The organism is Rhodococcus oxybenzonivorans, assembly GCF_003130705.1.
GTDB lineage: Bacteria > Actinomycetota > Actinomycetes > Mycobacteriales > Mycobacteriaceae > Rhodococcus_F > Rhodococcus_F oxybenzonivorans.
In genome coordinates this window covers 1,712,583-1,770,253 of the sequence record NZ_CP021354.1, presented here as the reverse complement: position 1 = coordinate 1,770,253, position 57,671 = coordinate 1,712,583, and the positions used below count along the sequence as shown (strand labels likewise).

General features: G+C 65.7%; 49 protein-coding genes and 2 pseudogenes (2 of these 51 cut by a window edge). 15 read left to right on the top strand and 36 right to left on the bottom strand.

The window, feature by feature from the left end:
• The 3 genes in view from CBI38_RS08515 to CBI38_RS08505 are tightly spaced (at most 36 nt apart) and all read left to right on the top strand, a layout consistent with a single transcriptional unit that may run on beyond the window.
• Positions 1-685: the 3' portion of a DUF6286 domain-containing Asp23/Gls24 family envelope stress response protein gene (locus tag CBI38_RS08515; RefSeq protein ID WP_230990110.1), read on the top strand. 299 nt of this gene lie to the left of the window's left edge; 685 of the gene's 984 nt are visible here — the last part of the coding sequence; the start codon falls outside the window, past its left edge; it ends in the stop codon at positions 683-685.
• A complete protein-coding gene (locus CBI38_RS08510) occupies positions 682-1,260 on the top strand; it encodes a hypothetical protein (RefSeq protein WP_109328045.1) in 579 nt (192 codons plus the stop codon). The genes CBI38_RS08515 and CBI38_RS08510 overlap by 4 nt, the downstream gene beginning before the upstream one ends.
• A gap of 36 nt (positions 1,261-1,296) precedes the next feature.
• Complete coding sequence (locus CBI38_RS08505; protein WP_109328043.1) at positions 1,297-1,569, top strand: YciI family protein; 273 nt, start codon at positions 1,297-1,299, stop codon at positions 1,567-1,569.
• 106 nt (positions 1,570-1,675) lie between these two features.
• Here CBI38_RS08505 and tuf read toward each other — a convergent pair whose 3' ends face one another.
• The 14 genes from tuf to CBI38_RS08435 all read right to left on the bottom strand — a co-directional run bounded on the left by tuf (position 1,676) and on the right by CBI38_RS08435 (position 17,467).
• The gene (gene tuf, locus CBI38_RS08500) at positions 1,676-2,866 is read right to left on the bottom strand and encodes an elongation factor Tu (RefSeq protein ID WP_109328041.1); all 1,191 of its coding nucleotides are present in this window, start codon (positions 2,864-2,866) and stop codon (positions 1,676-1,678) included.
• A gap of 90 nt (positions 2,867-2,956) precedes the next feature.
• Positions 2,957-5,059, bottom strand: a complete 2,103-nt coding sequence (gene fusA / locus CBI38_RS08495) for an elongation factor G (protein ID WP_109328039.1) — start codon at positions 5,057-5,059, stop codon at positions 2,957-2,959.
• Between the two features lie 162 nt (positions 5,060-5,221).
• Positions 5,222-5,692, bottom strand: a complete 471-nt coding sequence (gene rpsG / locus CBI38_RS08490; RefSeq protein WP_072738343.1) for a 30S ribosomal protein S7 — start codon at positions 5,690-5,692, stop codon at positions 5,222-5,224.
• A complete protein-coding gene (gene rpsL, locus CBI38_RS08485) occupies positions 5,692-6,066 on the bottom strand; it encodes a 30S ribosomal protein S12 (protein ID WP_005252198.1) in 375 nt (124 codons plus the stop codon). Before rpsL ends, rpsG begins: the two co-directional genes overlap by 1 nt.
• Positions 6,067-6,431: 365 nt before the next feature.
• Positions 6,432-6,974, bottom strand: a complete 543-nt coding sequence (locus CBI38_RS08480) for a DUF3558 domain-containing protein (RefSeq protein WP_230990213.1) — start codon at positions 6,972-6,974, stop codon at positions 6,432-6,434.
• 26 nt (positions 6,975-7,000) lie between these two features.
• Entirely contained in the window at positions 7,001-7,525 is a 525-nt protein-coding gene (locus tag CBI38_RS08475) for a DUF3558 domain-containing protein (RefSeq protein WP_109328037.1), read from the bottom strand.
• Positions 7,526-7,564: 39 nt separating this feature from the next.
• The gene (locus CBI38_RS08470; protein ID WP_109328035.1) at positions 7,565-8,203 is read right to left on the bottom strand and encodes a TetR/AcrR family transcriptional regulator; all 639 of its coding nucleotides are present in this window, start codon (positions 8,201-8,203) and stop codon (positions 7,565-7,567) included.
• 60 nt (positions 8,204-8,263) lie between these two features.
• Positions 8,264-9,064: an enoyl-CoA hydratase family protein gene (locus tag CBI38_RS08465; protein ID WP_109328033.1), complete on the bottom strand. Its 801-nt coding sequence runs from the start codon at positions 9,062-9,064 to the stop codon at positions 8,264-8,266.
• Positions 9,064-10,224 carry an acyl-CoA dehydrogenase family protein gene (locus CBI38_RS08460; protein ID WP_109328031.1) on the bottom strand — a complete coding sequence of 387 codons (1,161 nt, stop codon included), beginning with the start codon at positions 10,222-10,224 and terminating at the stop codon, positions 9,064-9,066. Before CBI38_RS08460 ends, CBI38_RS08465 begins: the two co-directional genes overlap by 1 nt.
• Positions 10,221-12,224 (bottom strand): acetyl/propionyl/methylcrotonyl-CoA carboxylase subunit alpha, encoded by a 2,004-nt coding sequence (locus CBI38_RS08455; protein WP_230990109.1) that lies wholly within the window; start codon positions 12,222-12,224, stop codon positions 10,221-10,223. Before CBI38_RS08455 ends, CBI38_RS08460 begins: the two co-directional genes overlap by 4 nt.
• Before the next feature lie 8 nt (positions 12,225-12,232).
• Positions 12,233-13,831: an acyl-CoA carboxylase subunit beta gene (locus CBI38_RS08450; RefSeq protein WP_109328029.1), complete on the bottom strand. Its 1,599-nt coding sequence runs from the start codon at positions 13,829-13,831 to the stop codon at positions 12,233-12,235.
• Positions 13,828-14,976 carry an acyl-CoA dehydrogenase family protein gene (locus CBI38_RS08445; protein ID WP_109328027.1) on the bottom strand — a complete coding sequence of 383 codons (1,149 nt, stop codon included), beginning with the start codon at positions 14,974-14,976 and terminating at the stop codon, positions 13,828-13,830. The genes CBI38_RS08450 and CBI38_RS08445 overlap by 4 nt, the downstream gene beginning before the upstream one ends.
• Positions 14,973-16,679, bottom strand: a complete 1,707-nt coding sequence (locus tag CBI38_RS08440; protein WP_109328025.1) for an acyclic terpene utilization AtuA family protein — start codon at positions 16,677-16,679, stop codon at positions 14,973-14,975. The genes CBI38_RS08445 and CBI38_RS08440 overlap by 4 nt, the downstream gene beginning before the upstream one ends.
• On the bottom strand, positions 16,676-17,467 hold the full coding sequence (locus tag CBI38_RS08435; protein WP_109328023.1) for a TIGR03084 family metal-binding protein: 792 nt from the start codon (positions 17,465-17,467) through the stop codon (positions 16,676-16,678). The genes CBI38_RS08440 and CBI38_RS08435 overlap by 4 nt, the downstream gene beginning before the upstream one ends.
• A 119-nt stretch (positions 17,468-17,586) precedes the next feature.
• Here CBI38_RS08435 and CBI38_RS08430 point away from each other — a divergent pair, with 119 nt between their 5' ends.
• The 3 genes from CBI38_RS08430 to CBI38_RS08420 all read left to right on the top strand — a co-directional run bounded on the left by CBI38_RS08430 (position 17,587) and on the right by CBI38_RS08420 (position 20,201).
• Positions 17,587-18,429, top strand: a complete 843-nt coding sequence (locus CBI38_RS08430) for an SDR family oxidoreductase (RefSeq protein WP_109334941.1) — start codon at positions 17,587-17,589, stop codon at positions 18,427-18,429.
• Between the two features lie 58 nt (positions 18,430-18,487).
• Positions 18,488-19,288, top strand: a complete 801-nt coding sequence (locus tag CBI38_RS08425; RefSeq protein WP_109328021.1) for a crotonase/enoyl-CoA hydratase family protein — start codon at positions 18,488-18,490, stop codon at positions 19,286-19,288.
• 61 nt (positions 19,289-19,349) lie between these two features.
• Positions 19,350-20,201, top strand: a complete 852-nt coding sequence (locus CBI38_RS08420) for an EamA family transporter (protein WP_109328019.1) — start codon at positions 19,350-19,352, stop codon at positions 20,199-20,201.
• 18 nt (positions 20,202-20,219) lie between these two features.
• On the opposite strand, the pseudogene CBI38_RS38890 reads toward CBI38_RS08420, so the two are convergent.
• From CBI38_RS38890 to CBI38_RS08410, 3 genes and pseudogenes are all read right to left on the bottom strand, one after another.
• Positions 20,220-20,432 (bottom strand): annotated as a pseudogene (locus CBI38_RS38890) (GMC oxidoreductase); the annotation flags it as partial.
• Between the two features lie 110 nt (positions 20,433-20,542).
• Positions 20,543-20,782: a twin-arginine translocation signal domain-containing protein gene (locus CBI38_RS38885; protein WP_230990108.1), complete on the bottom strand. Its 240-nt coding sequence runs from the start codon at positions 20,780-20,782 to the stop codon at positions 20,543-20,545.
• Between the two features lie 216 nt (positions 20,783-20,998).
• Positions 20,999-21,550, bottom strand: a complete 552-nt coding sequence (locus CBI38_RS08410) for a TetR/AcrR family transcriptional regulator (protein WP_109328017.1) — start codon at positions 21,548-21,550, stop codon at positions 20,999-21,001.
• Between the two features lie 88 nt (positions 21,551-21,638).
• On the opposite strand from CBI38_RS08410, the gene pepN reads away from it, so the two are divergent.
• Together pepN and CBI38_RS08400 are read left to right on the top strand one after the other, a co-directional pair.
• Entirely contained in the window at positions 21,639-24,149 is a 2,511-nt protein-coding gene (gene pepN, locus CBI38_RS08405; protein ID WP_109328015.1) for an aminopeptidase N, read from the top strand.
• 73 nt (positions 24,150-24,222) lie between these two features.
• Complete coding sequence (locus tag CBI38_RS08400) at positions 24,223-24,420, top strand: hypothetical protein (RefSeq protein ID WP_109328013.1); 198 nt, start codon at positions 24,223-24,225, stop codon at positions 24,418-24,420.
• A gap of 12 nt (positions 24,421-24,432) precedes the next feature.
• On the opposite strand, the gene CBI38_RS08395 is transcribed toward CBI38_RS08400, so the two are convergent.
• A complete protein-coding gene (locus tag CBI38_RS08395) occupies positions 24,433-25,584 on the bottom strand; it encodes an adenylate/guanylate cyclase domain-containing protein (protein ID WP_109334940.1) in 1,152 nt (383 codons plus the stop codon).
• Between the two features lie 164 nt (positions 25,585-25,748).
• Between CBI38_RS08395 and CBI38_RS08390 the strand changes: the two genes are divergently transcribed.
• Genes CBI38_RS08390 through CBI38_RS08380 form a run of 3 tightly spaced genes read left to right on the top strand, consistent with a single transcriptional unit; the run spans position 25,749 to position 27,721 of the window.
• A complete protein-coding gene (locus CBI38_RS08390) occupies positions 25,749-26,312 on the top strand; it encodes a TetR/AcrR family transcriptional regulator (RefSeq protein ID WP_109328012.1) in 564 nt (187 codons plus the stop codon).
• 3 nt (positions 26,313-26,315) lie between these two features.
• Positions 26,316-26,744, top strand: coding sequence for a PaaI family thioesterase (locus tag CBI38_RS08385; RefSeq protein ID WP_109328011.1), 429 nt, complete (start codon positions 26,316-26,318; stop codon positions 26,742-26,744).
• 32 nt (positions 26,745-26,776) lie between these two features.
• Entirely contained in the window at positions 26,777-27,721 is a 945-nt protein-coding gene (locus CBI38_RS08380) for a serine/threonine dehydratase (RefSeq protein WP_109334939.1), read from the top strand.
• Positions 27,722-27,732: 11 nt separating this feature from the next.
• On the opposite strand, the gene CBI38_RS08375 is transcribed toward CBI38_RS08380, so the two are convergent.
• The 6 genes from CBI38_RS08375 to CBI38_RS08350 form a co-directional block, all read right to left on the bottom strand.
• Positions 27,733-28,710 carry a pirin family protein gene (locus CBI38_RS08375; RefSeq protein WP_109334938.1) on the bottom strand — a complete coding sequence of 326 codons (978 nt, stop codon included), beginning with the start codon at positions 28,708-28,710 and terminating at the stop codon, positions 27,733-27,735.
• An 82-nt stretch (positions 28,711-28,792) separates the two neighbouring features.
• Positions 28,793-29,890, bottom strand: a complete 1,098-nt coding sequence (locus tag CBI38_RS08370) for an LLM class flavin-dependent oxidoreductase (RefSeq protein WP_109328009.1) — start codon at positions 29,888-29,890, stop codon at positions 28,793-28,795.
• 157 nt (positions 29,891-30,047) lie between these two features.
• Entirely contained in the window at positions 30,048-31,577 is a 1,530-nt protein-coding gene (locus CBI38_RS08365; RefSeq protein ID WP_109328007.1) for a DHA2 family efflux MFS transporter permease subunit, read from the bottom strand.
• A complete protein-coding gene (locus tag CBI38_RS08360) occupies positions 31,574-32,044 on the bottom strand; it encodes a MarR family winged helix-turn-helix transcriptional regulator (RefSeq protein WP_109328005.1) in 471 nt (156 codons plus the stop codon). The genes CBI38_RS08365 and CBI38_RS08360 overlap by 4 nt, the downstream gene beginning before the upstream one ends.
• A gap of 81 nt (positions 32,045-32,125) precedes the next feature.
• Entirely contained in the window at positions 32,126-33,100 is a 975-nt protein-coding gene (locus CBI38_RS08355) for an NADPH:quinone oxidoreductase family protein (protein WP_109328003.1), read from the bottom strand.
• 36 nt (positions 33,101-33,136) lie between these two features.
• Positions 33,137-34,798: an FAD-dependent oxidoreductase gene (locus CBI38_RS08350; protein WP_109328001.1), complete on the bottom strand. Its 1,662-nt coding sequence runs from the start codon at positions 34,796-34,798 to the stop codon at positions 33,137-33,139.
• Between the two features lie 151 nt (positions 34,799-34,949).
• On the opposite strand from CBI38_RS08350, the gene CBI38_RS08345 reads away from it, so the two are divergent.
• Positions 34,950-35,729: an acyl-[acyl-carrier-protein] thioesterase gene (locus CBI38_RS08345; RefSeq protein WP_109327999.1), complete on the top strand. Its 780-nt coding sequence runs from the start codon at positions 34,950-34,952 to the stop codon at positions 35,727-35,729.
• Here the strand turns inward: CBI38_RS08345 and CBI38_RS08340 are convergent.
• Positions 35,730-36,544: pseudogene (locus tag CBI38_RS08340) on the bottom strand (helix-turn-helix transcriptional regulator).
• 134 nt (positions 36,545-36,678) lie between these two features.
• On the opposite strand from CBI38_RS08340, the gene CBI38_RS08335 reads away from it, so the two are divergent.
• A complete protein-coding gene (locus CBI38_RS08335; protein ID WP_109334937.1) occupies positions 36,679-37,695 on the top strand; it encodes an aldo/keto reductase in 1,017 nt (338 codons plus the stop codon).
• Here the strand turns inward: CBI38_RS08335 and CBI38_RS08330 are convergent.
• Positions 37,692-38,561, bottom strand: coding sequence for an alpha/beta fold hydrolase (locus CBI38_RS08330; RefSeq protein ID WP_109327997.1), 870 nt, complete (start codon positions 38,559-38,561; stop codon positions 37,692-37,694). The two genes, CBI38_RS08335 and CBI38_RS08330, sit on opposite strands and share 4 nt — an antisense overlap.
• A gap of 68 nt (positions 38,562-38,629) precedes the next feature.
• On the opposite strand from CBI38_RS08330, the gene CBI38_RS08325 reads away from it, so the two are divergent.
• The gene (locus CBI38_RS08325) at positions 38,630-39,142 is read left to right on the top strand and encodes a SixA phosphatase family protein (RefSeq protein WP_109327995.1); all 513 of its coding nucleotides are present in this window, start codon (positions 38,630-38,632) and stop codon (positions 39,140-39,142) included.
• Between the two features lie 112 nt (positions 39,143-39,254).
• Here the strand turns inward: CBI38_RS08325 and CBI38_RS08320 are convergent, their stop codons facing one another.
• A complete protein-coding gene (locus tag CBI38_RS08320; protein WP_109327993.1) occupies positions 39,255-43,211 on the bottom strand; it encodes a DNA-directed RNA polymerase subunit beta' in 3,957 nt (1,318 codons plus the stop codon).
• A gap of 119 nt (positions 43,212-43,330) precedes the next feature.
• Positions 43,331-46,837, bottom strand: a complete 3,507-nt coding sequence (gene rpoB / locus CBI38_RS08315) for a DNA-directed RNA polymerase subunit beta (protein ID WP_109327991.1) — start codon at positions 46,835-46,837, stop codon at positions 43,331-43,333.
• Between the two features lie 420 nt (positions 46,838-47,257).
• Between rpoB and CBI38_RS08310 the strand changes: the two genes are divergently transcribed.
• Positions 47,258-49,429 carry an MMPL family transporter gene (locus CBI38_RS08310; RefSeq protein ID WP_109327989.1) on the top strand — a complete coding sequence of 724 codons (2,172 nt, stop codon included), beginning with the start codon at positions 47,258-47,260 and terminating at the stop codon, positions 49,427-49,429.
• Between the two features lie 114 nt (positions 49,430-49,543).
• On the opposite strand, the gene CBI38_RS08305 is transcribed toward CBI38_RS08310, so the two are convergent.
• From CBI38_RS08305 to CBI38_RS08270, 8 genes are all read right to left on the bottom strand, one after another.
• The gene (locus tag CBI38_RS08305) at positions 49,544-50,515 is read right to left on the bottom strand and encodes a hypothetical protein (protein WP_109327987.1); all 972 of its coding nucleotides are present in this window, start codon (positions 50,513-50,515) and stop codon (positions 49,544-49,546) included.
• A gap of 80 nt (positions 50,516-50,595) precedes the next feature.
• Entirely contained in the window at positions 50,596-51,225 is a 630-nt protein-coding gene (locus CBI38_RS08300; RefSeq protein WP_109327985.1) for a hypothetical protein, read from the bottom strand.
• A 134-nt stretch (positions 51,226-51,359) separates the two neighbouring features.
• A complete protein-coding gene (locus CBI38_RS08295) occupies positions 51,360-52,607 on the bottom strand; it encodes an MCE family protein (protein ID WP_109327983.1) in 1,248 nt (415 codons plus the stop codon).
• Positions 52,604-53,887: an MCE family protein gene (locus CBI38_RS08290; RefSeq protein WP_109327981.1), complete on the bottom strand. Its 1,284-nt coding sequence runs from the start codon at positions 53,885-53,887 to the stop codon at positions 52,604-52,606. The genes CBI38_RS08295 and CBI38_RS08290 overlap by 4 nt, the downstream gene beginning before the upstream one ends.
• A complete protein-coding gene (locus CBI38_RS08285) occupies positions 53,884-55,143 on the bottom strand; it encodes an MCE family protein (protein ID WP_109327979.1) in 1,260 nt (419 codons plus the stop codon). The genes CBI38_RS08290 and CBI38_RS08285 overlap by 4 nt, the downstream gene beginning before the upstream one ends.
• Positions 55,143-56,138, bottom strand: coding sequence for an MCE family protein (locus CBI38_RS08280; protein WP_109327977.1), 996 nt, complete (start codon positions 56,136-56,138; stop codon positions 55,143-55,145). Before CBI38_RS08280 ends, CBI38_RS08285 begins: the two co-directional genes overlap by 1 nt.
• Positions 56,135-57,214, bottom strand: a complete 1,080-nt coding sequence (locus tag CBI38_RS08275) for an MCE family protein (RefSeq protein WP_109327975.1) — start codon at positions 57,212-57,214, stop codon at positions 56,135-56,137. Before CBI38_RS08275 ends, CBI38_RS08280 begins: the two co-directional genes overlap by 4 nt.
• Positions 57,211-57,671, bottom strand: partial view of an MCE family protein gene (locus tag CBI38_RS08270; RefSeq protein WP_109327973.1) — the 3' end only. It continues 898 nt past the right edge of the window; only the last 461 of its 1,359 coding nucleotides appear in the window; its start codon lies beyond the right edge, outside the window; it ends in the stop codon at positions 57,211-57,213. Before CBI38_RS08270 ends, CBI38_RS08275 begins: the two co-directional genes overlap by 4 nt.

The following is a 57,671-nucleotide window of genomic DNA, read 5'->3' as shown; positions in this document are numbered from 1 at the left end:
GGAAGTGAGCCGCCGCATCGAGGATCTGACCGGGATGCCGGTCTGCGAACTGAACATCGTGGTCGCCGGAACAGAGGCAGCCCCGGACGAGGGCAGTTCACCGGACACGCCCTACCAGGACGACGACTCCCGCGCTCCGGACGCGCCCATTGTCCCGCTCCGACCGCGCACACCGCGGGCCACACCGGCCGCGGTACCGGCCGCGATCATCATCGCGGTCGCAGCTCTGGGCCTGGCACTCGTCTCGGCGCGCGAACTGCTCATCATGCGAGGCACTTTCGCGAATGCACCCTGGATACGGAACACCGTCGAGTGGCTGGGACGGCTGCACTGGTCGGAGTGGATAGTCCCGGCCGCGGTGAGCGCGATAGTACTCGGCATCGTCTTCATCGTCGCGGCTGTCAAACCCCGACCACGCACACATCTGCCACTGCGAGTCGGCGACACACCGATCGTCTGGTTTCGACCCACCGACCTCGCTCGCCATTGCAGCAGCCACGCCCGCACCGCTCTCGGCGTGCAGTCCGCGCACACCACGGTCGACCGCAAACACGTCACCGTTCGAGTGGTGCGCAGCGAAGCATTCTCGGCCGGTGACGTCGCCATCTCGGTCCGCGAAGCCGTGGAACCGACCCTGTCACTACTGGGTACCGCCCCCGAACTCCGAGTGCAGGTGAAGCCATGACGCATCGCACCGCCGCCGTCAATCGTCTGATCGTCCTCGTCGTCGGCCTCCTCCTCTTCGGTGTGGGCGCCTACGCCGTCGCCTGGGACCTCGGTGTACCGATCGTCCGGGAATGGGTGTCGCATTACGACCGCACACGGGTCACCTCGTTGCCTGAGGAGAACTGGTGGGGGTGGGCGCTCGCCGCAACGGTCGTCGGGGGTGTGCTGTTCGGTACGGTGCTGCTGGCACTCGATCTCACCAGGCGACGCACCGCGCCCGTTGCGGTGCCGGACCGCGACTCCGGAACCTTCGTCACCGTGGACCTCGGGTCTCTCGCCAACGGGGTGTCGAGTGAGCTCGAGCGGTACCCGGGGGTGCGGCAGACCCGTGCACGTGCCGTCAACGAACGCGGACTGCCCACCCTGTCCGTCGTCGTGACCGCTGATCCGACGATCGACCTCGCCGACTTCACCCGTACATCGGAGCGCATCGCCGCCTGGGTTGCGGCGACGGTCGGTGACAACGAGGTGGCCACCCAGGTCCTGCTGCACCTCGATCGGGCCGATCAGCCGGCACAAAGTTCCGAGAGCTGACCCGCGCACCCGCACATACTCGGTACGTTCGGGCTCATGGAATATGTGGTGTTCTATGCGACCGATCCGGACAGTGCAGCGCGTATCCCCGAGGTGTACCCGCGGCATCTGGCGTACCTCGACGAGTTCTCCACTCGAGGGGGTCTGCTGAGTATCGGCCCGTTCGACGACCCCGTGGCCCACGGGTCGATGGCGATCTTCACGAGCCGGGAGCGAGCCGAGGAATTCGTCGCGAACGACCCCTTCGTCCTCGAGGGCATCGCGCTCCCGGGAGAAATCCGCGAGTGGGACGCCCTGGGCTTCCGCTGACACCCCACGAGGTCGGACGAGAAAACGCCAGTGGCGCCCATCCCGGAGGATGAGCGCCACTGGCGCGTAGTGCAGCGTGATCAGTCGATCACAGGCAGGCGGGTGCCTACTTGTTGATCTTCGTGACCTTGCCGGCGCCGACGGTGCGGCCGCCTTCGCGGATCGCGAAGCGCAGGCCCTCGTCCATGGCGACGGGCTGGATCAGCTTGACGGACATCTCGGTGTTGTCACCGGGCATGACCATCTCGGTGCCCTCGGGCAGCGTCACAACGCCCGTCACGTCCGTGGTACGGAAGTAGAACTGCGGACGGTAGTTGTTGAAGAACGGCGTGTGGCGGCCGCCCTCGTCCTTGGACAGGATGTACGCCTGGCCCTCGAACTCGGTGTGCGGGGTGGTGGTGCCGGGCTTGACGACAACCTGTCCACGCTCGACATCTTCGCGCTTGATACCACGCACGAGCAGACCGACGTTGTCACCGGCCTGGCCCGAGTCGAGGAGCTTGCGGAACATCTCGATACCCGTGACCGTGGTCTTGGTCTTGGTTTCCTTGATGCCGACGATCTCGACGTCCTCGTTGACGTTGATCACGCCACGCTCGATACGACCGGTGACGACGGTGCCACGACCGGTGATCGTGAAGACGTCCTCGACGGGCATGAGGAAGGGCTTCTCGGTCTCGCGAACCGGGTCCGGGATGGACTCGTCGACCGCAGCCATGAGCTCGAGGATGTTCTTGGTCCACTCCGGGTCGCCCTCGAGCGCCTTCAGTGCGGAAACCTTGACCACCGGAGCGTCCTCGTCGAACTCCTGCGCAGCGAGGAGCTCACGGACCTCCATCTCGACGAGCTCGATGATCTCTTCGTCGTCGACCATGTCGGCCTTGTTGAGAGCGACGAGGATGTAGGGCACGCCGACCTGGCGGGCGAGCAGCACGTGCTCACGCGTCTGGGGCATCGGGCCGTCGGTGGCGGCGACCACGAGGATGGCACCGTCCATCTGCGCCGCACCGGTGATCATGTTCTTGATGTAGTCGGCGTGACCGGGAGCGTCGACGTGCGCGTAGTGGCGCTTCTCGGTCTGGTACTCAACATGCGAGATGTTGATCGTGATACCGCGAGCCTTCTCCTCAGGAGCCTTGTCGATCTCGTCGAAGGCCGAGGCCTCGTTGAGATCCGGGTACGCGTCGTGCAGAACCTTGGTGATGGCCGCGGTCAGCGTGGTCTTGCCGTGGTCGACGTGACCGATGGTGCCGATGTTCACGTGCGGCTTCGTCCGCTCGAACTTCGCCTTCGCCACTGTGTGTCCTCCTGGACTGATTGATGCTTGCGGTATGCAGCAGTGCGGTTGTTATTACTGGGTCGTGCTTTCGGCCGGCTGGAACCGAGGTTACTCGCCGGTCGCCTTGGCGATGATTTCCTTCGAGACGTTCGCGGGAACTTCTGCGTAGGAATCGAACACCATGGAGAAGTTCGCCCGGCCCTGGGTCTTCGACCGCAGATCACCGATGTAACCGAACATCTCCGAGAGCGGAACCAGCGCCTTCACGACACGGGCACCACTGCGTTCCTCCATGGCCTGGATCTGGCCACGGCGGGAGTTCAGGTCGCCGATCACGTCACCCATGTATTCCTCGGGTGTGGTGACCTCGACAGCCATGAGCGGCTCGAGAATGACCGGGCCGGCCTTGCGGGCGGCTTCCTTCAGTGCCTGCGAACCGGCAACCTTGAAGGCCATTTCAGACGAGTCGACATCGTGGTATGCACCGTCGAGCAGCGACAGCTTGAGGTTGACCAGCGGGTAACCGGCCAGGACGCCGTACTGCATCGCGTCCTGTGCGCCTGCATCCACGGAGGGGATGTACTCGCGCGGGATGCGGCCACCGCTGACCTTGTTCTCGAACTCGTAGGTGGCGCCGTCTTCGCCGACGAACGGTTCCAGCGCGATGATCACCTTGGCGAACTGGCCCGATCCACCCGTCTGCTTCTTGTGGGTGTAGTCGTGCTTCTCGACCTTCTTGGTGATGGTCTCGCGGTAGGCGACCTGCGGCTTGCCGACGTTGGCCTCGACCTTGAACTCGCGACGCATACGGTCGACGAGGATGTCGAGGTGGAGCTCGCCCATACCGCCGATGACGGTCTGGCCGGTCTCCTCGTCGAGCTCGACGGAGAACGTGGGGTCCTCTTCGGCCAGCTTCTGGATCGCGGTGCCCAGCTTCTCCTGGTCGGACTTGGTCTTGGGCTCGATCGAGACCTGGATGACCGGGTCCGGGAAGCTCATGGACTCGAGCACGATGGGGCTGCTCTGATCGCAAAGGGTGTCACCGGTGGTGGTGTCCTTCAGACCGATCATCGCGTAGATGTGGCCGGCCACGGCCTCGTCGACCGGGTTCTCCTTGTTGGCGTGCATCTGGAAGAGCTTTCCGATGCGCTCCTTCTTGCCCTTGGTCGCGTTCATGACCTGGGCACCCGGATCGATCCGGCCGGAGTACACGCGAACGAACGTCAGCTTGCCGAAGAACGGGTGCGCTGCGATCTTGAAGGCAAGAGCCGAGAACGGCTCGTCCTTGCTCGGCTTACGAGTGAGAACTTCCTCCTCGTTGCCCAGCGCGTGGCCCTGAACCTCACCGATGTCCAGCGGGTTCGGCAGGTAGTCGATGACCGCGTCGAGCATGGGCTGCACGCCCTTGTTCTTGAACGCGGAACCGCACAGCACCGGGTACAGCTCGGACGCGACCGTCATCTTGCGGATGGCAGCCTTGATCTCCTCGACGGAGAGCTCCTCGCCGGCGAAGTACTTCTCCATGAGAGCTTCGTCGGACTCGGCAACGGTCTCGAGCAGCTTCTCGCGGTACTCGGCGGCCTTGTCGGCCAGATCCGCGGGGATCTCCTCGATGGTGGGCTCGGCACCGGTCGGCACGACACCGCGCCAGGTGATGGCACGCATCTCGACCAGGTCGACGACACCGTCGAAGTCGTCCTCGGCGCCGATCGGCAGCTGCAGGACGAGAGGCTTGGCACCGAGACGGTCGATGATGGTCTGGACCGTGAAGTAGAAGTCCGCGCCCATCTTGTCCATCTTGTTGACGAAACAGATGCGCGGAACGTCGTACTTGGCGGCCTGACGCCACACCTGCTCCGACTGGGGCTCGACGCCCTCCTTGCCGTCGAACACGGCCACAGCTCCGTCGAGCACGCGAAGCGAACGCTCCACCTCGACGGTGAAGTCGACGTGACCGGGGGTGTCGATGATGTTGATCTGGTTGTTGTTCCAGAAGCAGGTCACCGCGGCAGAGGTGATCGTGATGCCGCGTTCCTTCTCCTGCTCCATCCAGTCCGTCGTCGACGCGCCGTCGTGCGTCTCACCGATCTTGTAGTTGACACCGGTGTAGAACAGGATGCGCTCGGTGGTGGTGGTCTTGCCGGCATCGATGTGCGCCATGATGCCGATGTTGCGGACCTTGTTCAGGTCGGTCAGCACTTCCTGTGCCACAGGATTCTTCCCCGCTCGTAGCTCGTGTATCGGGTGTCGGCCTCCCCGGTGTTCCACCAGCGGGGCCATTGTCTCGAGTTGTAGATCAGCCGGGCCCGGGTAGGGCCCGACGTAGCAACGACGCCGGAGCAGTCACGGTGAGGTGACTGCTCCGACGTGACGTCACCAGCGGTAGTGGGCGAATGCCTTGTTGGCTTCAGCCATCTTGTGAGTGTCCTCACGGCGCTTCACAGCGGCACCGAGGCCGTTGCTGGCGTCGAGGAGCTCATTGGCGAGACGCTCGACCATCGTCTTCTCACGGCGCTGCCGCGAGAAGGTCACGAGCCAGCGGAGCGCGAGGGTGGTGGAACGGCCCGGACGGACCTCGACCGGCACCTGGTAGGTGGCGCCACCGACACGGCGGCTGCGAACCTCGAGGGCAGGCTTGACGTTGTCCAGAGCGCGCTTGAGGGTGACGACCGGATCGGTGCCGGTCTTCTCGCGTGCCTGCTCGAGCGCCTGGTAGACGATGCGCTCGGCGGTGGACTTCTTGCCGTCCAGGAGGATCTTGTTGACGAGCTGCGTCACCAGGGGCGAACCGTAGACCGGGTCGTTGATGAGCGGGCGCTTCGGAGCGGGGCCCTTACGTGGCATTAGCTCTTCTCCTTCTTGGCGCCGTAGCGGCTGCGTGCCTGCTTGCGGCCCTTGACACCCTGGGTGTCGAGGGAGCCGCGGATGATCTTGTAGCGCACACCCGGGAGGTCCTTCACACGACCACCGCGGACGAGCACCATGGAGTGCTCCTGCAGGTTGTGGCCCTCACCCGGGATGTAAGCGGTGACCTCGACGGAGCTGGTCAAGCGCACACGCGCGACCTTACGGAGCGCCGAGTTCGGCTTCTTCGGGGTGGTGGTGTACACGCGGGTGCACACGCCACGACGCTGCGGGCTGCCCTTCAGAGCTGCCGTCTTGACCTTGGCGGTCTTGTCGCGGCGGCCCTTGCGGACCAACTGATTGATGGTTGGCATTTACCGGCTTTCTTCGTGTTGAACAGACTGCTCTGGACAAGCAACCTTGGCTGTTCTGAAATTAGGGATCTAGCAGTTGGGGCAAGGAAGCTACTGCCCCGCACTCGATCGACGGTGCGTGACGTGCACGCACCCCACGGTCGGGTGTGTCGCATACCCCCACACAGGCAGCCGGATGCTCGTTCCATGCAGCAAATCTGCACGAACGCGCGCACGGCAATACCTCGCTAGGCACACAGATCGGCCCGGGCATGCCGGACACGACCCACAACGATACCCGGCGGCGCGCCGGAAGGTCAAAGCGGGCGGGCGGTGGTAAGGGCTGCGAGGTGGGAAAGAGGGCTTTCGGTTCGAGTGCCAGCACACTAGCTGCTCAGGTTGAGCGTCAGATCGGCGAGGGTGGACGCCGCCTCGCACGGATCCGCCGCGGCAGCGGTGAACTGCACCCACCAGCCGACCACACCCGAGGACGGCGATCCCACGCTCACCCCGCAGGCTCCTGGGTCGTTCGGTGGCCGCATCACCACGGCTCTGCGGCCCTGGATGGTCGACGACTCCACCTTGTAGCCCAGCTCCTCGCCCGTCTCCTTCTCGGTGTCGAGCGAACCTGTCTCGAACCAGTTGAAGGTGATCTTCACCGGACCGTTGGCGCCGACGGCATCCCAGCGGCAGATCGCGCCGAAGAAGCCGCGCTCGATGGCGTCGGCGGCGACGGCCTCGGCGATCTGTTCGTCGGTGACTGCGTCGCACTCCTCGAGGAGAGCGGTGAATCTCTCCGTGTCACCGGTGACAGAGGCACCTTCGGGTCGGGGCGAACCGTCGATCGACGATCCGCATCCCGCGATCAGCCCGGCCACCGACACGATCGCGGCCGTAGCCTCGGCCGCGCGCCGACGTCCGCCGCTCATCAGCCCTCCGCTCATCTGGCCCCAGCTCATTTCGCCCTCGACACGCTGAGTTCGGCGAGGTCCCGCGCAACCTTGCAGGGGTCGGCGGCCGGCCGGGCGTCGGCATACATCACCGACCAGTGAATGAAATCGCCGCCGAACTCCACACCGAGTTCGCACAGAATCCCCTCCGAAGAGGCGATGAAGCCAGGGTTCCCCTGGACGTCGATGTCGGTGGCCGGCCGGCCGATCAGTTCCGATCCCGCCCGTTCGCGGCCGATCGGACTGCCGCGGTACCAGGAGAACGTCACGCTGGGCCCGCCGATTCCCGCGGTTTCCCATTCACAGCCGACTGAGTTGCGGGTGACGCCGGTGAAGGAGGGCATACCGAATGCCGTCGACACTTCGTCGTCCGTGACGGAGCCGCACTGACCGAAGAACGGTCCCGGTTCGGTGATCTGCCCGGTGGCGGGTGGGGCGGCAGTATCGGTCCCGGCGTCGTCGCCGCCCCCGCAGCCGGCCAGTGCAGCCACGACACCGACCGCGGCGAGCACTCCCCATTTCCTGCCCATGAACGCTGACTCTACCGATCCGGCCGGGGTGTGCCCGGTTCAGTCGACTGCCACCGCGTCGAGTGTCCGTTCGGCGCCGTCAGTGCCCCGTGGGAGCGCGGCGTCGAGTTGCGCAGCCCATTGACGTACCACCTCGGCGCGGCGTTTCGAGTCGTCGGTGAGGACGTCGGCGAGGCCGAGCCCGCGGGCCAGGTCGAGAGTGGCCTGCACGAGGCGGTGTGCCACCGGGTCGGAGTCGTCGAAGCCGAAATGCTCGACGGCGGTGCGATGGGCGACACGTCCGAAGCGTTCCTCGAGCGGCACGATCCGCGCCCGCAGCTCGGGGTCGGCCGAGGCTGCGGTCCACACCTGCAGGGCCGCTTTGAAGAGAGTGCCCGTGTAGTAGTCGACGAGCCGCGACACCACCGCCTCGGTGCGGCCCGCTCCCGACGGCAGGTCGGTGGCCTCCCGCCGGGCCTGCTCCATCCTGGCGTCGAACATCACCTCGAGGGCGGCGGTGATCAGATCTTCCCGCGTCGGGAAATGGTGCTGAGTGGCACCGCGCGACACCCCGGCGCGTTGCGCCACCAGGCTGACGGTGGTGGCGCCCCACCCCAGTTCGGCGAGGCAGTCGATGGTGACCTCGAGCAGATGCTCACGCGTGACCCGGCTACGGTCCTGCTTCGGTTCGCGGGTCATGCGGTCACTTCCTCTCGTTGCGCTGCGCGCCCGTGCGCGGTTGACGAGTCCTGAGACTCGTCAACCGCGCACGGGGCCGGAGGCCCAGGTGGGCGGCCGCTTCTGCAGGAACGCCATCATGCCTTCCCGGGCTTCCTCGGACTCGAAGAGCCTCGCGGACTGCGCTGTCAGTTCGTCGGTGTAGCGGTCGAAATCGGCGAGCAGTGCCTTCGTGATCAGGGCCTTGCTCTCCGCCAGCCCCTGTGGTGACGCCTGCCGGAACTGGTCGAGAATTTCCTCGACGATGTCGTCCGGGTCCTGCGCCGACTCACTGATCAGTCCGATCGCCTCGGCCTCGTGCGCGCCGAACTTCTCGCCCGTGAGGAAGTACCGTCCTGCCGCGCGTGCGTCGATGCGGGGAAGGACGGTCAACGAGATGATCGAGGCGGCGAGCCCGAGACGCACCTCGGTGAGGGCGAAGGTGCTGCGAGGTCCGGCGACCGCGATGTCGCAGGCACCCACCAGACCCATGCCTCCCGCTCGGACGTGACCGTCGATCCGCGCCACCACCGGTTTGGGCAGCTCGACGATGGCGCGCAGCAGTTCCGCCATCTGACGGGTCCGGGACCGGACGTCTCCACCGGTCTCACTGAGATCCGCCCCGGCGCAGAAAGTGCCGCCGGTGTGGGTCAGAACGACGCCGCGGACGTCGTTGTCCGCAGCGGCGTCCCGCAATCCCTGCAGAAGCTGATCGACCAGCCTCCCGGAAATCGCGTTCCTGTTGTGCGGCGAGTCCAGGGTGAGGGTGGCGAACCCGCGACTCACCTCGTACCGGACGTACCGGTCGGCGTGTACTTCGGTCATGTGCCGTCCGTTCGACATCAGTACGACTTCGGCAACCCGAGCGAGTGCTGGGAGACGAAGTTCAGGACCATTTCCCGGCTGACCGGCGCCACCCGGGCGATGCGGGCCGCACCGAGCATCGCTGCCAGGCCGTATTCCTTGGTCAGGCCTGCCCCACCGTGCGTCTGGATGGCCTGGTCGAGGGCCTTGATGCTCGCCTCGGCGGCGGCGTACTTGGCCATGTTCGCGGCCTCCGCGGCCCCGAAGTCGTCGCCGCTGTCGTAGAGCACCGCGGCCTTCTGCATCATCAGCTTGGCGAGTTCGAGCTCGATCTTGATTTGAGCTAGTGGGTGCGAAATCCCCTGGTGAGCGCCGATCGGCGTCTTCCACACCGTGCGCTCGTTCGCAAACTTCACGGCCGCGTCGAGCGCGTACCGACCCATGCCGACAGCCATGGCCGCACCCAGGATGCGTTCGGGATTCAGGCCCGCGAACAATTGCATCAGCGCGGCGTCGGCCTCTCCGACGAGTGCGTCCGCCGGAAGCCGCACGTTGTCGAGAAACAGCATGAACTGGTGGTCGGGCTCGACGATGTCCATCTCCATCGGCGTCTTGACAAAGTTCTCGGCGTCGGTGGGGACGATGAAGAGCGCAGGCTTCAGCTTGCCGGTCTTCGAGTCCTCGGTCCGCGCGACGATCAGGACGGCATCGGCCTGATCGACCCCGGAGATATAGATCTTGTTCCCCGTCAGCACCCAGTCCTCGCCGTCCCGGCGCGCGGTGGTCGTGATCTGATGCGAGTTCGAACCCGCATCGGCCTCGGTGATGCCGAATGCCATGATCTTCGACCCGTCGGCGAGTCCTGGGAGCCACTTCTGCTTCTGCTCCTCGGTTCCGTACTTGCCGATGATGGTGCCGCAGATGGCGGGCGACACCACCACGAGCAGCAGCCCGGCACCGTGCGCGGCAAGTTCTTCCTGGACCAGCGCCAGTTCGTAGATGCCCGCTCCCCCGCCGCCGTATTCCTCGGGGAGGTTGACGCCGAGGAACCCGAGCTTGCCCGCCTCGTTCCACAACTCCGTCAGTGGTTCACCGCGCCGCGCCCGAGGAAGCACATAATCGACGTAGTTGAAACGCTCCCCGAGCCTCGACACGGAGGCACGGAGTTCCTTCTGTTCTTCGGTCTCGATGAAGCTCATGATTCTCCTTCAGCCTGCGCTGCTTCGACTACTGCCAGTACCGTCCCCACGTCGACCTGCTGACCGACGGTCACCGACAGTTCGGTGACCACACCGGATGCCGGTGCCTTGATGGTGTGTTCCATCTTCATCGCCTCGAGCCACACGATGGGCTGGCCGACGGTCACGGAATCGCCGACCTCGGCGCCGAGGCGGATTACCGAACCGGGCATCGGGGCGAGTAGGGACCCCTCCGCCACCACGGTGCTCGGGTCGGTGAATCGCGGCTCTGCGCGCAGGCTCACCGGCCCGAGCGCCGAGTCGACGAATACGTCGTCGCCGTAGCGCGCCACCTCGAACGATCTGCGCAGCCCGGCAACGTCCAGCACGACCCTGCGTGCGGTCGCCGCGACGAGGGTGACATCGTCGAAGCCGTCCGCCTTCAGCCCGTACCGGCCGAGCAGGTACCGGACCTCGATCTGACGGTCACCTGTGCTGAACGTCTTACTTTGCGGAGCGGACGGCAGGTTCCTCCATCCACTGGGGAGCGTGGCGTTCACCGCCGCGACCTCGCGGTTGTGCGCCGCGTCCGCCAGTGCGGCGGCGAGCGCCGACAACCTGTGGGCGTCAGCCGACGCGAGCGGCCGCGACAACACCTCGAGGTCGTGGGTCGCGAAGAAGGCGGTGTCCGTGTCGCCTGCAAGGAACGCCGGGTGCCGCAGGACATTGACCAACAGGTCCCGGTTGGTGCGCAGCCCGTGGATCTGCGCACGGCCGAGGGCCGACGCCAGCCGGGTAGCCGCCTGGGACCGCGTTGCCGCGAACGAAATCACCTTCGCGAGCATGGGGTCGTAGTGCACACCCACCACGGAGCCGTCGACCACACCGGAATCGAGGCGGACGCCGGGCGAGCGCAGAACGTCGAACTCGGTGGTCGTGCCCGGCACGTCGAAGTGGTGGACGGTGCCGCTCTGGGGTTGCCAGTTCAGAGCCGGATCCTCGGCGTACAGCCGAACCTCGATGGAGTGGCCCGACACGGTGGGATGCTCCGCGGCAAGAGGAATACCCGACGCCACCTGCAGTTGCAGTTCGACGAGGTCGAGCCCCGTGGTGCATTCGGTGACCGGGTGCTCCACCTGCAGTCGGGTGTTCATCTCGAGAAAATAGAAGTCTCCCGCCTGGTCGGCGAGAAATTCGACCGTGCCGGCACCCTCGTAGTCGATGGCCTTGGCGGCGACTCGGGCTGCTTCGAAAAGCCGCTCCCGCATCCCGGGTATGGCCTCGACCAACGGGGACGGCGCCTCTTCGACCACCTTCTGGTGACGGCGCTGGATGGAACATTCACGCTCCCCCACCGCCCACACCGTTCCATGACGGTCGGCCATCACCTGCACTTCGATGTGCCTGCCCGTTTCCAGGTAGCGCTCGCAGAACACCGTCGGGTCACCGAAGGCCGACAGTGCTTCGCGGCGAGCGCCTTCCAGTTGTTCCGCCAGGTCCGCGAGCTCGCGAACGACACGCATGCCGCGTCCGCCGCCTCCCGCGGACGCCTTGACGAGCACGGGCAGATCGGCCTCGGTGACCGAGTCGGGATCGAGTTCGGCCAGGACGGGGACCCCGGCGGAGGCCATCAGCTTCTTGGACTCCACCTTCGAGCCCATCATCTCGATGGCGGGCGAGGGTGGCCCGATCCAGGTGAGTCCCGCGTCGTGGACGGCGCGCGCGAAATCGGCATTCTCCGAGAGGAACCCGTAGCCCGGGTGAATGGCATCGGCGCCGGCCCGGCGGGCAGCCTCGATGACGAGGTCGCCGCGCAGGTACGTGTCGGCGGGGCTGTTGCCGGGCAACCGGACCGCAGCGTCGGCCTCGGCGACGTGCGGGCTCGATGCGTCGGCGTCGGAAAACACGGCGACGGTGCCGATGCCCGCCCGCCGGCAGGTGGCGGAGATGCGACGGGCGATCTCACCACGGTTGGCAACGAGGACGGACCGGATCAGGTGTGGGGCGTCGAGGGTTGTCATGTGCTGCCTCACATCCGGAAGACGCCGAAGTTCTCGGCGCCTTCGATCGGGGCGTTGGCAATGGCCGACAGGCACATTCCCACCACGGTTCGGGTGTCGCGGGGATCGATCACACCGTCGTCGTACAGGCGACCGGACAGGAACATCGGGATCGATTCGGCCTCGATCTGGTTCTCGATCATGGCCCGCATGCCGGCGTCGGCCTCTTCGTCGAAGGCCTGGCCGCGCGCTTCGGCCGACGCCCGGCTGACAATGGAGATGACGCCCGCCAACTGCGCACCGCCCATGACGGCCGACTTGGAACTGGGCCAGGCGAACAGGAATCGCGGGTCGAATGCGCGTCCGCACATGCCGTAGTGCCCGGCCCCGTACGACGCCCCGAGGAGGATCGAGATGTGCGGGACGGTGGAATTGGAGACCGCGTTGATCATCATCGAACCGTGCTTGATCATCCCGCCCTCCTCGTACTCCTTACCCACCATGTATCCGGTGGTGTTGTGCAGGAACAGCAGCGGGGTGTTCGAACGGTTGGCCAGCTGGATGAACTGGGTGGCCTTCTGCGACTCCTCGCTGAAGAGAACACCGCGCGCGTTGGCGAGGATGCCGATCGGATACCCGTGCAGTTCGGCCCAGCCGGTGACGAGCGAAGACCCGTACATCGGCTTGAACTCGTCGAAGTCGGAGCCGTCGACGATGCGGGCGATCACCTCTCGGGGATCGAACGGGATCTTGAGGTCGGCGGGGACGATGCCGAGCAGTTCCTCGGGGTCCGCGAGCGGTTCGATGACCTCGGCCCGGGGCGCGGGACCCTGCTTCTTCCAGTTCAGTCGCTTGACGATGCTGCGGCCGATCCGGATCGCGTCCTGCTCGTCGATGGCGAAGTAGTCGGCGAGACCGGACTTGCGGGCATGCATTTCGGCGCCGCCGAGGGTTTCGTCGTCCGACTCCTCACCGGTGGCCATTTTCACGAGCGGAGGTCCGGCGAGGAACACCTTGGACCGTTCCTTGATCATCACGACGTGATCGGACATGCCCGGGATGTACGCGCCGCCGGCGGTCGAGTTCCCGAAGACGAGCGCGATGGTCGGGATGCCCGCGGCGGACAGCTGGGTGAGGTCGCGGAACATGCGACCGCCGGGAATGAACACTTCCTTCTGGGTGGGGAGGTCGGCGCCGCCCGACTCCACGAGTGAAATGACCGGGAGCCGGTTCTGCCGTGCGATGTCGTTGGCGCGGAACCCTTTCCGCAGTGTCCACGGGTTGCTCGTGCCACCGCGGACCGTCGGGTCGTTGGCCACGATCAGGCACTCGACACCCTCGACTACCCCGATCCCGACCACGGTGCTGGCGCCGACCGGGAACTCGCTGCCCCACGCCGCCAGCGGGCACAGCTCGAGAAAGGGCGAGTCGGGGTCCAGCAGCAATTCGATCCGTTCGCGGGCGAGGAGCTTTCCGCGCTTCTTGTGCCGTTCGGTGTACTTCTCCCCGCCGCCGGCGAGCGCCTTGGCGTGTTCGGTGTCGATCTCGGCGAGTTTGTCGGTCATGGCTTTCGCCGCGGCCGCGTACTCGTCCGAGCCGGTGTCGAGAGTCGACTTCAGCGTCGTCATGCTTGATACCCCAATCGCTTGGCGGCAAGGCCGGTCAGTATCTCCGTGGTGCCCCCGCCGATTCCCAGAATGCGCATGTCGCGGTACTGCCGCTCCACTTCGCTCTCCCGCATGTAACCGAGCCCTCCGAACAGCTGAACAGCCTGGTTGGCCACCCATTCGCCCGACTCCACCGCGGTGTTCTTCGCGAAACACACCTCCGCGATGAAGTCCTCGTTCGATTCGAGCGACCGCTCGACCAGAGTCCGGGTGTACACCCGGGCCACATCGATCTTCCGGGCCATTTCCGTGACCGTGTTCTGCACTGCCTGCCTGCTGATCAGTGGCCGCCCGAAGGTTTCGCGGTCGCGGACCCACGCCAACGTGAGGTCGAGGCACCGCTGCGCACTCGAATACGCTTGGGCTGCAAGCGCGATGCGTTCGGTGAGAAAGGCCTGGGCGATCTGTGAGAATCCGCTGTTCTCGGCGCCGACGAGGTTGGCGACCGGCACACGCGCGTCGACGAACGACAACTCCGCGGTGTCGGACGCGCGCCATCCCATCTTGTCGAGCTTGCGGGCTACCTCGAAACCGGGTGTTCCCTTCTCGATCACGAGAAGGGACACACCGGCGGCACCGGGTCCGCCGGTGCGTACCGCGGTGACCACGAAGTCGGCGCGGCACGCGGAGGTGATGAAGGTTTTGGAACCGTTGACGACGAAGTGGTCGCCGTCGCGCACCGCGGTGGTCCGCAGGTGGCCGACGTCGGAACCGCCGCCCGGTTCCGTGATGGCGAGCGAGCCGATGAGGTCTCCGCGCAGGGTGGGCCGCACCCACTTCTCTATCTGCTCCGGGTCACCGGCCGCTGCCAGGTGCGGCAGGGCGATGCCCGAGGTGAACAGAGACGCGAACAGACCACCCGACGCCCCGGCCTGGTGCATCTCCTCGCAGATGAGGACCGCGTCCACCAAATCCCCGCCCTCGCCGCCGACGGACTCCGGAAATCCGGCGCCCATCAGCCCGAGTTCGGCTGCCTCACGGTGCAGTGCGCGCGGAATCTCACCGTCACGCTCCCAGTCCGCGAGATGCGGAAGTATCTGTCGCTCGACGAAACCGCGCACGGTCTTGCGCAGCTCCTGCCGTTCCGGTGTGTCCCACACGTTCACGAACTTGTCCCTTCGGGGAGGAGTGCTTTCGGAATATCGACGTGCCTCGAGCGCAACCATTCACCGAGACCCTTGGCCTGCGGGTCGAATCGGGCCTGGGACGCGACGCCCTGCCCGAGAATTCCCTCGATGACGAAATTGACGGCGCGCAGTTTCGGCAGCACGTACCGCGTGACGGGGAGGTCGGCAGCCTCCGGGAGGAGTCGTTTCACTTCGTCGACTGTCAGGGTGTGGACCAGCCACCGCCACTGTTCGTCGGTGCGGACCCACACACCGACGTTGGCGTTGCCGCCCTTGTCGCCGCTGCGGGCACCGGCAATGGTGCCGAGGGGGCAGCGCGTCGTCGGGCCACTGGCCGGTGCCCCCGGGAGTACCGGATCGTCGACGTCCTCGAGTTCACGCACCTCGGGAGACGGCTCGATGTCGACGCGGGCGCCGTCCGGCAGTACCGCGACGTGCGGAACTTCCTTGACGTGTACGTATCCGGGCGTGAACACCCCGTAGGGCTGCCCCTGCCCGGGTGGGGCGGTGAGCGTGAAGCCGGGATAGCTGGCGAGTGCGAGTTCGACTGCGAGCGAGGAGAAGCTGCGCCCCACCGCGGCGGCGTCGGAATCGCGAACCACACACCGCAGTAGTGCGCTCGCGGCCTCCTCGGTATCGGCGTCCGGGTGGTCGGTGCGGGCGAGCGACCACTCCAGTTCGGCCGGACGGATGGTCAGCCCACTCTCGAGTTGTCTCCGCACCAGCGCCGCCTTGGCCTCGATGTCGAGGCCGGTCAGGACGAACACGGCCTCGTTCCGGAACCCGGCGAGGGTGTTCAACGAGACTTTCAGCTGCGGCGGCGGCGGCTCACCCGTGACCCCGCTGATGCGGACACGATCGGCGCCGTCGTCGGACAGCTCGGCGGTGTCGATCCGGGCCGTCACGTCGGGGCCGGCATACCGGCCGCCCGTGATCTCGTACAGCAGCTGCGCGGTCACGGTTCCGGCCGTCACCGCCCCGCCCGTTCCGGGGTGCTTGGTGATGACCGAGGATCCGTCCGCGTCGATCTCGGCGATCGGAAACCCGGGCCGGTCGAGGTCGGCGATCTCGGTGAAGAATGCATAGTTGCCCCCGGTGGCCTGGGTGCCGCACTCGATGACGTGACCCGCCACCACCGCACCCGCCAGCTGATCGAAGTCGCCCCGTTGCCACCCGAAGTGCGCAGCCGCCGGTCCCACGATCACCGAGGCGTCGGTGACACGGCCGGTGACCACCACGTCGGCCCCGGCATTCAGGCATTCGACGATTCCCCACGCTCCGAGGTAGGCATTGGCGGTCAGCGGACTGCCCAGTCCGAGTTCCGCGGTCCGCCCGATCAGATCGTCACCCTCGACGTAAGCGATCTTTGCCTGCAGCCCCAGCGTGTCGTTCACTGCACGCAGTGCCGCGGCCAGACCTGCGGGATTGAGGCCACCTGCGTTGGCCACTATGCGGACGCCCTTGTCCAGGGCCAGTCCGAGGCAGTCTTCAGCCTGGCGGAGAAACGTTTTGGCGTATCCCCGGTCGGGGTCCTTCATGCGGTCACGACCGAGGATCAACATGGTCAGTTCGGCGAGATAGTCACCGGTCAGGTAGTCGAGTTCGCCGTCCTCGAGCATCTCGCGCATCGCCGACAGGCGGTCACCGTAGAAGCCGGAACAGTTGCCGATCCGCACCGTCATCGCGACCCCGCCTCCCGTCCCCCGCCGGCGGGACCCGCGAAAGCCTGTGCGATGTCCAGCCATTGGTCGGCGTCCGGCCCGGTCGCGACGAGAGTAAGGTCTGCCCGATTCGCACGCTGGGTGACGAGCAGGCAGAAGTCTTCTGCCGGTCCGGTCACCCTCTGGGCGGCGTCCTCGGGTCCCCATGTCCACGAGGACGAACCACCGGGCGCGGTCAGTTCGACGCGGAATTCCTCGGACGGCGCAGGAAGCTCGTTGACGGCGTAGGCGAAGTCGCGGGTGCGGACACCGAGGTGGGCGATGCTTCTCAGCCTCGCAGTAGGTGTCCGTGTCACTCCCAGAGCGTCGGCCACGTCCTGGCCGTGCGCCCACGTTTCCATCAAGCGGGCCGTCGCCATGGACGCCGCCTTCATCGGCGGTCCGTACCACAGGATTTTCTGGTCGGGCGGCACCGCGGCCAGAGCATCGGCGAGCTGTGCACGGGTCGTCCGCCAGTCCTCGAGGAGCTGCGCCGGCGGGAGGCTCGCGAACTCGCGGGCACCGGCGTCGACGAAACCTGCCGGGTCTGCCGCGGCGACCGCCAGCTGCGTGGTGAACGCGTCGGGGTCGGTGATCGCCAGCAGGGCGGCTCGATCGGTCCAGAGCAGATGCCCGATCTGGTGGGCGATCGTCCATCCCTCCGCAGGTGTGGGGTCTCCCCATCGGGGGTCCGGGAGGTCTGCGACCAGCGCATCCAGCGCTTCACTCTCGGCACATACGTCATCGATGAACCTCTGCAGTTCGGCCATGCGACCAGCATCACACCAACCCCGTAAAAAAGCAAGCACGATTGATTGTTTTTGTCCTTGCCGTGTCGCCGGGTGCATTGCGGGCGGTCTGCTGCCACGCTGGGGACGTGATCCGACAGTTGCTCACCCAGGCGGCACTGAATCCTCTCCCCTCGCCGCGGACACTCGCGACGCGCCTCGTACCGAAGTCGGGACATCGGGTAGCCGGGAAGCGCATCCTGGTCACCGGGGGTTCGTCGGGTGTCGGCGAGGCTGCGGCACGCCGACTCGCACATCTCGGGGCGGAGGTCGTGCTCGTCGCCCGAGGCGCCGAAGCCCTCGAAGCCGTCCGCGACGACATCCTGCGTGCAGGGTGCGACGCCCACGCCGTCCCCTGCGACCTGACCGACCCCGACTCGATCGACGCCATGGTATCCCGGGTGCTCGGCGATATCGGCCCTGTCGACGTCCTCGTCAACAACGCCGGACGCTCGATCCGGCGGACGGTCGAAGATTCGCTCGACCGCTTCCACGACTACGAGCGCACCATGGCGATCAACTACTTCGGTTCGACCCGGCTCACGCTCGCGTTACTTCCGTCGATGCTCGAGCGTCGCGACGGCCACATCATCAACGTGGCCACATGGGGTGTGCCCGCAGGTGTGATGCCCAAGTTCTCCGCCTACCACGCGTCGAAGGCGGCGGTCGGCGCGTTCGGTCGCAGTCTCGGTGCCGAACTTCGCGATCGCGGCATCGCTGTCACCACCCTCGACCTGCCTCTGGTGAGGACGCCCATGATCGCCCCGACCACGGACTACGACTCGATGGCGGCGTTGTCCCCTGAGCAGGCGGCCGAATGGTTCGTCACCGCCGTCCGGACGCGGCCCGTGGAGTTGCTTCCGGGATATGGGGAGCTGTTCCGGGTTCTGGGGTTCTTCGCGCCGACCCTCACCGACGCGTTGGTGCGGAGGGCCGGCATCTAGCCGGAATGCAAGACTTGGCTCTGTTCCGAAAGCCGCACACACCCAGAGGGAGCCGTTCATGACCGACGCTGTGCTCACCACCCGCGATGGCGACATCATCACGTGGACGCTCAATCGTCCCGAGGCCCGCAACCCGATCTCCGAGCCCGACGTGATCGAGGCACTCGAGAACGCGGTGGCCGAGGTCAACGGTGACCCCAGCGTGCGCGCCGCCATCATCACCGGTTCCGGTTCGGCGTTCTCTTCCGGCGGCAACGTCAAGCACATGCAGAACCGCGAAGGAATGTTCGGCGGCTCCCCCGCCGAAATCCGGCAGGGCTACCGACACGGCATCCAGCGGATCCCACTCGCCCTGTACCACTGCGAGGTACCGACCATCGCCGCCGTCAACGGGCCGGCAATCGGCGCGGGCTGCGACCTCTCGTTGATGTGTGACATGCGGATCGCCTCCACCGCCGCCGTCTTCGCGGAGAGTTTCGTCAAGGTCGGCCTCGTTCCCGGCGACGGGGGCGCCTGGTTTCTTCCGCAGGCCATCGGCATGGCGCGCGCCAGCGAAATGGCGTTCACCGGTGACGCGATCGACGCCGCCAAAGCCCTCGAGTGGGGACTCGTTTCCCAGGTGACCGAGCCCGACCAGTTGCTGCCGGCGGCGCGGACGCTGGCCGACCGGGTAGCGGTCAACCCACCCCAGGTGCTTCGAATGACCAAGAAGCTGCTTCGCGAGGGACGCCAACACAGCCTCGAAAGCCTGCTCGAACTCTCGGCGGCGATGCAAGCGCTCGCACACCACACCGCCGACCACCACGAAGCCGTCGGGGCGATGCTCGATCGCCGGACACCGAACTTCACGGGGCAGTGAATCGGTTCCGCCCGGCCGTAAGACAGGTTCACCGCACCGCTGCGGCGGAAACACAGCGCCCGTGACCGGAACGTCCCCCAGCCGGCTCGTCCCTGTCCTGTCGGTCCTCGGATCGGTGTTGTCCGTCCAGTTCGGCGCCGCCTTCGGGAGCACCTTGTTCGACACGGTCGGCGCGTCGGGCGCCGTGGCACTGCGGCTCACCGTCGCCGCACTCATCCTCGGCATTCTGGTCCGTCCACGATGGCATCGGTGGACGCGACCGCAACGAGAGGGCATCGTCGCCCTGGGACTTGCCCTCGCAGTAATGAATTCGGCCTTCTACGAGGCGCTGGCGCGGCTACCGTTGGGCACCACCGTCACCATCGAGTTCCTGGGGCCGCTCACCCTGGCCGCCGTCTTGTCGCGACAACTCCGCGACGGCGTGTGGGTGCTGGCGGCTCTCGCGGGAGTGTTGATCCTCGGATTGCGGGACACGGGCACCGAGGCGCTGGACGCCGTCGGTGTCGCATTCGCCCTCACTGCGGGCGCGGCGTGGGCGGGCTACATCATCGCCGGTTCACACTTGGCGGCGACGGTTCCGAGCGCTGACGGCCTGGCCGGTGCCAGCATCGTCGCCGCGGTGCTCACGCTGCCTCTCGGCGTGATCTCAGGCGGGACAGCACTGTTCGATCCCCGCACTCTGGCGGTGGGCGCCGCGGTGGCTCTGCTGTCTTCGGTCATTCCGTACACTCTCGAACTGCGGGCGCTACAGGTGATGAGTAAGAAGGTGTTCGCCATCCTCATCGCGCTCGAGCCGGCGGCTGCCACGCTCGCCGGGGTTCTCGTCCTCGGGCAGGTACTGGGACTGCAGACGCTGGCCGCGATCGCGCTCGTCGTCGCCGCCGGCATCGGGTCGGTACTGAGCAACAGGTAGTTCCTTTCCGCGTCTAGTTCATATCAGGGTCCCGACGTCGGCAGCGACGATGCGGTCCAATGCGCGCTCGGCCACAGCGGCGATCGTCATCGACGGGTTGCACGCGGCGGTGTTGCCGGGCATCAGGGCACCGTCGAGCACGTACAGCCCGCGCTGGCCGTGCACGCGGCCTTCGAGGACGCACACCGTGCCCATGCAGGCACCGCCCAGCGGATGCCAGGTGGAGGGGAACCGCCTCCGGAAAATGAGAGTTGACGACGGCCTCGGCCGGCTGCAGGGTCATCCCTTGATATACCAAGGACCCGCCGCCGACTCCCGCAGCGCACAGTGCGGTCATGTTCTCACCGAGCACCGTCTCGAGGAGACCTGTGTACGGCTCCAACACCGGCGCGCCGAAGAGCTGCGACACCACCCCCGAATCCGGATCCGACGACGATTACCCGGTGATCTTCGCGGGTGACCGAGGTTCGCGCACCACGGTCCTCCCGACTGACGCCGGCCTGGGCAACGCACGGGCTCGCCAACGCAATTCCCGCGGCGGCCGCGCCCGTCAGAAAGGACCGGCGATTAAGTGCAGACACAGCTTTCCCCAGCTCTCGGTGGAGGCGTACTCGGCGAGATGACAAGACAGGTCGACGTGGTCACATCACGCGTGAGCCGGCCAACCGGACGCATTTGCGGGCAGAGCGCCCGATGCAATCCCTCAGGCGAGGTCAAACTAGACACTCGATCGAAGATGTGTCAAGAAACTCGTTTGTTCGAGAGGCGGAACCTGGGGCGCACACCGCGCCGGGTCGTCACGAACCGAAGGGCATCGCCGGCAGTAGCCAGCGGGTGAGAAACCTTCGCAGGTCGTCGTCGGCGTGAACGGCTTCGTCGTCGAACATGATGACCGAGAGCCCCAAGCGGACCAGGATTTCGACGATGTCGTCCAGGTGCGTCTGCGTGTCGGGGTAGCGATCAACGAGAGGTGAGAGCAACTCGCGTGCAACGGGTTTGGCGCGACGCATCATTTCCGCGTCGAAAAGAGGGTTTCCCTGCTCGGCCTGGAGCAGTGCCGCGAGGACCGGGTCCGCGTGCACCGCAGCCCGACTGGCGACGACGAGCTCGACGACGAGCTCGAAGGGCGTGCCGGTGGCGTCCAAGCGGGAACGGATGCCGCCCACCACCTCCACCGCAAGACCGGCGATCGCCTGCGACACCAGTTCCTCGCGTGACCCGAAGATGGAGTACACGGTTTGCCGCGTGACGCCCGCGGCCTGAGCCACCGCCGCGATGGTGACCCCGTCGAAGCCGTCACTTCTGATCAACTCGAGCGTGGCATCCAGGATCTTTCTCCGCGACCGCATGGGGCCATTATCGGGTACCGCCCTCATGTGGTCGCCGGCCGTCGCACCGTCTCTCCGCGAGCCTTCTCCGCCTGGCAGTATCGACGCCGTGAGTACCGCGAACCTGTCCCGCGCCGAAACAGCCGAACGCAGCCGGTCGATCGAGGTGCTCCGGTACCGAGTGGAGCTCGACCTCCTCGGTGCCGTCGACCCCGGCAGGGACACCTTCAGCACCACCACCACGGTGGAATTCTCCTCACGCTCCCCCGACACCTGGCTCGACTTCATCGGTGCCGGGGTGGAGTCGGTGACCGTCGACGGAACCGCGGTGGATGTGCAGTACGACGGTGCACGTATCGCATTGACCGGACTACGGGAATCCACTGTCGTGACCGTGGTCGCACAGGGCGACTACTCGCGCAGCGGGGAGGGTCTGCACCGGTTCGTCGACCCGTCCGACGGACAGACGTACCTGTACACCCAGTACGAGCCGGCCGACGCCCGCCGGGTTTTCCCGTGCTTCGAACAACCCGATCTCAAGGCTCCGTTCACCTTCGTCGTCACCGCGCCACGCGGCTGGGAGGTGATCTCCAACCAGCACGTCGACCGTCGCGACACCGTCAGCGACGGCCAGATCGTCACCTTCGCAGCTACCTTGCCCCTGTCCACCTACATCACCGCGGTCGTGGCCGGTCCGTACCACAGGGTCGAATTCTCTTGGCAGAGAGGAAACCTCACAGTGCCGCTGAGCGTCCTGTGCCGGGCATCGCTGGCACGATATCTGGACGCCGACACCATTTTCGACATCACTCAGCAGGGCTTGGACTTCTTCGCCGACGCCTTCGACTACCCGTATCCGTGGGGTAAGTACGACCAGGTCTTCGTGCCCGAGTACAACCTCGGGGCCATGGAGAATCCGGGCTGCGTCACCTTCACCGAGGCGTACGTGTTCCGTGGGTCGGCGACCGATGCCCAGTACGAGGGCCGGGCCAACACGATCCTCCACGAGATGGCGCACATGTGGTTCGGTGACCTGGTCACCATGGTGTGGTGGGACGATTTGTGGCTCAAGGAGTCGTTTGCCGACTACATGGGGTCGCTCGCCAGTGCCGAGGCGACGCGGTGGACACAGGCGTGGGTGGCGTTCGCCAACCGGCGCAAGGCCTGGGCTTATCTCCAGGACCAGCTCCCGACGACCCATCCCATCGTGGCCGACATCGTCGACCTCGAAGCCGCGAAGCTCAATTTCGACGGCATCACCTACGCCAAGGGCGCCAGTGTGCTGAAGCAGCTCGCGTCCTACGTGGGTCGGGACGCCTTCTTCGAGGGCGCTCGCCGCTACTTCCGCGCCCATGCCTTCGGAAACACCACCTTGGCCGATCTGCTGACCGAGCTGTCCGGCACATCCGGTCGCGACCTGACCAGCTGGGCGGACGCCTGGCTGCAGACCAGCGGAGTATCGACTCTGGCCCTGGAGCGCAACGACGGGGGCGGCGCGACTCTTTCGCAGACCGATCCCCGACCGCACCGGCTGGCGATCGGCATGTACGACTTCGATGAAGCCGGCGACCTGGTGTGCACCGAGCGAACCGAAATCGACATCACCACCTCGCGGACTCCCGTCGACCTCTCAGATGCCCCGCTGGTGCTACCGAACGACGCCGATCTGACGTATGCGAAGGTGCGCCTCGACACTCGCTCGCTGACCACGGTGGAGAACTCCCTCGACCGGGTTCGCGACCCGTTGGCACGCGGGCTGATCTGGTCGTCCCTCTGGAATGCGACGCGGGACAGCGAACTGGAGGCAGCCCGCTATCTTGCCATGGCGCAGCGGTTCTCCCCTACGGAATCCAACCCGGCTCTCCTGACCTCGGTGCTGTCGAATGCGCCCTTCGCGATCGAGCACTACCTACCCGAATCCGCCCGAGCGGACGCCCGCAGCCGATGGCTCGAGCACACCTGGAACGAAATGTTCGTCAGTGATTCCGGCGCCCAGCTCACCTGGGCGCGCGCTGTCGCCGCCGTTGCGGCAACCGACGGAGGCCGGGCGGCGGACATTCGATCGATTCTCGACGGCAGTGCACCGCCGCCGTCCGGACTGTCTCTCGACCCCGACCTGCGGTGGGCGTTCTGGCTCGCTCTCGCCGCCACCGGTCATGCCGATGACACCGACCTGCACGCCGAATGGCAGCGCGACGACACCGGGTCCGGTCGCACCGCGTACCTGCGTGCGATGTCGGCCCGTCCGGAAGTCGCCGTCAAGGCGGAGGCCTGGGCGTCCATTTTCCAGGACCACTCGCTGTCGAACGATCACCTCGACGCCACCATCAGCGGATTCCTCGCGGGAGCACGACGTGACCTCGTCGCACCGTTCGCGGCAGACTACTTCGCCGCAGTACGTCCGACCTGGCGGGACCGGAGCATCGAGATGGCACGCCGGGTGGTGACCGGCTTGTTCCCCCGGGAGAAGACCCTCGGCGCGGCCGACGCCTGGCTCGCAGCGAACGCCGACGCACCGGGCGCTCTGCGAAGACTGATCGTCGAGCAACGCGACCATCTCGCGCGCGATCTCCGGGCGCAGGAGTTCAACTCCCGATTCGCGCCCTCGGACGAATCCTGACGCGCGGGCGAGGAGCCCATATCATCGAGACGCGACCGGCATTCGCCCGCGGAAGTACCAGGAAAGGGCACTCGTGGACCAGCACAACTTCGAGGTCGAACTCCCGTCGGATACGTCGTTCGAGTCGGCGGAGGAACACGTCCTGCAGGAAATCGTCGGTCCCCGCATGCTCCGCGAGGGCAAGGATGGTTACGCCGACCTGCACGTGGACACCAAGGTCGAGAGTCGGAAGCCGGGAATCTCGATTTTCGCCGGGTCCTACAAGCTCTAGCAGAACTGTTACTCAGGCGACGGATCGTCGGCCGATCGCGAAGAGTTCCCGAGGCGAATCGATGCCCTTCAGCCTGTGGCTGCCGGCCGGTTCGCACCAGAAGTCGTCGGTGTCCAGTTCGTCGTAGAACTCACCGGTGACCACCACCTCGTGGGCGGGTGCGACGGCCACCACGCGGGACGCCATGTTGACCGGTCGGCCGAACCAGTCGCCCGCGCTCGGCACTGCGGTTCCCCAGTCGATGCCGGCCCGAAGTGGTGGCAACCCTTCCAGACGGGCGGCATCGACGAGGTCGAGTGCGGCGCCCGCGAGCGCGGAGGCATCCCACGACACCAGCATGACCGCGTCCCCGATCGTCTTCACCAATCGCACAGGCGAGACCACAAGGTCAGTGGCCAGGCGGTCGAGCCGTTCCGCGACCCGGCTCAGATCGTCCGCCGCGCCCTGCTCGCCGAGCAGCGTGAACCCGACGAGATCGGCGAAACACACCCCGATCTGCTGAGAACCCCGGATGTGCAGGTTCGAGTCACCGGCGATGCCGACCGCGTCCGAACGCAGTTGCTCACGCAGGCTCGTCGCAAGAATGTGCGCGAGTATCTGTGCCTGGAAATCTGCGATACGGCGCACCTCCACCGCATACTGCAGGGCAACTTCCGGGTGATCACCCGCTGCCGCGAGACGGTCCTGGAGGAGGGCCTCCGCGGCATCGGCCAACGTCCAGATATTGCGGCCCATGACGCGTGCGGCCGCGAACATTCCACCTTCGTCGAGTCCCAGATCTCGGTACTGCTTCAATCCTCGCGCAAGGCTCACATCACCGTCGTTGTAGTACGCCCCGTCCTCGGACGCTCCCCTGCCGATGGCGCGAAACCAACGGCGGGCATCCTCGACGGTGAGACCGGCCAGCTGCGAGATTTCCTCGATGCTGTACGTGCCTTTCGGCGACAAGGCATGCTCGAGCAACAGGTGAGCGAGCCGGTTGCCCTGAGTCGCGGCGCGTAGTTCGTCGATGGTTACGTTCTCCGCGACCAGCGTGTCGAGCACGCCGATCCGGGCAGTACGGTCCGAACCCGAGAGCCCCTCCAGGAGACCGGCACGTTCGAAGTTCTCGATCTGAACGCGATGCGGAACCGGACGGCGCAGTAAACGAGGCGCCGGGGACACCAGACCTCCCGGCCGCGGCACGAGCCGCACGCCGACTCGCCGCGGAAGCCGCCGTTTCGCCCGGGAATTGAGCACGTCCTCATCGTCGCAGGCATCACGGCCTTGATCGCGGAGATTACGGGAAGTCCTTCCCACGGACGGCGAGACCGAACTATATTCGGTTGGTGCCGATTCAAAGTCTGTTGTTGGATGCGGCGGAAGCACACTTCGCACGCCGCGGAGTTCTCGAGACCCGACTGTCCGACATCCGGCAGGACGTTGGGGCGAGCGTGGGTGCGGTGTACCACCACTTCCCCAACAAGGCCGAGCTGTACGGGCAGGTCTGGCTCCGCGCGCTCACCGACTATCAGGATCAGTTCTGGACTGCACTGTCCGAGTGCGCGGACGCACGGACCGGAATCGAAGGAGCGGTCGTACACCACCTCGACTGGGTGTCCATACATCGGGACAGGGCTGCGATCCTGTCTGCGCCTCGTCCCCCTGCCGTCGACCAGCGTGTGCACGACAAGAACGCCGCATTCTTCCGCCAGGTGACGCACTGGTGGCGTGTCCACGAGCATTACGGCACGGTCCGTCGCCTCGGCTTCGATGTTCTGTACGCACTGTGGCTCGGACCTGCGCAGGAGTATTCCCGGCACTGGCTCGCCGGCTCGATGACCACCGAACCCGCCGCCGTGGCCCCGGAATTGGCGCGCGCCGCGTGGATGTCGCTACGAACTCAGGAGTGAACCATGACCGTGGATGTCGCCTTGACTCCGGACTCTGCCCGGGCCGTGCTGGAAGCGCAGCCGTTCAGCATGCTCGTGGGCGCCCGCATGACGCAGTTCGGCGACGGCCGTACCACCCTCGAGATTCCCGTCCGTGATGATCTACGGCAGCAGAGTGGTTTCGTGCACGGCGGCGTCCTGTCCTACGCCGCCGACAATGCGCTCACCTTCGCGGCCGGCACCGTGCTCGGCGCGAACATCATGACCGCCGGATTCACCATCACCTACTTGCGTCCGGCGCTGGGAGTGATCCTTCGCGCCGACGCTCGGGCCGACGCCGCGACCCGGCGCCAGGCCCTGTGCCGCTGCGACATCTACGCAGTGCAGGAGGATGGATCAGAGGTGCTCTGTGCCGCCGCGCAGGGAACCGCAACGGTCAAGCAGTCGCGGTAGCACCGCCCTCACGAGATGACACGATGTATGTCATGGCAGACACAGTGGACCATGCTTCCGTCGTTCACGCGCGCGAGCGCATCGACGGGCTGATCCGGCGAACTCCCACCTTCCGGGCCACCGTTCCGACGGCCCACGGTGACGTTCCGGTGATCTTCAAGCTCGAATTCCTCCAGTACGGCGGATCGTTCAAGGTCCGCGGCAGTCTCAACGCCTTGCTTCACGCAGAGGAGGAGGGGCAGCTCGCCGACGCGGGGGTCGTCATCGCCTCCGGTGGAAACGCCGCGATCGGCGCCGCCTGGGCGTCACGCCTGCGCGGTGTGAGATGCACCGTGGTGGTGCCGGATACCGCGCCCGACATCAAGATCGAGAAACTGCGGGCGCTGGGGGCGGATGTCCGCACGGTGGGTGACCGTTATGCGGAGGCCGCCGCGTACGCCGCAGAGCTCGCCGAGTCGTCGAACGCACTGGCGCTGCACGCCTACGACCTTCCGGACATCGTCGCGGGAGCGGGCACCATCGCCCTCGAGATCCAGGACGACGTCCCCGAACCGGTCACCTACGTGGTCGCCGTGGGCGGCGGCGGTCTGCTGTCGGGCATCGTCGCGGGTAGCCGCGACGACGACGCCATCATCGGTGTGGAACCGCGCGGCGCGGCCACCCTGCACACGGCCGTCGCGGCACGCCGTCCCGTGGACATCGACATCGACAGCATTGCCGGCGACTCCCTCGGGGCCACTCAGATCGGCTCGATCGCGTGGGCCACCGTGTCGGGGCGGCCCGTCGACAGCCTCGTCGTGGATGACAGCGCACTGCTCGACGCGCGAACGCTCCTGTGGGAGGAGTTCCGGATCGTCGTCGAACACGGCACGGCGGCGGCGCTCGCCGCGATCCTCACCGGCGAACTCGTACCGTCCTCGGATCGACCGCTGTGTGTCGTCCTGTGCGGGGCCAACACCGCACTGACCAGCTACTGAAGGGCGAGGGATCAGCCGCGCGGTTTCAGCCGGCTGTTCGGCAGCTCGGGCGCAGGCAAAGCCGAACCGTCGTATCCTTCGACGGTTCCGAACCGGTAGTCGGCGGACCCTGAGCCACGGATTTCCGACTGCCAGTCCCGGCGGTAGCCGACGATGTCGTCGTGACTGCGACCGAGGAAGTTCCACCACATGATCACCTGCTCGCCGAGTGGCTCGCCGCCGAGCAGCAGCAGCCGGGCGCGGGTTTCACCCGTATTTCGCAGTGCCACTACCGAGGACCCCGGCGGCTGATAGCCGAGTTCCGCCCACTTCAGCGGGGTTCCGCGTAGCCGGACGTCGCCTTCGTCGACCAGAACCCCGACCTCGAAACCGGGTTCGATGTCGAAGGTGACGTCGGCACCCGGATCCAGCAGGACCTCCGCCCCCAGCAGCGGCGAGAAGGTCCGGACCGGCGATGTCGACCCCGCTGTGGTACCGAGAAACACCCGGACCGTTGCGCCGTCCAACTCCACCGGTTCCGGCGCATAGGTGTCGAAGGCGGGCGGCGCGTCCTGAGCCGAGGCGGGCAACGCCACCCACAGCTGGGCTCCGTGCAGAATGTGCGTCTCCGGCGTCGACACCTCCGAATGTGCGATGCCCCGCCCCGCCGTCATCAGGTTCAGTTCGCCGGGCCGGACCATGGCGTGTGAGCCGATGCTGTCGCGGTGCTCGATTTCGCCGGTGAACAACCAGCTCACTGTCTGCAGCCCGGTGTGTGGATGCGGCGGGACGTTCATCCCCCCGGTGAGTCCGACATCGTCCGGACCGTAGTGATCGGCGAAGCACCATGCCCCGATCAGTGAACGATCGCGCTGCGGCAGAGTGCGCCGGACCGGCATGGCGCGAGGGCCGCCCAGCGGAACCTCGCGCGCGCTCAGCACCTCGATACCCTCGCCACCGGGACGGGACTCACACCGCTTCTCCACCGAATTCGCTTCCACATTGCTCACGATTCCATCGTGCCTTTCGTCGGCTCTGCGCGGTACCACGTGTACGACGCTCGGAGTCTCGTCTCCAGGCGCCAGATCAGTTCTACCGAGGGGTGGCCTCGGTCAACGTCCGATCGGCCTTCATCGACGCGTGCGTCGGTGGATTCTCCGGCACGTGCGCCGGACGACGGGCGGCAAACTCCCTGCGCAGCACAGGAACCACCTCGCCACCGAGCAGGTCCAGCTGTTCGAGCACCGTCTTCAGGGGAAGGCCTGCATGATCGACGAGGAACAGCTGACGCTGATAGTCGCCGAAGAAGTCGGCGAACATGAGGGTCTTCTCGATCACCTGCTCGGGCGTCCCGACCGTCAACGGCGTCTGCGCGGTGAAGTCTTCGAGGCTGGGGCCGTGCCCGTACACCGGGGCGTTGTCGAAGTAGGGTCGGAACTCGTCGACGGCGTCCCGTGCGTTCTTTCGCATGAACACCTGCCCACCCAATCCGACGATCGCCTGATCAGCGCGCCCGTGACCGTAATGCTCGTAGCGCTCCCGGTACAGATTGATGAGCTCGATGTAGTGCTCCTTGGGCCAGAAGATGTTGTTCGCGAAGAATCCGTCGCCGTGAAAGGCCGCGATCTCCGCGATTTCCGGGCTGCGGATGGAGCCGTGCCACACGAACGGCGCAATACCGTCGAGCGGCCGCGGCGTCGAGGTGAAGCCCTGCAAGGGGGTACGGAACTGTCCCTGCCAGTCCACGACCTCTTCGTCCCAGAGTCGACGCAGCAACCGGTAATGCTCGAGCGCCAGCGGAATGCCCTGGCGGATGTCCTGGCCGAACCACGGATAGACCGGAGCCGTATTGCCGCGGCCCATCATCAGGTCGACGCGTCCGTCGGCGAGATGCGACAGCATGGCGTAGTCCTCGGCGATCTTCACCGGGTCGTTGGTCGTGATCAGCGTTGTCGACGTCGAGAGGATGATCTTTTTCGTCTTGGCGGCGAGATACCCCAGCATGGTCGTCGGGGACGACGGGACGAAAGGCGGATTGTGATGCTCGCCGGTCGCAAAGACATCGAGCCCGACCTCTTCGGCGTGTGTGGCAATGGTGGTCATCGCCTTGATGCGCTCGTGCTCGGACGGAGTGCGGCCAGTGGTGGGGTCGGTCGTCACGTCGCCGACGGTGAATATTCCGAACTGCATCAATGTTCCTCCCGAACCGCACAGTCAGGCGTGCATCAATGTGATACAACATTCAACCACATGGGAGTATTCCGGGTAGCCGGGAACGCGAGGGGCGGCAAGCACACAAGTGCTTGCCGCCCCTCGCCGCGATACGCCGGATCCCCCACGCAGCCGGTCAGTGCATCATGATCTGCGGAACATCCTCTGCTTCGAGCGCCGGATTCACCGTCTTCTTCCGCGGCAACAGGAACGCCGGAATCAGAGTCAGTGCGATGAGCACGGTCGCCACCATGAAGGTGTTGCCAAAGGCGTCGGCCGCGGCATTAAGAATGCTGTCGACGGCGCCGGGAGGCTGCTGCGCGGCCACCTCGGGAACGTGCTGCATCGCCACGGTCTGGTTGTCGAGACCCCGATCGAGTAGCTGGTTCGTCAGAACGACCGACATGACGGCGGTACCGATCGAACCCGCGGTCTGCTGGACGATGTTCATCAGCGAAGAACCACGCGCGACCTGCTCGTTGGACAGGGTGACGATGGCTGCGGTCATCAGCGGCATCATGGTGCAACCCATTCCCAGGCCCATCACGAACAGCGCACCCATCAGCAGCCACGCCGGTGAATCCCCTGCGACCTGGGTGAACACTCCCAGGCCGATCAGAATCAGCGGCAGACCCGTGAGCACGATCTTGCCCGGACCGATCTTGTCGACGAGCCGACCGGCGACCGGCATGGTCAGCATCGCGCCGATTCCCTGCGGAGCCATCAGCAGACCGGCGGCCAGAGTGGTGTGTCCCCCGACCTGGATGAAGTAACTCGGGAAGAGCAGACCTGCACCCATGAACGCGACGATGAACAGCGAGGTGGTGATGACCGCGACCGACAACTGCCGGTTCTTGAACAGGCGGAGGTCGATCAGCGGGTGGTCCTTGCGAAGCGCATGGAAGACGAACGCGATGATGAGCATCAATCCGATGGCTCCGGACACCAGCACTCGGGCCGAGGCCACGGTGCCGACCTCGGGAATGGACGACACACCGAAGAGAAACAGCGCCAGGCCGGGCGAGAGCAGCAGCATTCCGAGGAAATCGAAGGACTCCGACGGCGAAGGCCGATCCGACGGCAGGATGATGAACGCCGCCGCGAGCGCGACGATACCGATGGGCAGGTTGATCAGGAAGATCCAGTGCCAGCTGGCCGCCTCGATCAGCCAGCCGCCGAGGATCGGACCGCCGATGGGTCCGAGCAGCATCGGGATACCGAGCACCGCCATGACCCGGCCGACTCGATCCGGGCCGGCCGCCCTTGTCATGATGGTCATGCCGAGCGGCATCAACATGCCGCCGCCGAGACCCTGGAGCACGCGGAATCCGATCAGCGTCGTGATGTCCCAGGCGAAACTACACAGCACCGAGCCGAGCACGAACAGGATCAGTGCGGTCATGTACAGGCGCTTGGTGCCGAACCTGTCGGCCGCCCACCCTGTGAGAGGGATGACGGTAGCGAGCGCGAGCGTGTACCCGGTCATCGTCCACGCAACGGTGGCGTAGGTGCTGTCGAACTCGGTGGCGAATGTCGGCAGCGCGACGCTGACCACGGTCACATCGAGGATCGACATGATGGCGCCGAGCACCACCACCGACGCGATCTTGAGGACCGTGCCGTCGAGCTTGTCGGGCACCGCGGGCGCGGCGTTCGGCGATGTCATCCGAATGTCTCCTGGTTGTCTTCCCGCAGGAAGTTTCCTGCGAGGATCGGTTGTAGGGCCTCGATCAGTCGAGCCCGCTCGGCCTCCGGAATCCGCCATGCGAACTGCCGCAACTGATCACGCTTGCAGTCGATGTGCTGGTTGGCCAGCTTGTGCCCCGCCTCCGACAAGGACACTCGCTTGACCCTTCGGTCACGGTCGTCCTCCCGACGAACGACGAGACCGAGCTTTACGAGCTGGTCGACGTTCCGACCGGCTGCTGCCACCGAGAGCCGTAACCGTTCCGCAACCTCGTTGATCGGCAGTGGCTCACCGTGCTGCGCGAGCGCGAAAAGCATGCGTACCTGAGAGAACGTGAGGTCCAGCTCGATCAGGGCGTCCATCGACTCCGACTCCCCCACACACAGCACTTGCGAGAAGAAATCGTTGAGTACCTCGAAGAGAAGAGCGGGAGAGTTGTCGGCCACCCCGAAATGCTAGCGCAGATGCAACTATTGCCGAAGAGCAACTATGCCGCAACCGAATTATCGGTGTCGGGTGTCACAGCGTCACTGCTCGCGTTCCTGCACGAGTACGGCTTTGCCCAGCACCCGCCCCGTCTCGAGGTCGCGCAGCGCCTCGGCGGCGTCGGCCAGCGGGTATCGGCTCTTCACCAACGGCGTCAGACCTCGCTCGATGTGGCCGAGCAGCGCAGCGTGCACCTCGGCCAGCGCGGCCGGTTCGGTACGGAGGAATTCACCCCACGCCGCCCCGACGATGCTGATGTTGCGAAAGAGCACACGATTCAATTTGACCTCGGGAATCGCTCCGCCGGCGAACCCGATGACCAGCAGCCGCCCTTCCGGGGCCAGGACCCGCACCGCTTCGTCGAATGCGTCACCACCGACCGGATCGACGACCACCTGCGCGCCGACACCACCGGTCAGGGCGCGAACATGCTCGCCCCAGCCTTCCCTGAGCTGCACGACCTCGTCGGCGCCCAATTCCCGCAGGAAGTCCCCGGCACCGTCCCGCCGCACGACGGCGATCACCCGCGCGCCGTGGGCCTTCGCGAGCTGGATCGTCGACGTGCCGACACCACCCGCCGCGCCCAGCACGACGACCGTCTCGCCGGAACGTAATTGCGCCCGCCGTTGCAGCGCGAACTCCATCGTCTGATAGTTGACGATGAGGGACGCAGCGGCCTCGAAGCTCAGCGAGTCGGGGATCGGCAGCACCTGCGCGGGTGGCACGGCGACCCGCTCGGCGTATCCGCCGACGTGCGAGACAGCCAGCACCCGCCGACCGGGTTCGAGCCCGCAGTCCGGCGGCGCCGACACGACAACCCCGGCCACTTCCGCCCCGGGAACGAACGGCGGCTCGGGCCGAATCTGATACTTGCCGTAGCTGATCAGCAGGTCGGGGAAACACACCCCACTCGCCCGGACATCGATCAGCACCGCACCCTCAGCCTGCGGTTCGGGCACCTCCTGCACCGTCATGCCATCCGGCCCGGACAGTTCCGTCACCACCACTGCGCGCATTCCCGAATGCTAGACGCGTACCGGGACCGGAAGTGATCAACGAGCGAAGAGACGTCTCCGCTTGCGGGCGACAGCCACCATTTCGACCTTGTCCGTCATCTTCACCCGGGGTCGGCCGGACCCTTCCGCGCGCGCGGTCTCGGCCTTGTCGATCGCCCGCCAGCCGGTGAAACCGATCTGCTCCGGCTGCCGGCGCTCGACGAGCTTCTTGACGTCCTTGCGGGTTCCGACGTCGCCGCGAAGTTTTCCCGCCTCGAAGTCCTCGAGCAGGGCGGCGACCGTCTCCTTGGCGCAGGCCTTGTTGGTTCCGATGACACCGCTCGGACCGCGCTTGATCCACCCGGTGACATACACCCGGTCGGATACGCGGCCGCGTTCGTTGGGGATGACGCCACGTTTCTCGTCGAACGCGACGCCACCCACGGGATTGCCGCGGTAGCCGATGGAGCGGAGCACGAGAGAGGTGTCGAGCGAGCCGATGTCGTCGACGGGCCGGGCGACGACGGCGCCGGACTCGTCGACGACGAGTTCGTTGCGTCCGTAGCGCAGCGCCTCGGCTCTACCGGATCCCGTGATGTCGAGCGGGGACGTCAGGTACCGGAACACGATCCGCTTGTGTCCGGGCCGCGGAGTGCGTGCGGCGAACTCCTGCGCCAGCCGGACCTTCATCGCAGTGGCCGGGTCGTCGAGCAGTGCGCGGCTGCCGTCATCGAGGTCGAGATCGGCCTCGTCGATGACGACGTCCACGTTCTCGAGATCGCCGAGCGCAAGGAACTCGGGGTTGCTGTATGCCGCTTGAGCGGGACCTCGGCGACCCAGGAGAACAACCTCCTCGATGTTGCTGTTGCGCAATGCAGCAAGTGCGTGGTCGGCGATGTCCGTCCGTTCCAGCTCCGCCACGTTCATCGTGAGGATGCGGGCGACGTCCAGCGCGACGTTGCCGTTTCCGACGATCACGGCCCGCTTCCCGGAGAGGTCGAACGTGCGATCTGCATAGTCCGGGTGGCCGTTGTACCAGGCAACGAACTCCGTGGCAGCGTGGACTCCGGGTAGGTCCTCGCCGGGGATGTTCAAGCGTCGGTCACTCGACGCGCCCACCGCGTAGACGACCGCGTGATGGTTGCGGAGGAGCTCGTCGTGGGTGATGTGCTTGCCGACCTCGACGTTGAGGTGAAATTCGAAGTTCGGGCGGTCGAGGCTCCACTCGAACATCCGCGTCACCTCCTTGGTGCCGGGATGGTCCGGCGCGACCCCGGCGCGGACGAGGCCCCACGGCGTCGGCAGCTTCTCGAACATGTCGACCTCGACGTCGGAGCGCTCGAGCAGCTCACCGGCGGCGTAGCAGGCAGCAGGCCCGGCACCGACGACGGCGACCCGCAGCTTCCCCAGATCCCGTCGCGGCGGGGTGGCGGGAGTGAGCGGAAGCCACCCCGTCGGCATGGGATTCGTCGTGTAGTAGTCGGCGTTGATGTCCTTGTAGCGGGTGAGCGATCCCAGGAGCTTGTCTTCCGGGAAGATCGCGTCCACGGGACAGGCGTCGACGCACGCCCCGCAGTCGATGCAGGTCTCGGGGTCGATGTGGAGCATCTCGGTCTGAGCGAACTCCCGCTCCTCCGGCGTCGGATGGATGCAGTTCACGGGGCAAGCGGAGACACAGCTCGCGTCGTTGCAGCACGCCTGCGTGATGACATATGCCATTTGCGGATTCCTCACACCTGTTCGGACCAGTGTTCGTGTGTGTTACAGGAAGTAACAGTTATGGAAACTGTACTGAGAAACGCGTCTCCGAACAACCCTCGCCGCCGAATGCGAGAATCAGGAGACTGTCCACGAGCGAAGGAAACGCACCTTGTCACTCGATCAGCCACTGGCCGTGCTCCCTGATCGCGGCCGAGTTTTCGAGACTTCCTGGCCCGTACGCACCGGGGACATCGACGCGGCCAAGCGACTGCGCCTCGACGGGATCGCCCGCTACCTGCAAGACGCCGGGCTGGACAACCTCGAGGCCGTCGACGCCGCCGAGAGCCACCCCCTGTGGATAGTCCGCCGGACGGTCATCGACATCATCCGTCCGGCGGTGTGGCCTGAACGCGTGCACCTTCGCCGCTGGTGTTCGGGGTTGTCCACCCGATGGACGAACATGCGGGTACAGATCGAAGGCGAAAAAGGCGCCCTGATCGAGACCGAAGGATTCTGGATTCACATCAGCGCCGCAACCGGGATGCCGACGCGTATCGAGGACGGGTTCATCGATGCACTCGGTGAGTCCGCCGGCGAAACGCGCTTGAAATGGAAGCGCTGGCTGGTCGAGGACGCTCCGTCGACCGACGAGGAAGGCGTCGAGGAGACGCCATTCGGGCTGCGCCGCACCGACATCGACCCGTTCGACCACGTCAACAACGCCGTCTACTGGCAAGCGGTGGAAGAGTTGTTGGCCGATCACGAGCACCCGGGTGGCGGCCGCCTCGTCGACAACCCGCACCGCGCCGTGCTCGAATACCTGTCGCCGATCGTGTCGACGGACAAGATCATTCTTCGCTCGCGCCGCGACGACACGTCGTTGACAGTGTGGTTCCTGGTCGAAGACACCGTGCGGGCAGTCGCCAAGGTAGGTCCCCTCTCCGTGTGATCAGACCATCTGCTGGGTACCGATCACCCGCAGGACATCGAGCCTCGCCCGGGCGTCGGAACCCGGTTGCGGCAGGTACACCAGCAGGTGTTGGTAGGCGCTCGGTGTCAGAAGCGTCTCGCACACTAGGTCGATCCGTCCGACCTCCGCGTGGAGCACGCTCTTGGTGTCGGAGCGGCGTACCGCCACGTCATGGCGGTCCCACAGCGCTGCGAACTCGCAGCTCCGCTCGCGCAGTCGAGTCACCAGTTCCGTCACGTCGCGGTGGCCCGCAGATCCGCGATCTGGTTCGCGGCGAGCCGCTCGTGTTCTTCCTCGGGAAACATCGAGCGTTCCTCCGGGTGCACGAAATACCGCCACGGAAGGTAGCGTTCGAGACCGGAAAACGCGGACTCGTCCCCGAACAGGGCGACGTGCATGCGGTTCTGCACCAGCACCTCACCGAGGTCGGAGATGACGCAGGCCGGGGTGTCGTCGAGCTTGTCCAGTAGGTGCAGCAGTCCCGGCCCGACGTGCTTGTCCCCTACCGCACGCAGCGGTGGCACCTGTCCCGACAACAGGTAGAGATGGTCACGCTGGTCATCGGTCAGCCGCAGTGCCCGGGCAAGGGAGCCCAGCACCGAGGTCGACGGGTGCGGGCCGCGAGCCTGCTCGAGCCGGGTGTAGTAGTCGGTGGACATACCTGCGAGCAGCGCGACCTCATCGCGTCGCAGTCCGGGGGTCCGGCGCCGGACACCCGGCGGTAAGCCCACATCCGCGGGGACCAACTGCTCTCTGCGACGGCGGAGGAAGTCGGCCAGCTCGGTGCGGTCCATGGACCAACTGTGCCTGACACGCGGATGCCCTGCCAGGGATCGCCGGTCCCCCGATGAAGGGTCTCTGGTTGTCGTGTCCCGAGCGGATCACGCTGGTGTCGGTCCCACACCACGACGACCATCAGGAGCACATCATGGTCCCCACAACCACACTCGGAACCACAGGTCCCACCGTCAGCCGGATCGGACTCGGCGCCATGGGCATGTCCGGGATGTACGGCCGGTCGGAAGACGCGGAGTCGACCGCAACGATCCACGCCGCCCTCGATGCGGGAATCGACCTCATCGACACCGGCGACTTCTACGGGTCCGGTCACAACGAAACCCTGATCGGCGCAGCGCTGTCCGGCCGCAGGCGCGAGGACGTCACGTTGAGCGTGAAGTTCGGTGCAATGCGCGGACCGGGAGGCACGTGGGGCGGAGTCGACAACCGGCCCGACTCGATCCGCAACTTCCTCGCGTACTCGCTGCAGCGACTCGGCGTCGACTATATCGACATCTACCGTCCCGCCCGCCTCGACCCCAGCGTGCCGATCGAGGACACAGTCGGCGCGATCGGTGAACTGGTCGAGGCCGGCTACGTGCGGCACATCGGCCTGTCGGAGGTGGGTCCCGAGACGATCCGCCGCGCGACCGCCGTGCACCCCATCGCCGACCTGCAGATCGAGTACTCGCTGATCTCGCGCGGCATCGAGAACGAGATCCTTCCCCTGTGCCGCGAACTCGGCATCGGCGTCACCGCGTACGGGGTGCTGTCCCGCGGTCTGCTCAGTGACTCACTGCGGTCGAATTCCGCGCTGGCGCCCGACGATTTCCGCTCGCACAGCCCGCGATTTCAGGGCGAGAACCTCCGACAGAATCTGCGGCTCGTCGACACGATGGCCGAACTCGCCGCGCAACACGGGGTGACCGTCGCACAACTCGCGATCGCCTGGGTGCTCGCGCAGGGCGGCGACATCGTCCCGGTCGTCGGCGCCCGCAAGGTCACCCGCCTCACCGAAACGCTTGGCGCGCTCGACGTGCACCTGAGCGCCGCGGACCTGGCCGGCATCGCCGCAGCGGTTCCAGATTCCGCGGTCGCCGGCGACCGCTACGCACCCGCGCAGATGGCCCAGCTCGACAGCGAACGGACCACGGTCGGGCAAAGCTAGTTCACAGCGTCGCGGCGGCCGGCGACCAACGGCTGCAGGAACTCGGCCCAGCGGGCGAACACCTGGTAGTGGCCACCGCCCACCCAAACATGGGTGTCGGCGGCGCCCAGTCGCTGGGCGAGGCGCCGATACATCTCCGGGGCCAGGATGTCGTCGGCGTCGCCGTAGAACACGTCGACCGGCTGGGTGATGTCCTCGGGCACGAACCCCCACTCCAGGAACGCCCACATGTCGTCGAGAACTCCGACGCCTCCCTGCACCAGCGCCTCTCCCATTTCTTCCTCGAACATCGGCTCCAGCACCGGGTCGAGCAGCACGTCCCGGTCCGCGGGGGCCTCCTCGGCGAGGTGTGTGACGAACTTCCGCAGATCGCGGCGGGATGCTTTCGACTCGTGTCGCGCTGCAGCGGTGGCGACGAAACGAGCATGGTTGAGTCGCCAGATCATGCGCAGGTCGCGATTGAGCACGAGGTCCCGGGAGCCCTGCTCGTCGAACGGGCCGAGCGGGGAAGCCAGCACCAACCGGGTGACCCTGTCACCGAGCAGGTGCGCTGCGGCCAACGCGTGCGGTCCACCGCCGGACCAGCCGGCGATTGCGAATCGCTCGATCTCCAGCTCGTCCGCGAGAGCGGAGACATCCTGCGGCCAGTCCAGCAGACTCCGGCCCCGCAGCTGGGTGGAGCCCCCGACGCCGGGGCGGTCAGCGGTGATCAGCCGCAATCCGAGAGACCGGGTGAGGGTGTCGTCGGGGTACCGGGCGAGACGGGAGTCCCCGGTGCCGTGGGCGAAGAACACGGGCATGCCGTCGACGTCGCCCCACTCTTCGTACGCGAGTGTCCGACCGTCGGCTAGCTGGAGGGAGGCCACGGCTGCGACGCTACCGGCCGCTGCGGGGCCCGTCTCGACAATCCGAAACCATGCCTTAGCGTCTAGCCATGGCCACGCACAAGACCCCGCACAGCCGCACGCTGATCCTCATGCGGCACGGGAAGTCGGCATACCCGGCGGGAGTCGCCGACCACGACCGCCCGCTCGCCCCACGGGGCCGACGCCAGGCCGCGATGGCCGGAGACTGGCTCAGGGCGATGCAGCCACCCGTCGATGCGGTGTTGTGCTCGACCTCCGTGCGCACCTGCGACACCCTCGCCGCCGCAGGGGTCACTGCACCAACCACCTTCAGCGAGGCGCTCTATGGTGCGTACCCCGCGCAGGTGGTCGCCGAGATCGCCGAGACCGACGTATCGGTGCGCACTCTGCTGGTCGTCGGACACGACCCCGGAATGCCGACAACCGCACTCGATCTGGCGGGCAACCCCGACACCGGGGATGCGGTGGCGATACGCGAGAAGTTCCCGACGTCCGCACTCGCCGTGCTCACCGTCCCGTGCAGCTGGGCCGAACTCACCTCGAGCTCGGCGTCGCTGACCACGTTCCACGTTCCGCGGTAGCACAGGCCCGACACAGAAAGGCCCAACCCCCGAAGAGAAAGGGGTGGGGCCTGGTCTGGGTGAACGGACGACGAGTCCTGAGACTCGTCAACCACTCACAGGGGCTGCGCCCCTACCGGTAATCGTTGCTGAACCCGTAATCGTCCAGCGGCACTGCAGCACCGGTGTTCTGGCCGAAGCCGTCCGGGCTGTAGTACTGGTCGTCGTAGGACGGAACCGCGTACGCCGCCGCACGTGCCTCTTCGGTGGGCTGAACCTGGATGTTGCGGTAACGGTTGATACCGGTACCGGCGGGGATCAGCTTTCCGATGATCACGTTTTCCTTCAGACCGATCAGCTTGTCCGAGCGACAGTTGATTGCCGCATCGGTCAGCACGCGAGTGGTCTCCTGGAACGACGCCGCAGACAGCCACGAGTCGGTGGCCAGCGATGCCTTGGTGATACCCATGAGTACCGGACGACCGGCCGCAGGCTCGCCACCTTCGGACACGACCCGACGGTTGGCCGCCTCGAAGTCGGCCCGCTCGGTCAATGAACCGGGCAGGAACTCCGTGGCACCCGAGTCGATGATCGTCACGCGACGCAGCATCTGGCGCACGATGACCTCGATGTGCTTGTCGTGGATCGACACACCCTGGCTCCGGTACACCTCCTGGACCTCGTTGACGAGGTGGATCTGCACCTGGCGGGGGCCCATGACGCGCAGCACCTCGTGGGGATCGGCAGCACCTTCCATGAGCTGCTGACCGACCTCGACGTGGTCACCGTCGGCCAGAAGGCGTTCGGTGCCGTCCTCGTGCTTGAAGACACGCAGACGCTGACGCTTCGAGAGCTTGTCGTAGACAACCTCTTCGCCACCGTCGTCCGGGACGATGGTGATCTTGTAGAAGCGGTCGCCGTCCTCGAGCTGGACACGTCCGGTGACGTCGGCGATCGGGGCCTTGCCCTTGGGGACGCGGGCCTCGAACAGCTCCTGAACACGCGGCAGACCACCGGTGATGTCGTCTCCGGCGACACCACCCTGGTGGAACGTACGCATGGTCAGCTGGGTGCCGGGCTCACCGATGGACTGTGCGGCGACGATACCGACGGCCTCACCGATGTCGACCAGCTTGCCGGTGGCCATGCTCCGGCCGTAGCAGGTGGCGCAGACGCCGGTGCCGGTGGTGCAGGTGAGCACCGAACGGACCTTGACCTGCGTGATGCCCGCTTCGAGCAGCGCATCGATAGCCGGGTCGCCCAGGTCGTGACCACGCTCGACGATGACGTTTCCGTTCGCGTCGACCGCGTCGGCGGCCAGCGTACGGGCGTACGTGCTGGTCTCCACGTGAGCATCGCGGATCATCGTGCCATCGGGCTGCTTCTCCGCGATGGTGGTGACGATGCCACGCTCGGTTCCACAGTCGACCTCACGAACGATGACGTCCTGCGACACGTCCACCAGACGACGGGTCAGGTAACCCGAGTCGGCGGTACGCAGCGCGGTGTCGGCCAGACCCTTACGGGCACCGTGCGTATTGATGAAGTACTCGAGAACGGTCAGGCCTTCCTTGAAGGAAGACTTGATCGGACGCGGGATGAACTCACCCTTGGGGTTGGTCACCAGACCCTTCATACCGGCGAGCGAACGAACCTGAGTCATGTTGCCGGCGGCGCCGGACTTCACGATCATCGGGATCGGGTTGTCGTCGGGGAAGTGGGCCTCCATGGCCTTACCGACCTCATCGGTGGCCTCGGACCAGATCTTGACCAGGGCGCTGTTGCGCTCGGTCTTGTTCAGGGCACCACGCTGGTACTTCTTCTCGATCTGATCGGCCTGAGCCTCGAAGGACTCCATGATCTGAGCCTTCTCCGGCGGCACGAGGACGTCGGAGATGGAGACCGTGACACCGGAACGCGTGGCCCAGTAGAAGCCGGCGTCCTTCAGCTTGTCGACGGTCTGCGCGACCACGATCATGGGGTAACGCTCGGCGAGGTCGTTGATGATCGTCGCCTGACGCTTCTTCGGCATCTGCTCGTTGACGAACGGGTAGTCCGCGGGAAGCAGCTCGTTGAAGAGCACCCGACCCAGGGTCGTCTCCGCGGTCCAGCCGTCACCGTAGTTCCAGCCCTCGGGGAACAGCTCCGACTCGAGGTCACGAGGCGGGCGCTGCTGCGTGAGCCGCACCTTGATCTTCGCCTGCACGACCAGCGCACCACGATCGACGGCCATCTGAGCCTCGGCAGGCGAGGAGTACACGCCCTGTTCGGCGCCCTCTCCGTCGGAAGCCTTCAGCTCGCCGGTGGCACCCTCGTCCAACCGGGTCAGGTGGTACAGACCGGTGACCATGTCCAGACGCGGCATGGCGAGCGGTCGACCCGACGCGGGCGAGAGGATGTTGTTCGACGACAGCATCAGGATGCGCGCCTCGGCCTGCGCCTCCGCGGACAGCGGAAGGTGCACGGCCATCTGGTCACCGTCGAAGTCGGCGTTGAACGCCTCACACACCAGCGGGTGGAGCTGGATGGCCTTGCCCTCGACCAGTTGCGGCTCGAAGGCCTGGATGCCCAGACGGTGCAGCGTCGGTGCACGGTTCAGCAGCACGGGGTGCTCGGCGATGACCTCTTCGAGGACGTCCCACACCTGTGCGCGCTGGCGTTCCACCATGCGCTTGGCGGACTTGATGTTCTGCGCGTGGTTCAGGTCGACCAGACGCTTCATCACGAACGGCTTGAACAGCTCGAGAGCCATCAGCTTGGGCAGACCACACTGGTGCAGCTTCAGCTGGGGACCGACGACGATGACGGAACGACCCGAGTAGTCGACGCGCTTACCGAGCAGGTTCTGACGGAATCGACCCTGCTTACCCTTGAGCAGGTCGCTCAGGGACTTCAGCGGGCGGTTACCGGGACCGGTGACCGGACGGCCGCGACGGCCGTTGTCGAAGAGTGCGTCCACCGACTCCTGCAGCATCCGCTTCTCGTTGTTGACGATGATCTCGGGGGCACCGAGGTCGATCAGTCGCTTGAGGCGGTTGTTGCGGTTGATGACGCGGCGGTACAGGTCGTTCAGGTCGGACGTGGCGAAACGTCCACCGTCGAGCTGCACCATCGGCCGCAGCTCCGGCGGGATCACCGGAACGGCGTTGAGAACCATGCCCATCGGCGAGTTCTGGTTCGTCTGGAAAGCTGCGACGACCTTGAGACGCTTCAGTGCGCGGAGCTTCTTCTGCCCCTTGCCGCTGCGGATGGTCTCACGCAGGTTCTCCGCTTCGGCGTCGATGTCGAAGTTCTCCATCAACTTCTGGATCGACTCGGCGCCCATGGCACCGGTGAAGTACTCGCCGTAGCGGTCGACCAGCTCGCGGTAGAGCAGCTCGTCGACGATGAGCTGCTTGACGCTCAGCTTGGTGAACGTGGTCCAGATCTCGTCGAGACGATCCAGCTCCCGCTGCGCGCGATCGCGGAGCTGACGCATCTCGCGCTCGCCGCCGTCCTTGACCTTGCGGCGGACGTCGGACTTTGCGCCCTCGGCCTCGAGTTCGGCGATGTCGGCCTCGAGCTTCTGCGCGCGAGCCTCGAGGTCGGCGTCACGCTGATCCGCGACAGCCTTCTTCTCGACCTGCATCTCGGCTTCGAGCGTGGAGAGCTCGTTGTGACGCAGCTCCTCGTCGACACCGACGATGACGTATGCGGCGAAGTAGATGATCTTTTCGAGATCCTTCGGCGCAAGGTCGAGCAGGTAGCCGAGCCGGCTGGGCACGCCCTTGAAGTACCAGATGTGGGTGACCGGGGCAGCCAGTTCGATGTGGCCCATGCGCTCACGGCGAACCTTGGCGCGAGTCACCTCGACGCCGCAACGCTCACAGATGATGCCCTTGAAGCGGACACGCTTGTACTTACCGCAGTAGCACTCCCAGTCCCGGGTGGGGCCGAAGATCTTCTCGCAGAAGAGGCCGTCCTTCTCGGGCTTGAGCGTGCGGTAGTTGATGGTCTCCGGCTTCTTGACCTCGCCGTAGGACCAATTGCGGATGTCCTCTGCACTGGCGAGGCCAATGCGGAGTTCATCGAAGAAGTTGACGTCGAGCACGTAACTTCCTTTCCCCAGAGGGATTGTGGATCAGCGGTGGCCGCCGATACCTGACTGCCAATTCAAATGTGAACTACGCCCCCGGGCCCCTGATTTCTCACGGGCCCGGGGACCGAAACCTAGTTCGCGAGGTCGTCGACCGTGGCCGCTTCGTTCCGGGACAAGTTGATGCCCAGGTTCGCTGCGGCGCGCTCGAGGTCCTCGTCGTCGCCGTCCGCCATCGCGATGGCCGCACCGTCCGAGGACAGCACCTCCACGTTCAGGCAGAGCGACTGAAGCTCCTTGAGGAGCACCTTGAACGACTCCGGGATACCCGGCTCGGGGATGTTCTCGCCCTTGACGATGGCCTCGTACACCTTGACTCGACCCACCACGTCGTCCGACTTGATGGTGAGCAGTTCCTGCAGCGTGTAAGCCGCGCCGTAGGCCTGCATCGCCCAGCACTCCATCTCACCGAAGCGCTGGCCACCGAACTGGGCCTTACCGCCGAGCGGCTGCTGGGTGATCATCGAGTACGGACCGGTCGAACGTGCGTGGATCTTGTCGTCGACCAAGTGGTGCAGCTTGATGATGTACATGTAGCCGACCGACACCGGGTACGGGAACGGCTCGCCGGAACGGCCGTCGAACAAGGTGGCCTTTCCGTCGGACGCGACCATCACTTCGCCGTCACGGTTCGGCAGTGTCGAACCGAGAAGACCGGTCAGCTCGTCTTCCTTGGCACCGTCGAACACGGGGGTGGCGATGTTGGAGTCGGCGGGAGCGGACAGCATCTCCTCCGGCAGCTGCTCGGCCCAATCGGGACGCGAGCCGTCGCCGGCGACCTGCACGTTCCAGCCCGTCTTGCCGATCCACCCGAGGTGGGTCTCCAAGATCTGACCGATGTTCATACGACGCGGAACACCGTGGGTGTTCAGGATGATGTCCACCGGGGTGCCGTCGGGCAGGAACGGCATGTCCTCCTGGGGGAGGATCTTGCCGATGACGCCCTTGTTGCCGTGGCGGCCGGCGAGCTTGTCGCCGTCCTGGATCTTGCGCTTCTGTGCCACGTAGACGCGGACCAGCTCGTTGACACCGGGGGGCAGATCGTCGTCGTCGTCGCGCGAGAACACACGAATGCCGATGACCTTGCCGGTCTCACCGTGCGGAACCTTGAGCGACGTGTCGCGGACCTCACGAGCCTTCTCACCGAAGATGGCGCGCAGCAGACGCTCCTCGGGGGTCAGCTCGGTCTCGCCCTTGGGCGTGACCTTTCCGACCAGCACGTCACCGTCACGAACCTCGGCACCGATACGGATGATGCCGCGCTCGTCGAGGTCGGCGAGGACCTCGTCGGAGACGTTCGGGATGTCCCGAGTGATCTCCTCGGCACCGAGCTTGGTGTCGCGGGCATCGATCTCGTGCTCCTCGATGTGGATCGAGGTGAGAACGTCCTCCTCCACGAGGCGCTGCGACAGGATGATCGCGTCCTCGTAGTTGTGGCCTTCCCACGGCATGATCGCGACGAGCAGGTTCTTTCCGAGGGCCATCTCACCGTTTTCGGTGCAGGGGCCGTCGGCGAGAACCTGTCCGGTCTCGACACGCTGTCCCTCGTCCACGATCGGACGCTGGTTGGCGCAGGTGCCCTGGTTCGAACGCGCGAACTTGCGCATCCGGTAGGTCTTGCGGGTTCCGTCGTCGGCCATGACCGTGACGTAGTCCGCGGAGACCTCTTCCACGACACCGGTCTTCTCGGTGATGATGACGTCGCCGGCGTCGACTGCAGCCCGCAGCTCCATGCCGGTGCCGACCAGCGGAGCCTCACTGCGAACGAGCGGCACCGCCTGACGCTGCATGTTCGCGCCCATGAGGGCACGGTTGGCGTCGTCGTGCTCGAGGAACGGGATCATCGCGGTTGCGACGGACACCATCTGTCGCGGCGAGACGTCCATGTAGTCGATGTCGGCGGACGACACGAACTCGACCTCGCCGCCCTTACGACGAACCAGAATGCGGTCGTCGGTGAAGTGACCGTTGGCGTCGATGGCCGAGTTGGCCTGGGCGACGACGTGGCGGTCCTCTTCGTCCGCGGTCAGGTAGTCGACCTGGTCCGTGACCTGGCCGTCGACGACCTTGCGGTACGGCGTCTCGATGAAGCCGAACGGGTTGACCCGTGCGTACACCGACAACGAACCGATCAGACCGATGTTCGGACCCTCAGGGGTCTCGATCGGGCACATGCGGCCGTAGTGCGACGGGTGAACGTCTCGCACCTCCAGACCAGCCCTTTCGCGCGACAGACCACCTGGGCCGAGGGCGGACAGACGACGCTTGTGCGTCAGCCCCGACAGCGGGTTGTTCTGGTCCATGAACTGCGACAGCTGGGAGGTTCCGAAGAACTCCTTGATCGCGGCGACGACGGGCCGGATGTTGATCAGTGTCTGCGGCGTGATCGCCTCGACGTCCTGGGTGGTCATGCGCTCACGAACCACACGCTCCATGCGGGACAGGCCCACGCGGATCTGGTTCTGGATGAGCTCACCGACCGTGCGCAGGCGACGGTTACCGAAGTGGTCGATGTCGTCGACCTCGACGGGGACCGTGACGCCGCCGGGGGCGGTCATCTCGGTGTCACCGGCGTGCAGGCGCACCAGGTACTCGATGGTGGCGACGATGTCTTCCTCGGTGAGGGTCGACGCCACGATCGGCTGCCCGGTGTTCAGGCCCAGCTTTTTGTTGATCTTGTAGCGACCCACGCGTGCCAGGTCGTACCGCTTGTCCTTGAAGAACAGGTTCTCCAGCAGCGTCTGCGCGCTCTCCTTGGTGGGCGGCTCGCCCGGGCGCAGCTTGCGGTAGATGTCGAGCAGCGCCTCGTCGGTGCCGGCGGTGTTGTCCTTCTCCAGCGTGGCCATGAGGATCTCCGAGAAGCCGAAACGCTCGGTGATCTGCTCGGTGGTCCAGCCGAGGGCCTTCAGCAGCACGGTGACGGGCTGACGACGCTTGCGGTCGATGCGGACACCAACGGTGTCGCGCTTGTCGACGTCGAACTCGAGCCATGCGCCGCGGCCGGGGATGACCTTGACGCTGTGCAGGTCCTTCTCGGTGCCCTTGTCGACCGAATGGTCGAAGTACACGCCAGGGGAACGCACCAGCTGCGAGACGACGACGCGCTCGGTGCCGTTGATGATGAACGTGCCCTTGTCGGTCATCATCGGGAAGTCACCCATGAAGACCGTCTGGCTCTTGATCTCACCGGTGTTGTTGTTGATGAACTCCGCGGTGACGAACAACGGCGCCGCGTAGGTCATGTCTTTGTCTTTGCACTCGTCCGTCGAGGCCTTGACCTCGTCGAAGCGTGGGTCCGAGAAGGACAGAGACATCGAGCCCGAGAAGTCCTCGATCGGAGAGAGCTCCGCGAGAATGTCCTCGAGACCGCCGGAGATTGCGCTGTCGCCACGAGCGGCGGCGCGCTCGCGCCAGCTCTGCGCACCGATCAACCACTCGAACGAATCGGTTTGTACATCAAGAAGCCCGGGAACTTCGAGGGGTTCGCGAATTTTCGCGAACGAAACCCTCTTCGGGGCTCCGGGGATTCCGGAAACTGCCTTGGTCTGGCTAGAGACTGCCAAGATGCGTCCTTCCAGCACCTCACGCGGGCCGCTCTGTGCTGTTGCGACCGCCGCTGTATCTGCTTTGAATTTCGCTGGTTACAACCCGAACGAAACCCGTCACAGAGGCGAGAAGTGGAAACACTTCACAGCAGTTGAGACGAGAGGTGGACAGGAGGCAGCCAGCGCAACGTCCAAAAGTACACCCAAACTCAGCAGATGTCGAGTCGGGCAGCCGAAGGAGCACCCAGCCGGGCGCTCGGCCACGCGCCGGAAGCGCATGTTCACGCATCAGAGTGACGCGTGATCACCCCGGCGTCAAGAGTCAGCGTGCGTGTCGCGTCGCCTCCGCGTCGTCGAGAACCGCCCGCCGAGCCTGTTCACCACCCCTTCCCCGCAGCCCGGGGGCGGTGAACAATATGCCCACGCGATCGCCGAGACCTCGGGGGAAGGAGGGCCGTGACGCGCTGGAGTGCTCTCGTCGTTGCCCGCCCGAAGCTGGTCCTGACGGTGGTGATTTTCCTCGTGCTGGCGAGCGGCGCCTGGGGTTCGGGGGTGTTCGACCGGCTGAGCCTGGGTGGGTACACCGACCCAGGCAGCGAATCGGCCGGCGTCGAGAGCCTGATCGAGGAGGAGTTCGGCCGCCAGACGCCCGACCTCGCGGTGACCTACACGGCACGTCCCGGAGAGACGATCGACGCCCTGGGTCCCGCGGTGTCCGCGCGGCTGGCGCAGATCGATCCGGCTGCGCTTGCCAACACTCCCCTCTCGTACTGGACGGCGCCGGCGCAGGCCCGGGAGTTTCTGCGCTCCACCGACGGCACCGAGGGACTCGTCGTCCTGTCTCTACACGGCAGCGAGAACACCAGGATCGCCGCGTACCACGATCTCGCACCCCTTCTCCTCATCGATGGTGTGAATACCGAGTTCAGCGGATTCAGCGTGATCGCCAATGCGTACAACGAGGAGTCGGAGAGCGACCTGATCACGGCCGAAGCCATTTCCTTCCCGATCCTGCTGGTCTTGCTCCTTGTCATTTTCGGCGGACTCGTGGGGGCCGCCGTCCCCCTGTGCATCGGCGGCCTCGCGATCCTGGGCGCACTCGGTGCACTGCGAGGAATCTCCTACTTCACCGAGGTCAGCGCGTTCTCGATCAATATCGCCAGCCTGGTCGGACTGGGGATGTCCGTCGACTACGGGTTGTTCGTTGTAACCCGCTTCCGTGAGGAACTGCGGTCCGGGGCCGAGACCTCGGAGGCTGTTCAGCGCACGATGGCCACCGCTGGACGGACCGTGGGGTTCTCCGCACTTCTCCTCGTCTGCGGTTTCGTGGGCATGCTCGTCTTCCCGCAGGCGCTGGTCCGGTCGTTCGCCTACGGGGGCATGGCAGCCATCGGTATCGCCGCTGTCCTGTCGCTGTCGGCGCTACCCGCCGCACTCACCGTCCTCGGCCCCCGAATCAACTCGCTCACCTGGCGCCCGGGAGTGGTCGAACGTAGCGAGGACCGGGCGCACCGATTCTGGGGCGGTGTCGCCGCCCGAGTGATGCGGCGGCCCGTCGCGGTTGCCGTCGGCATCGTCGCCGGTCTGCTGGTCCTCTCCGCCCCGCTCGTCGGCGCCTCGCTGGGCGACCTGGATCACACCGGGTTGCCCGCGGGTCATCCGGCCCGCCTCGCCGTCGACGACCTGGCCACCGACTTCCCGCTCGCCAACAACGGTGCGACTCTCGTCCTGTTCGGCACCGACGGCAAGGCTCCGCCGGCTTCGGCGACGGCGGAGTTCTTTCAGGCGACGGCGGAGGTAGAGGGCGTTCGCCGCGTGGTTCCGGTCGGCACCACGGAAAGCTTCACCGCAATCCGGGCCATTTTCGACGACGCCGACAGAACGGAAGGGGCGATGACGACGGCAGCGACTCTTCGCGAGCTCCCGGCGCCGGCAGGCACCGAGAAACAGATCGGCGGACTCAACGCCCTCACCGCCGACGGGCTGGACTCGATGGGCGCCACACTGCCGTGGATGATCGGGATCATGGTGGCCGTCACCTTCGCCCTGATGGTCCCGGCTTTCGGCTCCGTGGTCCTGCCGTTGAAGGCGATCGCGATGGCCGCCCTCAGCCTTGCCGCCTCGTTCGGCATCCTCACGTGGATTTTCGAGGACGGTCACGGAGCCGAACTACTCGGTGTGACGCCGGGCCCACTGCCCGCGACGATGGTCGTCCTCATCATCGCCGTCGTGTTCGGACTCTCCACCGACTACGAGATCTTCCTGATGTCGCGGATGGTCGAGGCCCACGAGCAGGGCGCGTCAACGGAAGATGCCGTGCGGATCGGCACCGCGCACACCGGCCGCATCGTCACGGCCGCGGCCGCACTACTCATCGTTGTCACGGGAGCCTTCACCCTCTCGGACCTGACGATGATGCGGTTCATCGGCCTGGGCATGATCGTGGCCTTGATCATCGACGCCACCGTGATCCGGATGATGCTCGTCCCCGCCCTCGTCGCACTGATGGGTGAAGCGAACTGGTGGGCGCCCACATTCCTCACGCCGCGACGGGTACCGCCCGACGCGAACGGACACTCGAAAACCGCTGCGGCACATACTTTGCCGGTCGACACGTCACGCCGATAGGCACACCGAACCGCACGACCCCAGTCGCACTGGCGAATTCGTTGTTCAGCTGACTACACGGTTCAGCTGCCTACACTGTTTTCGAGGCCGCTCGTCCGGGGAGCGTAGATCAGCTCAGCCTTCGCTGTCCGAGATGTCGGACAGCACCCACTTGCCGTCGACCTTCTCCAGCTTGACCGACAACGGCGTTGCCGCACTGCCCTGCGCCACAGCGTCTCCCGTGGCACTCACGTTCATGTGCGCCAAGAGTTCCGCCCTGTCTCCTTCGAGGAAGGTGACACCGATGTCGGTGACCGACGCCTCGGTGGCAGTCTTGGTCTGGATGGCCGCGTCTTTCGTCGTCGCCGCAGTCTGATCGAACTCGGCACGCTTGGCCTCGTTCAAGTAACCCCGGGCCTTGTCGAAATCCTGGTCGATCGTCTCGTAGTTGTAGGTGTACAGCGACTCGATCGCCTCGGTTCCGGCCTTGGTCACCTCCGCGGTGCCACTCTCGTCCACCCACGCGGTGTTGGTGATGTGCCCGCCCGGCTGAAATGCCGCCACGACCGCGAAGATGCCCAGCACCGCTGCGACAGCACCCAGGATCCCCACCAGCTTCCACGTGATACGGCTACTGCCGATCTCCGGTGTCGCCTTCGGAGCCGATTGGGTACTGATACGCGGCTGCAGGTTGGGGACCTTCGCCTTCCCTGCCGCACTTGCCTTGGCCGTGGACACAGTCTTGGCGCCCGGCGCTGCCTTCTGCACCGACGTCGACTTCGCCATCGACACCGGCTCGCCAGTATCCGCGGCCTTCGTGTCAGCGGGCTTCGTGTCAGCGGGCTTCGCGTCAGCAGTCTTCGTGTCCGGCGTCGCGGCCGTGTCGACGGCAGCCGCTGCCGCCACATTCTCCTGCTCGACAGGGCTTTTCGCGGTCGGGTCCTGCTCGGGATCAGTCGACGACTTCTTCGGAAGTTTCGTCGTGGGCGAAGGCGGCGGAGTTACTCGCGATGCCGGGTCGTTGACACGGTTGCGGGTTCCCGCTACCCGGGGACGCCTGCCCTTTGCAGCGCTGTCCGGCACGTTGTTACGGCGCTTGGGGGGCATAGTTCACCACTTTCTCATTGCACGACGAACTCTCGTCGACGTGGGCACCGCGGCGACGAATCCGGCGCGGCTCATCACAACTACTGACCGCCGGTGTCACCGGGCGCCGGAACCAACTCGGGCGCGGGGGCGGCCGGACCATCGGTCGGTGCCGGTGCCTGCTCCCCCGGTGCCGGTGCCTGCTCTGCCGGTGCCGGTGCGGCGCCGTCGGCGGGCAGCGGGCCGTTTTCGAGGGGGATACGCGCACCCACCGGCTCGACGGAAGACGCCTTCCAGACACCGTCGACGTCCTGCACGTCCAACCTCATGGTGACCTTGGACTTGTCGAAACGGTCAGGCCACGTCGTGGTGACCGCTACGACGACCAGTGCCTTCGCGAGGCCGTCATCCGTGTTCAGCTCCGTCAGAGTGCCCTGCATCAGTTCGGCCTTGCTCGTCGCACCCGACTGGCGCATCTGGTCGGTGAACCCGTCCATGGTCGCCTGAAGATCCTGGTTCATTTTGTCGCCCGTGATGGACGACTTCATGTTCTCGAAGGAACCTTCGAGGTTTGCGGAGTCGACCGAATTGAGGTTGATCGCCGCCTGCTGCGCACCGTTCAACGCGGAATCTCGTGCGTCGGCGATCGGCTTGTCCACGAAGAGCGCTCGCGCCCACCCGAAGCCAAACCATCCGGCTGCAATCACCGCGACCACCACCAGTGCGGTCACCGCAGCAAACGAGGCCTTCAGAGTTCTGTCCTTCCCCGGAGCCGATGAGTTCGACTCCGGGGGCGTGGTAGTTCGCGTCACACCAATACCCTACTGATTGTTTACTTCGGCTCGCTCGAATGGAACCCGAGATGCTACTTGGGAGTAACCCCGAGAAGCGGAGCGAGCTGCGTTGCGATGGGATTCAAGTTGAGGGTGTCCGGCATGACCTTCGGCTTGAAATCCCAGGGCTGAATCGTGTCCGGATCGGCGAACACGATTCGGTCTGCACTTCGCACACCGGTCACGCTCCCTTGAGGCACGTCACAATTGGCCTCCGTGTTGAACGGGAAGTCCTGCTGGGTGTCGTCGAAGTTCGGATCCCGCCGCTGCATTTCGGCGAGGATTTCATGAGTCCCCTCGTAACCGATCGTGCACGACGGCGGGTTGTTCGTCTCGAGCACGATGCCCTGGTGCACCGTTCCGTCGTTCGGCGCGACGGTCGAGGCGGAAGCGGCGATGGCCGGAAGGAACATCAGGATCGGTCGCAATGCGATCGCCTGAGGCGCCAGCTTCTGACCCAGCGCCGACAGGTTGGTCAGATCGGTCGTGAGACTGGGCCCCGTCCGATCGACCAGCAGGCCGAGTTCGTCGCTGGCAGGAATGCCCTTGTCGATGACCGCCCGCACGTCGGGGTCACTGGTGCGCAGCTGCGCAGCGACGGCGTCGAGATCCGAGCTGAACTGCATGATCGCCGACGACTGATCCGACTGCGTTGCCAATACCGTCTGGCTGTCGCGGATCAAGGTCAGGGTTTCCGGTAGAACGTCGAGCCCGTCATCGGTCAGCGTGGACAGGGCATCCGCCAGCGTCTGGAGATCCTCGCCCTTGCCGTTCAATGCCGTTCCCAGTTCAGTGGTGACCGTACGCAGCGCATCCGTCGGAACCGACCGGACGAGCCCATTGACACTCATCAACACCTGCTCCACCGGCACGGGGGTCGAGGTGTTGGCCTCGGTGATCATCGAGCCCTCGGCGAGGTACGGGCCCTCGTCGCTGTCCGGCTGGAGGTCGACGTACTGCTCACCGATCGCGGAACGGTTGGCGACGACTGCCTTGGCCGAAGCGGGGATCTCGGGGCCGCCCTTCTTGAGCTTGAGTTCGACGTTCAGTCCGTCCGACGTGAGTGACAGCTCGCCGACCCGTCCGACCGGCACTCCCCGGTATGTCACCTCGGCATTGGTGAAGATGCCGCCGGAATCCCTGAACTGTGCGTTCACGTCGTACTCGCCGAACCCGAGCAGATTGTCGAGGCGGACGTACTTGGCGCCCACGTAGACGAGGCCCAACACCGCGACCACGGCAAAAGCGACGAGCTGAATCTTGACCAGTCGCGATCTCACTGTCCACCCCCAATTCCGAACTGCTCGAGCAGTCCCCCCATCGGGTTCTGCGGGGACGGTGTCTCCGCGCCCGGGGTCGCGCCGGCGGGCGCGGTGCCGGGCAGCGCCGGGAGCCGCAGGCCCGAAGTCGGGGCGGGAACGATCGGAGGCACCGGCAACAGTGAGATCGTCGGCCAGCCCGGTCGCGGACCGTTGCCGTTGTAGTACGGGTTGGTCGGGTCGACGATCGGCTTCGGCTCGCCGAATTTCGGTGACACGTACACCGGATTGCCCTGCCCGACACCGAGTGCGCTCAGCGCGTCGCCGATCTGGAGATCGACCGACAGGAAAAGGTTGACCGAGCCACCGAGAGCGATCTGCTCGACTCCGTCCGGGAACGGAACCGTCGGGATGAACGCCAGGGAGTTGGGTAGGTCGTCGCCGGCATCGGCCAGCGCCTTGAGTGTCGGACGAAGCGCCAGGAGGTCGGCGATCAGATCGTTCTTCGATCGGGTGATGACATCCGTGCCGACCGCACCGAGCCGATCGAGCTGCACCAGCATCTGCGTCAGCTGCGGGCGTTGCTCGTTGAGCACCTGGGCAGCGATCGGCAGGTCATCCAGGATGAGCCCGATCTTCTCGTTCTGCTCGTTCACGCGCGTCGTCAGGGCGTCGAGGCCGTCGAGCGCCCGCGTGATGTCGTCCCGTTGCTGATTGAGACCGTCGATGAGCGTGTTGGCCTGCTCCAGCAAACTGCGCACCCGGCCTTCACGACCGTCGAGTGCAGTACTCAGTTCGTGCACGATCGGCTGGAGCTGCCCGACACCACCGCCGTTGAGCAACAGCGACAGCGCACCGAGGACCTGCTCGATTTCGGTGGCGTGCCGGGTGCGATCGAGGCTGATCGTGTCGCCGCTCTGCAACCGGTCCTGATCCTTGTCTTCCGGCGGTTCGGACAACTGCACGAACTTCTCGCCGAGGAGGTTGGTTTGTTCGATTGCCGCGACCGCGTTCGCAGCCAGGTCCACCGACGAATCGAGGATGACCTCGACATCGGCCGACCAGCCGTCCGGAGCCACCTTGATCGACTCCACCCGACCCACCGGCACACCGTCCACCTTGACGGCCGACTGGGGTACCAGGTCGAGCACGTCGTCGAACTGGATCATCAGGTGCATGGGGTCGCTCCCGACGTCCGGCCCACCGGGCAGCGGAACACCGTAGATACCCTCCGACGAACAGGAACTCACTGCGAGGGCGACAGCGCACACCCCGGCACCGACAATGACCGAACGCCTCATTCGCCCTCACCGCCTACTGCGTCGTCGAACCGTGGCGACACGACACCCGGCACCGTGCCGGGAGTGACCGTTCGCTGGATGTTCTCGCCGCTCAGGATTCCGAACGGGAGCACGAGCGTCGGCGAGGTCACCGATGCCGTGATCTGCGAGGTGATGTTCTTGCAGTTGTCGATCAACGGCTGCATCTGACGCCCCAGCGCTTCGAAACGCGGATCACCGGGCACGAGCCTGCCGAGGTCGATCAACTTGCAGATCACACCGGCAGGATCCTGGAGCTCGGGGAACGCCAGGCGCGATGCCAGGTTCCCGGACTCCGCGTCGTACGAGTTGGCCAGGTTGCTGACGGCCAACGGGAGCAATGTCAGCGAGTTCACCAACGAGTCGCGGTTGTCGGCCAGCGTCTGGGTGACCGGGACGAGATCGTCGAGATTCTCGGCGAGCAGCTCCCGGTTGTCGGCGACGAACTTCGAGACGTCACCGAGAGCGATGGCCAGCTGGTTCAGCGCCGCACCGAGGTTTTCGCGCTCGCCGGCGAGGAATCCGGACAGGTCGGCCAACTGCGTGTTGAACTCCCGGACCTGCTGATCGTTGGCAGCCAGAGCACTGACGAACACCTGGAGGTTCTTGACGGTGTCGAACAGGTCGCCACGACTCTCGTTGAGCGTTCGTGCGGCGTCCGAGAGCTGATTGATGCTCTGCCCCAACGCCTCACCGTTGCCATCGAGGTTCGCGGCGCCGGTCTCGACGAATTCGGTCAGTGCACCTTCCTTGTTCGCGCCTTCCGGACCCAGGGCGGCCGACAGCTTCTCGATACTCGCGTACAGCTCGTCCACCTCGACGGGTGTAGCCGTGCGATCCCGCGGGATCACGGCCCCGCTCTCCATCGTCTCTCCGCCGGTATAGACGGGCGTGAGCTGAACGTAGCGGTCGGCGACCACGGACGGTGTGACCTGTGCGGCCTTCGCGTCGGCGGGAATGTCGATGCCGCGGTCGACCCGCATCTCGACCTTCACTTGGTCACCCTGTGGCTCCACCGAGTTGATCGATCCGACCTTCACTCCGAGGACACGGACGTCGGAACCCTCGTAGATGCCTACGGACTTGTCGAAGTAGGCGGTGATCTTGGTGGTGCCTGCGCGGGTGAACACCCACCACAGCGCCCCCGCGACCACCAGCGCGACAATGACGATCGCCGCGATTACTGCGATCTGACCGCGGTTGGTTCCCCGGGTTTCTCCGTTGCCGGCGTCAGCCATCAGTTACCCCCCAACGTACGGACGGGATCACGGGGTCTGGGAATGTCCGGGAGACCCGGCGGAAGAAGGTTGACCACGACCTGGTCAAACCAGCGCCCGTTGCCGACCACGTTCGTGTACAGGCGGACGAACGGTTCGTACAGTTTCATCGCCCTGTCCAGGTTCTCGTTGTTGGCCTTGAGAATTTCGACGACCCCGTTGAGTTGTTCGAGTGCGGGACCGATCGTGGCTTCGTTCTCGCGTACGAGACCTGTCAACTGCTGCGACAGCCTCTGGGTTCCGGTCAGCAGCTGTGAGATCGACTGCTGGCGACTGTTGAGTTCGGCGAGCAGAAGGCCCGCATCAGTGATCAGCCGGTTGAATTCGGCGTTGCGGTCGGCGAGTACCTTCGTCGTCGTACCGGTCGCGTCGAACAACTTCCGCAGTTCCTGGTCGCGGCTCGCGATGGTCTCCGACAGCCTGCTGACGCCGTCGAGCGACGCGCGGATCTCCGACGGCGTGCCCTCGAAGGCCTGCGACAACGTCACCATGCTTTCCGCCAGCTGATCGGAGTCGATGTCGCCCACCGTCTCCGCTGCCGCCGAGAACGCTTCCACCACGTCATAGGGAGAGGTGGTGCGCTCCAGCGGAATCGGGTCATTGGGATTCAACGAGTCGGAACCGCGGGGGTCGAGAGCCAAATACTTCTGGCCCAGAATCGTTTTGATCTGAATAGATGCCGAGGTTTCGTTGCCAACCCACGCATCGGTGACCTTGAAGTCGACGTTGACGTGGTCTCCGTCGAGTTCGACAGCGGTGACCTTGCCGACCTTCACACCGGCGATGCGCACCTCGTTGGACGGCTTCAGGCCTGCAGCCTCGGAGAATTGCGCGGTGTAGGTCGATCCGGCGCCGATCAAGGGCAGCGAGTCGAGGAAGAATGCCGACAGGGTCGCCAAAAGCACCACGAGGATGCCGAGGGCACCAGCCACTGCCGGGCTGCGACGTTTTCTCATCGTGTTTGCAACTCCCGTAGGCCATCCAGCGAGCACCGTTTCGCCGAGTTGGTGTACAGCGGCTGGTTCACGGTCGGCAGGCCGGTGGGCAAGTTCAGTTGAGGTGCCGTTCCCGGGCCTGCAACGATGTCGATTCCGCACAGGTAGAACTGGAACCACGAGCCGTAACTGGCCGCCCGCCCCAGCTTCTCGAGCTTGACGGGAAGAGTTTCCAGAACGCCGTTGACCGTATCCGAGTTGCGGTTCAACGTCGTCGCCAGCGTATTGAGCGAAGTGATGGACTCCTGAATGGACGGCCTCGTGGGTTCGAGGAGATCTGCTGTCGCATCGGTGAGGCCGGCGAGGGACGTGACCGCCGACCCGACCGTACCGCGCTCTTCGGACAACCCGGTGACGAGCTGCTGTGTGTTCACGATCAGGGCATCGAGCTGGTCGTCGCGCTGGTTGACCGTGGCGAGCACATCGTTGAGGTTGTTGATCACCGCACCGATCACCCGGTCCTTGTCCGCCACCGTGTTGGTGAGACTCGCGGTGTTCCGCACGAGTTCGGTGATGGTTCCCGACTCGCCCTGGAACACCTGAATGATCTGGTAGGACAACTTGTTGACGTCCTCGGCACTCAGTGTCTGGAAGAGCGGACGGAATCCGTTGAACAGCGTCGTGAGGTTGACTGCGGGTTTGGTCCGCTCGAGCGGAATGGTGTCACCGGCGGTGATCTTCTTCCCCTGCTGGCCCTCGCCCTGCTGGAGCGAGATGTACCGCTGCCCCACAAGGTTCCGGAATCGAATCGTCGCAGTGGTGCTCGCGGGCAACCAATCTCGATCAGCCACGGTGAACTGCACCTCGGCTTCGCGATCGTCGACGATCGCGATCTTCTCGACCTGACCGACCCGGACACCTGCGATACGCACTTCGTCACCCTCATTGAGGGAGGTGACATCCGAGAAGATCGCGTTGAACTTGGTGCCGCCACCACCACCGAGGTTGGCGATCGTGGCCGCGAGCAGACCTGTGGCCAGGATCGTGACCACGGCAAAGATAATCAGCTTGATCAACGGCGCAAGGAGGCCCCTCACTTGAAACTCACCTCAGTCCCCCTCATGGTCGGTGCACCGACGAGTGTCGTCCAGCTCGGCACGTCCTCGGGCGCCATGCCTCCTGCTTCGCCGTACACGACGTCGAGCGTGTCCTGTTCCATCTTCGAACCCGCATAGCTGGCGGGTGTGACCTCGGCTCCCCATCCCGGAACCTGGTCCGGCACGCCGGCCGGCGCGGGGAAGAAGTCGATGGTGGACGGTCCCGGGTTACGCGAAGGTACCTGGTAGGCACCATCGTTGTACGACGACCCACCCGGATACTGCGGGAACTTGCCGCCGGGCGCCGTGACGTTGTCGTAGCAGGCGGGTCCACGGTTGTCGAGCAGGCGCGGCTCGTCCTGGTTAGGCAAGTATCGGCCCTTCGGATTGACGAACTGCACGCTGGCACGCACACCCGGGTTCGGGTCGTCCGGCGCAAGCAGCGCACGTGCGATGG

Coding starts and splice junctions, on each gene's coding strand:
- CBI38_RS08510 (WP_109328045.1), top strand. CDS start 682: ATGACGCATCGCACCGCCGCCGTCAATCGTCTGATCGTCCTCGTCGTC.
- CBI38_RS08505 (WP_109328043.1), top strand. CDS start 1,297: ATGGAATATGTGGTGTTCTATGCGACCGATCCGGACAGTGCAGCGCGT.
- rpsG (WP_072738343.1), bottom strand. CDS start 5,692: ATGCCACGTAAGGGCCCCGCTCCGAAGCGCCCGCTCATCAACGACCCG.
- rpsL (WP_005252198.1), bottom strand. CDS start 6,066: ATGCCAACCATCAATCAGTTGGTCCGCAAGGGCCGCCGCGACAAGACC.
- CBI38_RS08480 (WP_230990213.1), bottom strand. CDS start 6,974: ATGAGCGGCGGACGTCGGCGCGCGGCCGAGGCTACGGCCGCGATCGTG.
- CBI38_RS08475 (WP_109328037.1), bottom strand. CDS start 7,525: ATGGGCAGGAAATGGGGAGTGCTCGCCGCGGTCGGTGTCGTGGCTGCA.
- CBI38_RS08470 (WP_109328035.1), bottom strand. CDS start 8,203: ATGACCCGCGAACCGAAGCAGGACCGTAGCCGGGTCACGCGTGAGCAT.
- CBI38_RS08465 (WP_109328033.1), bottom strand. CDS start 9,064: ATGTCGAACGGACGGCACATGACCGAAGTACACGCCGACCGGTACGTC.
- CBI38_RS08460 (WP_109328031.1), bottom strand. CDS start 10,224: ATGAGCTTCATCGAGACCGAAGAACAGAAGGAACTCCGTGCCTCCGTG.
- CBI38_RS08455 (WP_230990109.1), bottom strand. CDS start 12,224: ATGACAACCCTCGACGCCCCACACCTGATCCGGTCCGTCCTCGTTGCC.
- CBI38_RS08450 (WP_109328029.1), bottom strand. CDS start 13,831: ATGACGACGCTGAAGTCGACTCTCGACACCGGCTCGGACGAGTACGCG.
- CBI38_RS08440 (WP_109328025.1), bottom strand. CDS start 16,679: ATGACGGTGCGGATCGGCAACTGTTCCGGCTTCTACGGTGACCGCCTG.
- CBI38_RS08435 (WP_109328023.1), bottom strand. CDS start 17,467: ATGGCCGAACTGCAGAGGTTCATCGATGACGTATGTGCCGAGAGTGAA.
- CBI38_RS08425 (WP_109328021.1), top strand. CDS start 18,488: ATGACCGACGCTGTGCTCACCACCCGCGATGGCGACATCATCACGTGG.
- CBI38_RS08410 (WP_109328017.1), bottom strand. CDS start 21,550: ATGCGGTCGCGGAGAAAGATCCTGGATGCCACGCTCGAGTTGATCAGA.
- CBI38_RS08385 (WP_109328011.1), top strand. CDS start 26,316: ATGACCGTGGATGTCGCCTTGACTCCGGACTCTGCCCGGGCCGTGCTG.
- CBI38_RS08380 (WP_109334939.1), top strand. CDS start 26,777: ATGGCAGACACAGTGGACCATGCTTCCGTCGTTCACGCGCGCGAGCGC.
- CBI38_RS08370 (WP_109328009.1), bottom strand. CDS start 29,890: ATGCAGTTCGGAATATTCACCGTCGGCGACGTGACGACCGACCCCACC.
- CBI38_RS08365 (WP_109328007.1), bottom strand. CDS start 31,577: ATGACATCGCCGAACGCCGCGCCCGCGGTGCCCGACAAGCTCGACGGC.
- CBI38_RS08355 (WP_109328003.1), bottom strand. CDS start 33,100: ATGCGCGCAGTGGTGGTGACGGAACTGTCCGGGCCGGATGGCATGACG.
- CBI38_RS08350 (WP_109328001.1), bottom strand. CDS start 34,798: ATGGCATATGTCATCACGCAGGCGTGCTGCAACGACGCGAGCTGTGTC.
- CBI38_RS08335 (WP_109334937.1), top strand. CDS start 36,679: ATGGTCCCCACAACCACACTCGGAACCACAGGTCCCACCGTCAGCCGG.
- CBI38_RS08325 (WP_109327995.1), top strand. CDS start 38,630: ATGGCCACGCACAAGACCCCGCACAGCCGCACGCTGATCCTCATGCGG.
- CBI38_RS08305 (WP_109327987.1), bottom strand. CDS start 50,515: ATGCCCCCCAAGCGCCGTAACAACGTGCCGGACAGCGCTGCAAAGGGC.
- CBI38_RS08290 (WP_109327981.1), bottom strand. CDS start 53,887: ATGAGGCGTTCGGTCATTGTCGGTGCCGGGGTGTGCGCTGTCGCCCTC.
- CBI38_RS08285 (WP_109327979.1), bottom strand. CDS start 55,143: ATGGCTGACGCCGGCAACGGAGAAACCCGGGGAACCAACCGCGGTCAG.
- CBI38_RS08280 (WP_109327977.1), bottom strand. CDS start 56,138: ATGAGAAAACGTCGCAGCCCGGCAGTGGCTGGTGCCCTCGGCATCCTC.